This is a genomic window from Eubacteriaceae bacterium Marseille-Q4139 (genome assembly GCA_018223415.1).
Taxonomy (GTDB): domain Bacteria; phylum Bacillota; class Clostridia; order Lachnospirales; family Lachnospiraceae; genus CABSIM01.
Genome location: JAGTTQ010000001.1, coordinates 1286981 through 1344019, shown reverse-complemented (window position 1 = coordinate 1344019; position 57039 = coordinate 1286981). Strand labels below are relative to the sequence as shown.

At 52.9% G+C, this 57039-nt stretch carries 59 protein-coding genes (2 of these 59 only partly in view); 52 read left to right on the top strand and 7 right to left on the bottom strand.

The window, feature by feature from the left end:
* Positions 1–656 carry the 5' portion of a LysR family transcriptional regulator gene (locus KE531_06485; protein ID MBR9953273.1) on the bottom strand. The gene continues 325 nt to the left of window position 1, outside the view, so the window shows 656 of its 981 coding nt (coding positions 1–656); it begins with the start codon at positions 654–656; its stop codon lies off the left edge, out of view.
* 147 nt (positions 657–803) lie between these two features.
* On the opposite strand from KE531_06485, the gene KE531_06480 reads away from it, so the two are divergent.
* From KE531_06480 to KE531_06465, 4 genes are all read left to right on the top strand, one after another.
* Complete coding sequence (locus KE531_06480) at positions 804–1982, top strand: pyridoxal phosphate-dependent aminotransferase (protein MBR9953272.1); 1179 nt, start codon at positions 804–806, stop codon at positions 1980–1982.
* A 30-nt stretch (positions 1983–2012) separates the two neighbouring features.
* Positions 2013–2939, top strand: a complete 927-nt coding sequence (locus tag KE531_06475) for a fumarylacetoacetate hydrolase family protein (protein MBR9953271.1) — start codon at positions 2013–2015, stop codon at positions 2937–2939.
* Positions 2940–2962: 23 nt separating this feature from the next.
* The gene (locus KE531_06470) at positions 2963–3757 is read left to right on the top strand and encodes an SDR family oxidoreductase (GenBank protein MBR9953270.1); all 795 of its coding nucleotides are present in this window, start codon (positions 2963–2965) and stop codon (positions 3755–3757) included.
* Positions 3758–3927: 170 nt separating this feature from the next.
* Positions 3928–5163 carry an MFS transporter gene (locus tag KE531_06465; protein ID MBR9953269.1) on the top strand — a complete coding sequence of 412 codons (1236 nt, stop codon included), beginning with the start codon at positions 3928–3930 and terminating at the stop codon, positions 5161–5163.
* Here KE531_06465 and KE531_06460 read toward each other — a convergent pair.
* Positions 5150–6055: a helix-turn-helix transcriptional regulator gene (locus KE531_06460; GenBank protein ID MBR9953268.1), complete on the bottom strand. Its 906-nt coding sequence runs from the start codon at positions 6053–6055 to the stop codon at positions 5150–5152. The genes KE531_06465 and KE531_06460 overlap by 14 nt on opposite strands.
* A gap of 339 nt (positions 6056–6394) precedes the next feature.
* On the opposite strand from KE531_06460, the gene KE531_06455 reads away from it, so the two are divergent.
* The 11 genes from KE531_06455 (at position 6395) to atpC (ending at position 13882) form a co-directional block, all read left to right on the top strand.
* Positions 6395–6613 carry a hypothetical protein gene (locus KE531_06455; GenBank protein ID MBR9953267.1) on the top strand — a complete coding sequence of 73 codons (219 nt, stop codon included), beginning with the start codon at positions 6395–6397 and terminating at the stop codon, positions 6611–6613.
* A gap of 137 nt (positions 6614–6750) precedes the next feature.
* Positions 6751–7044 (top strand): AtpZ/AtpI family protein, encoded by a 294-nt coding sequence (locus KE531_06450; protein MBR9953266.1) that lies wholly within the window; start codon positions 6751–6753, stop codon positions 7042–7044.
* Positions 7037–7432, top strand: coding sequence for a hypothetical protein (locus tag KE531_06445; protein MBR9953265.1), 396 nt, complete (start codon positions 7037–7039; stop codon positions 7430–7432). The genes KE531_06450 and KE531_06445 overlap by 8 nt, the downstream gene beginning before the upstream one ends.
* Positions 7433–7486: 54 nt before the next feature.
* The gene (atpB, locus tag KE531_06440) at positions 7487–8185 is read left to right on the top strand and encodes a F0F1 ATP synthase subunit A (protein ID MBR9953264.1); all 699 of its coding nucleotides are present in this window, start codon (positions 7487–7489) and stop codon (positions 8183–8185) included.
* Positions 8186–8224: 39 nt separating this feature from the next.
* Positions 8225–8479: an ATP synthase F0 subunit C gene (gene atpE, locus KE531_06435; protein MBR9953263.1), complete on the top strand. Its 255-nt coding sequence runs from the start codon at positions 8225–8227 to the stop codon at positions 8477–8479.
* Positions 8480–8522: 43 nt separating this feature from the next.
* A complete protein-coding gene (atpF, locus tag KE531_06430) occupies positions 8523–9038 on the top strand; it encodes a F0F1 ATP synthase subunit B (GenBank protein MBR9953262.1) in 516 nt (171 codons plus the stop codon).
* Positions 9026–9574, top strand: a complete 549-nt coding sequence (locus tag KE531_06425; protein ID MBR9953261.1) for a F0F1 ATP synthase subunit delta — start codon at positions 9026–9028, stop codon at positions 9572–9574. Before atpF ends, KE531_06425 begins: the two co-directional genes overlap by 13 nt.
* Positions 9575–9640: 66 nt before the next feature.
* Complete coding sequence (gene atpA, locus KE531_06420) at positions 9641–11143, top strand: F0F1 ATP synthase subunit alpha (GenBank protein ID MBR9953260.1); 1503 nt, start codon at positions 9641–9643, stop codon at positions 11141–11143.
* 15 nt (positions 11144–11158) lie between these two features.
* Positions 11159–12031, top strand: a complete 873-nt coding sequence (gene atpG / locus KE531_06415; GenBank protein ID MBR9953259.1) for an ATP synthase F1 subunit gamma — start codon at positions 11159–11161, stop codon at positions 12029–12031.
* Positions 12032–12077: 46 nt separating this feature from the next.
* The gene (gene atpD, locus KE531_06410) at positions 12078–13469 is read left to right on the top strand and encodes a F0F1 ATP synthase subunit beta (GenBank protein ID MBR9953258.1); all 1392 of its coding nucleotides are present in this window, start codon (positions 12078–12080) and stop codon (positions 13467–13469) included.
* An 11-nt stretch (positions 13470–13480) separates the two neighbouring features.
* A complete protein-coding gene (gene atpC / locus KE531_06405; GenBank protein ID MBR9953257.1) occupies positions 13481–13882 on the top strand; it encodes an ATP synthase F1 subunit epsilon in 402 nt (133 codons plus the stop codon).
* A gap of 110 nt (positions 13883–13992) precedes the next feature.
* Here the strand turns inward: atpC and KE531_06400 are convergent, their stop codons facing one another.
* Positions 13993–14502 (bottom strand): helix-turn-helix transcriptional regulator, encoded by a 510-nt coding sequence (locus tag KE531_06400; GenBank protein MBR9953256.1) that lies wholly within the window; start codon positions 14500–14502, stop codon positions 13993–13995.
* Between the two features lie 99 nt (positions 14503–14601).
* Between KE531_06400 and KE531_06395 the strand changes: the two genes are divergently transcribed.
* From KE531_06395 to KE531_06360, 8 genes are all read left to right on the top strand, one after another.
* Positions 14602–15495 carry a hypothetical protein gene (locus KE531_06395; GenBank protein ID MBR9953255.1) on the top strand — a complete coding sequence of 298 codons (894 nt, stop codon included), beginning with the start codon at positions 14602–14604 and terminating at the stop codon, positions 15493–15495.
* A gap of 42 nt (positions 15496–15537) precedes the next feature.
* On the top strand, positions 15538–16377 hold the full coding sequence (locus KE531_06390) for a hypothetical protein (protein ID MBR9953254.1): 840 nt from the start codon (positions 15538–15540) through the stop codon (positions 16375–16377).
* A gap of 193 nt (positions 16378–16570) precedes the next feature.
* On the top strand, positions 16571–16732 hold the full coding sequence (locus tag KE531_06385; GenBank protein MBR9953253.1) for a hypothetical protein: 162 nt from the start codon (positions 16571–16573) through the stop codon (positions 16730–16732).
* 107 nt (positions 16733–16839) lie between these two features.
* Entirely contained in the window at positions 16840–19566 is a 2727-nt protein-coding gene (locus KE531_06380; protein MBR9953252.1) for a hypothetical protein, read from the top strand.
* A gap of 51 nt (positions 19567–19617) precedes the next feature.
* A complete protein-coding gene (locus tag KE531_06375; protein ID MBR9953251.1) occupies positions 19618–21324 on the top strand; it encodes a hypothetical protein in 1707 nt (568 codons plus the stop codon).
* Positions 21290–23215 carry a toll/interleukin-1 receptor domain-containing protein gene (locus tag KE531_06370; GenBank protein MBR9953250.1) on the top strand — a complete coding sequence of 642 codons (1926 nt, stop codon included), beginning with the start codon at positions 21290–21292 and terminating at the stop codon, positions 23213–23215. Before KE531_06375 ends, KE531_06370 begins: the two co-directional genes overlap by 35 nt.
* Before the next feature lie 44 nt (positions 23216–23259).
* Entirely contained in the window at positions 23260–25164 is a 1905-nt protein-coding gene (locus KE531_06365) for a hypothetical protein (protein MBR9953249.1), read from the top strand.
* A 111-nt stretch (positions 25165–25275) separates the two neighbouring features.
* Entirely contained in the window at positions 25276–25794 is a 519-nt protein-coding gene (locus tag KE531_06360; protein MBR9953248.1) for a macro domain-containing protein, read from the top strand.
* Positions 25795–25804: 10 nt separating this feature from the next.
* On the opposite strand, the gene KE531_06355 is transcribed toward KE531_06360, so the two are convergent.
* Both KE531_06355 and KE531_06350 read right to left on the bottom strand, forming a co-directional pair.
* Positions 25805–26743: a DUF1848 domain-containing protein gene (locus KE531_06355; protein ID MBR9953247.1), complete on the bottom strand. Its 939-nt coding sequence runs from the start codon at positions 26741–26743 to the stop codon at positions 25805–25807.
* A gap of 101 nt (positions 26744–26844) precedes the next feature.
* A complete protein-coding gene (locus KE531_06350) occupies positions 26845–27135 on the bottom strand; it encodes a hypothetical protein (GenBank protein MBR9953246.1) in 291 nt (96 codons plus the stop codon).
* A 637-nt stretch (positions 27136–27772) separates the two neighbouring features.
* Here KE531_06350 and KE531_06345 point away from each other — a divergent pair.
* From KE531_06345 to KE531_06230, 24 genes are all read left to right on the top strand, one after another.
* Entirely contained in the window at positions 27773–28402 is a 630-nt protein-coding gene (locus tag KE531_06345; GenBank protein MBR9953245.1) for a GntR family transcriptional regulator, read from the top strand.
* A gap of 4 nt (positions 28403–28406) precedes the next feature.
* Entirely contained in the window at positions 28407–29507 is a 1101-nt protein-coding gene (locus KE531_06340) for an ABC transporter ATP-binding protein (GenBank protein ID MBR9953244.1), read from the top strand.
* A gap of 6 nt (positions 29508–29513) precedes the next feature.
* Positions 29514–30155: an ABC transporter permease gene (locus KE531_06335; protein MBR9953243.1), complete on the top strand. Its 642-nt coding sequence runs from the start codon at positions 29514–29516 to the stop codon at positions 30153–30155.
* Positions 30152–31681: an ABC transporter permease subunit gene (locus KE531_06330; protein ID MBR9953242.1), complete on the top strand. Its 1530-nt coding sequence runs from the start codon at positions 30152–30154 to the stop codon at positions 31679–31681. Before KE531_06335 ends, KE531_06330 begins: the two co-directional genes overlap by 4 nt.
* A gap of 86 nt (positions 31682–31767) precedes the next feature.
* Positions 31768–31923: a hypothetical protein gene (locus KE531_06325; GenBank protein ID MBR9953241.1), complete on the top strand. Its 156-nt coding sequence runs from the start codon at positions 31768–31770 to the stop codon at positions 31921–31923.
* On the top strand, positions 31923–33689 hold the full coding sequence (locus tag KE531_06320; GenBank protein MBR9953240.1) for a sigma 54-interacting transcriptional regulator: 1767 nt from the start codon (positions 31923–31925) through the stop codon (positions 33687–33689). The genes KE531_06325 and KE531_06320 overlap by 1 nt, the downstream gene beginning before the upstream one ends.
* 28 nt (positions 33690–33717) lie before the next feature.
* Positions 33718–34125 carry a DUF3899 domain-containing protein gene (locus tag KE531_06315; protein MBR9953239.1) on the top strand — a complete coding sequence of 136 codons (408 nt, stop codon included), beginning with the start codon at positions 33718–33720 and terminating at the stop codon, positions 34123–34125.
* Between the two features lie 335 nt (positions 34126–34460).
* The gene (locus tag KE531_06310) at positions 34461–36296 is read left to right on the top strand and encodes a peptide ABC transporter substrate-binding protein (GenBank protein ID MBR9953238.1); all 1836 of its coding nucleotides are present in this window, start codon (positions 34461–34463) and stop codon (positions 36294–36296) included.
* 112 nt (positions 36297–36408) lie between these two features.
* Positions 36409–37359, top strand: coding sequence for an ABC transporter permease (locus KE531_06305; GenBank protein ID MBR9953237.1), 951 nt, complete (start codon positions 36409–36411; stop codon positions 37357–37359).
* Positions 37359–38507 (top strand): ABC transporter permease, encoded by a 1149-nt coding sequence (locus KE531_06300; protein MBR9953236.1) that lies wholly within the window; start codon positions 37359–37361, stop codon positions 38505–38507. Before KE531_06305 ends, KE531_06300 begins: the two co-directional genes overlap by 1 nt.
* Before the next feature lie 17 nt (positions 38508–38524).
* Entirely contained in the window at positions 38525–39565 is a 1041-nt protein-coding gene (locus tag KE531_06295; protein MBR9953235.1) for an ABC transporter ATP-binding protein, read from the top strand.
* Positions 39558–40511 carry an ATP-binding cassette domain-containing protein gene (locus KE531_06290; GenBank protein MBR9953234.1) on the top strand — a complete coding sequence of 318 codons (954 nt, stop codon included), beginning with the start codon at positions 39558–39560 and terminating at the stop codon, positions 40509–40511. Before KE531_06295 ends, KE531_06290 begins: the two co-directional genes overlap by 8 nt.
* Positions 40512–40784: 273 nt before the next feature.
* Entirely contained in the window at positions 40785–41021 is a 237-nt protein-coding gene (locus KE531_06285) for a DUF3791 domain-containing protein (GenBank protein ID MBR9953233.1), read from the top strand.
* Position 41022: 1 nt separating this feature from the next.
* Positions 41023–41568, top strand: a complete 546-nt coding sequence (locus tag KE531_06280; protein MBR9953232.1) for a DUF3990 domain-containing protein — start codon at positions 41023–41025, stop codon at positions 41566–41568.
* The gene (locus tag KE531_06275) at positions 41565–41804 is read left to right on the top strand and encodes a hypothetical protein (protein ID MBR9953231.1); all 240 of its coding nucleotides are present in this window, start codon (positions 41565–41567) and stop codon (positions 41802–41804) included. Before KE531_06280 ends, KE531_06275 begins: the two co-directional genes overlap by 4 nt.
* Positions 41805–42155: 351 nt before the next feature.
* The gene (locus KE531_06270; protein MBR9953230.1) at positions 42156–43037 is read left to right on the top strand and encodes a ribokinase; all 882 of its coding nucleotides are present in this window, start codon (positions 42156–42158) and stop codon (positions 43035–43037) included.
* A gap of 143 nt (positions 43038–43180) precedes the next feature.
* Positions 43181–43966, top strand: coding sequence for an SIMPL domain-containing protein (locus KE531_06265; protein ID MBR9953229.1), 786 nt, complete (start codon positions 43181–43183; stop codon positions 43964–43966).
* A gap of 50 nt (positions 43967–44016) precedes the next feature.
* Positions 44017–44976 carry a hypothetical protein gene (locus tag KE531_06260; GenBank protein MBR9953228.1) on the top strand — a complete coding sequence of 320 codons (960 nt, stop codon included), beginning with the start codon at positions 44017–44019 and terminating at the stop codon, positions 44974–44976.
* Between the two features lie 74 nt (positions 44977–45050).
* Positions 45051–45569 (top strand): peptidylprolyl isomerase, encoded by a 519-nt coding sequence (locus KE531_06255; GenBank protein ID MBR9953227.1) that lies wholly within the window; start codon positions 45051–45053, stop codon positions 45567–45569.
* A 12-nt stretch (positions 45570–45581) separates the two neighbouring features.
* Complete coding sequence (locus tag KE531_06250; protein MBR9953226.1) at positions 45582–46280, top strand: GNAT family N-acetyltransferase; 699 nt, start codon at positions 45582–45584, stop codon at positions 46278–46280.
* A gap of 63 nt (positions 46281–46343) precedes the next feature.
* Entirely contained in the window at positions 46344–47258 is a 915-nt protein-coding gene (locus KE531_06245; GenBank protein ID MBR9953225.1) for a 4-(cytidine 5'-diphospho)-2-C-methyl-D-erythritol kinase, read from the top strand.
* Positions 47255–47968: a GntR family transcriptional regulator gene (locus KE531_06240; GenBank protein ID MBR9953224.1), complete on the top strand. Its 714-nt coding sequence runs from the start codon at positions 47255–47257 to the stop codon at positions 47966–47968. Before KE531_06245 ends, KE531_06240 begins: the two co-directional genes overlap by 4 nt.
* A complete protein-coding gene (locus KE531_06235; protein ID MBR9953223.1) occupies positions 47925–48128 on the top strand; it encodes a hypothetical protein in 204 nt (67 codons plus the stop codon). Before KE531_06240 ends, KE531_06235 begins: the two co-directional genes overlap by 44 nt.
* A complete protein-coding gene (locus tag KE531_06230; GenBank protein ID MBR9953222.1) occupies positions 48125–49162 on the top strand; it encodes an aldo/keto reductase in 1038 nt (345 codons plus the stop codon). The genes KE531_06235 and KE531_06230 overlap by 4 nt, the downstream gene beginning before the upstream one ends.
* Before the next feature lie 106 nt (positions 49163–49268).
* On the opposite strand, the gene KE531_06225 is transcribed toward KE531_06230, so the two are convergent.
* Together KE531_06225 and KE531_06220 are read right to left on the bottom strand one after the other, a co-directional pair.
* On the bottom strand, positions 49269–49586 hold the full coding sequence (locus KE531_06225) for a type II toxin-antitoxin system RelE/ParE family toxin (protein MBR9953221.1): 318 nt from the start codon (positions 49584–49586) through the stop codon (positions 49269–49271).
* On the bottom strand, positions 49583–49888 hold the full coding sequence (locus KE531_06220; GenBank protein MBR9953220.1) for a type II toxin-antitoxin system RelB/DinJ family antitoxin: 306 nt from the start codon (positions 49886–49888) through the stop codon (positions 49583–49585). Before KE531_06220 ends, KE531_06225 begins: the two co-directional genes overlap by 4 nt.
* A gap of 328 nt (positions 49889–50216) precedes the next feature.
* On the opposite strand from KE531_06220, the gene KE531_06215 reads away from it, so the two are divergent.
* From KE531_06215 to KE531_06195, 5 genes are all read left to right on the top strand, one after another.
* Positions 50217–50897 carry a TetR family transcriptional regulator gene (locus KE531_06215; protein ID MBR9953219.1) on the top strand — a complete coding sequence of 227 codons (681 nt, stop codon included), beginning with the start codon at positions 50217–50219 and terminating at the stop codon, positions 50895–50897.
* Positions 50881–51987 (top strand): efflux RND transporter periplasmic adaptor subunit, encoded by a 1107-nt coding sequence (locus tag KE531_06210; protein ID MBR9953218.1) that lies wholly within the window; start codon positions 50881–50883, stop codon positions 51985–51987. Before KE531_06215 ends, KE531_06210 begins: the two co-directional genes overlap by 17 nt.
* A gap of 12 nt (positions 51988–51999) precedes the next feature.
* Positions 52000–55035: an efflux RND transporter permease subunit gene (locus KE531_06205; protein MBR9953217.1), complete on the top strand. Its 3036-nt coding sequence runs from the start codon at positions 52000–52002 to the stop codon at positions 55033–55035.
* A 114-nt stretch (positions 55036–55149) separates the two neighbouring features.
* Positions 55150–56367, top strand: a complete 1218-nt coding sequence (locus KE531_06200) for a hypothetical protein (protein ID MBR9953216.1) — start codon at positions 55150–55152, stop codon at positions 56365–56367.
* Positions 56364–57039: the 5' portion of a TolC family protein gene (locus tag KE531_06195; GenBank protein ID MBR9953215.1), read on the top strand. 542 nt of this gene lie beyond the right edge of the window; the window shows 676 of its 1218 coding nt (coding positions 1–676); its start codon is at positions 56364–56366; the stop codon falls past the right edge of the window. The genes KE531_06200 and KE531_06195 overlap by 4 nt, the downstream gene beginning before the upstream one ends.

Sequence of the window (57039 nt, the reverse complement as noted above, 5' to 3'; positions counted from 1 at the left end):
TCATTGCCGGGCATAAGCAGCAAAAACGCTTCATCTTTAAATTCCTGCAAAGGAACGGGCGGTTTTCGGCAGCCCGGCTCATTTCTTTTTATCAGTTCGTCAAACCGATACCGATAGTCTGACAGCTTCTTGTTTATGGCATATTCTGCGGGAACAGCCAGAATGATCTCCTCGGAAGCCCAGGCTTCGACCTGGATCTGAGGATGCTCGAGGCATTCCGCTTCCAGAAGAAAGTCAATTTTCCTGTCCAGAAGCTTTTCCAGAAGCGTTTCATTATTTCCCTCTGTGAACGTGAGTGTTATGTGGGGATAAAATTCTTTAAATTCTTTCATCAGCCTGGGCAGCACATAAGTGCAGAAGAAGGTAGAGCTCCCGATGTGAAGCGAGGTTCCACTCTGAGAATTCATCTGAGCAAAATGCTGCCGCATATCGTTTTCAATTTCCATGACCTTTTCAACCTGTTCAATGTAGTAGCGTCCGGCTTCCGTCAGGGAGATGGGGGAGGTGGTGCGGTCAAAGATGGGGTTTTTTATTTCCTGCTCCACCCGCTTTACAACGGAACTGAGCCACGGCTGGGAAACGAAAAGTTTTTTTGAGGCCTTGGAAAAGCTTTTTTCCTGATAAATGGCATATATGTACTCTTTATAGTTCAGCATGGAAAATCTCCTATATGAATTTCTTTATAAGGTGTTTATGTTTTGCGAATTTTACAGGGAGAACCTCTGCATTTACAATAATTATAGCAGGCGGGAGAGCCCTGTACAATGCTTGAAAAGGAAAATGAAAGGGAAGGAAGAGGAAAGATGAGTGCATGTATTGCAGAGAGAATGGAGCAGTTGATGCCTTCCGGGATACGCAAGGTTAATGAGAAAGCCCTGGCGATGGAACGGGCAGGGGAAAGGGTCTTTCATTTTGAACTGGGGCGTCCTGATTTTGATACGCCGGATTACATAAAGAAAGCGGCGTACCAGGCCCTGAGCGAGGGAAAGGTGCATTATACTTCAAATTTTGGGCACATGGAACTGAGGCAGGCCATCGCAGAGAAGCTGAAAAGGGAAAACCATGTTTCCTACCAGGCGTCAGAGGTGCTGGTGACAGTCGGGCTTTCTGAAGCTGTGTTTGCTGTCTTAGCCACAATATTAAACCGGGGAGATGAGATCCTTGTTCCTGATCCGGTGTGGCTCAACTATATCAATGTTCCGAATCTGCTGGGGGCAAAGCCGGTGACATATGGGCTGAGAGAAGAAAATGGATTCCAGATGGATCTGGACGAGATAAAAAGCAAAATAACACCCAGGACGAAGGCCGTTGTCATTGTCACCCCCAACAATCCGACGGGCGGGGTTCTGACAGAGCCGGTTTTGAAGGAGCTGGCAGAGCTGGCGGCCGCCAATGATCTGATGGTTATTTCCGATGAGGTGTACGAGCGCCTGATTTATGACGGGGAGAGGCATATCAGCATCGCATCTCTGCCGGGCATGAAGGAGCGGACGTTTACCTTGAACGGAATGTCGAAGGCATATGCCATGGATGGCTGGCGCCTGGGGTATGTTGCGGCTCCCGAGGAGTATATCAATGCGATGAATAAATTTCATCAGTACAATACGACGTGTGCGCCAAATTTTGTGCAGCTGGCAGCCGCAGCGGCTTTAAACGAAGAGAATGGAGAAGTGGATGCCATGGTCAGGGAGTACAGGAGACGCCGTGATTATGCGGTGAAAGCGATCAATGAAATACCAGGCATCAGCTGTCTGTGCCCGAAAGGCGCCTTCTATATTTTTATCAATGTGAAACAGTTGGGAAAGACCAGCGAGGAACTGGCTCAGTATCTTTTGGAGAAAGCCAAAATCGCACTGGTTCCAGGCAATGTGTTCGGGCCGGGCGGCGAGGGCTATCTTCGTATGTCCTTTGCGGCCAGTTATGAAGATATCGTTGAGGGATGCCAGAAATTGAAGCAGGCAATAACAGGAAAAGAAATTTAAAATAGGAAAGCATATAAGGAGGAGACAGTTATGAGACTTGCGACAATCCGTTTGGGTGAAAAGGAAAAAGCCGGCATCGTGACCGGCAGGGGAGTGCTCCCCATCAGCGCGGTCAATGCCGCGAAAGGGACTGACTGGAAGGAAGAAATGTATGACTTGCTCTGCGCCGGGGAAATTCCAAAACTGACAGACTGGTACAACAAAGGCGGCAGAGAAGAGCTGGAAGAAATGCCGGGTTTGGTTCCGGCGGAACAGGCGGTATATGCACCGTTATACCGCAATCCGAGGAGGATTTTTGGAATTGGCTTAAACTATGTGGATCACGCCGGAGACATCGGCTCTGCAGCTCCGGTGGGCTTTCCGGGAAGTTTCTTTAAGATGGCGGATACCCTGATCGGGCCGGGGGATGAGATCCGGCTTCCGGCACTCAAGGAAGCCCAGAAGACGACGGCAGAGGCCGAGCTTGGAATCATCATGGGCCGCGACTGCCGTGATGTTCCGGAGGAAGAGTGGGAAAGCGCCATTGTGGGATACACGACGATTCTGGATATGACAGAGGAATCCATTCTCAAGGGAAATGATTATGTGAGCGGGAATCCGAGATATCTGACGATTGTAAAGAATTTCCCGACATTTTTCTCCTTTGGGCCGGAACTGGTGACGCCGGACGAGGTGCCGGATGTGCTGAAGCTGGAGGTTCAGAGCGTGAACAACGGGGAAGTGTATGCAAAAAATACGGTGAGCAATATGACCCACAGGCCGGACAAATTAGTGTCTCTGCACAGCAAAATCCAGGGATGGTATGCCGGAGATGTTTTATCGACCGGAACGCCGCGCGCTTTCCACATTCAGGACGGAGATATGGCTGAGTGCCGTATTTATGGGCCGAATGGTTTTGAAATGGCCCCGCTGGTAAATCCGGTGGTGGATTTAAAGCTGCATCCGGATAAAAAATAAACGATGGTACAGGAGGTTTTGCTATGGAGTTAGGATTGAAAAATAAAGTATTTTTGTGTATGGCATCTGCTGCCGGATTGGGCAAAGGAATTGCGACGGAGGCAGCCAGAGAGGGCGCGAAGGTGATGATCTGTACGTCGGAGGCATTTAAAGACCAGCTTTATGCTGCCCAGGACGAGATCGGGAAGGAGACCGGAAACCGCCCGGAAGCATTTATCTGTGACGTAAATTCGGCAGAAGACATTCAGAAGCTGGTGGATCACACGACAGCCACTCTCGGAGACATCTGGGCACTTGCAAATATGTGTCCAGGCCCCAAACCCGGCCCGTTTGATTCCTTTGGCGACGCAGACTGGGAGAGCGCGTTTCAGATGTGCCTGCTTTCTTATGTCCGCACGATCCGCGCCTGCCTGCCGTCCATGCGCCGGTTAGGGGGCGGAAGAATTATAAATTCCACCAGCTCCTCAGTCAAGGACTGCCTGGATAATCTGATCTTGTCAAATACCATGCGTATGGGAGTCGTTGGAATGACGAAAACCCTTTCCTCGGAACTTGGAAAGGACAACATTCTGATCAATGTCATCGGCCCCGGACGCATCGAAACTGCCCGCATTGCAAGCCTGAATGCCATGCGGGCCGGGAAAGCCGGAATCACTGTTGAAGAATATGAGAAAGAAGATTTGAAGGCATTCCCTCTTGGCCGTTACGGCACAACAGAGGAATATGGCCGCCTTGCTGTTTTCCTCTGCTCGGAAGCAAACAGCTATATTTCCGGCCAGACGATTCTTTTGGACGGGGGAATGACAAGAGCCTATTAAGGAGAAAGGGCGCAGATGGCTTCGGCTGTCTGCGCTTTTCCTGATTATTAGGATATGCCGCAAATCACCTGAGAAATTGACAGTGACTTTCGCAGCTCGGCGGATTATAATAGGGGAAGAGAAAAGGGGTTACGCGGCCTTTTGGGCCGCAGCACAAAGGAGGGGTTATCATGGCAGAGGGAAAGAAACGTACCCGCGGAATGGATACAAGGCTTTTCCTGTTCTACGCCGGCTGTGCCATTTTCAACATCGGTTCCAATACGGCACATCCGGTCACACCAACGATTTTCACGACGCTCGGACTCGGAAGCTATATGTTCGGCCTGGCGCTGGCGGCGCAGCTTACGACGAATTTCCTGTTTTCGCCGTTCTGGGGCTGGCTCAGCACGTACATTTCCAACCGGCGGGCGCTTCTTATTACCTGCGTGGGGTACGGCCTCGGGCAGATTTTATTTGGCCTGTCTAAGACGGAGCTGGCCTTCATCGTTGCCAGGGCCCTGACCGGTATTTTCTGCGGCGGCTGTTTTGTATGCATCATGGCCTACATCGTCAACACGGCGCCGGACGGCGAGACCCGCGGGCGGTGGCTTACCACATCGGCGACGCTCCAGACCGTATGCGGCGCCTTCGGCTATTTCATTGGCGGCATGCTGGGGGAGATTTTCCCGCATCTTGCCATCATTTTCCAGGTGGGCTTCCTGTTTTCAGCCGGCGTAATCTTTTATATGGCATGCAGCGAGGACGCTGTCATGGCTGTGAGCGAGCTAAAAAAGAAGGAAAACAGGAAGGGGTTCAACCCGTTCGTGAGCTTCATCAATGCAAAGAGCTTCCTGACGCCGGTCTTTGCCCTTTTATTTATGGCATGCCTGCTTCAGAACCTTGGATTTACGACCTTCGACCAGACGTTTAATTATTACATCCGGGATCAGTTCAATTTTTCCTCGGGCTACAACGGCATCTTAAAGGGGATCATGGGACTCATCACCCTGGCGGCCAACAGCACGATCTGCATCTGGCTGATCCGGCGCACGGATATCCGGAAATCGTCGATCTCCGTGTTTGTTATATGCTCCCTGTCTATGCTGGGAGTCGTCGTGTTCTCGCAGATTATTCCGTTTGTCATCGTCAATGTGCTATTTTTCGCCTTCCATTCCGTGAGCCTGCCGCTGCTTCAGACGCTGGTGGCGGAAGACGTGAAAAGCAACCAGAGCAGCCTTGTCATGGGCTTTTACAACGCTGTGCGCTCCCTGGGCGGCATCGCGGGGGCCCTGTTTTCAGGACTTTTATACACGGCCGGGCCAAAGTTCCCGTTCATTTTTGGGTTTGGAGCGTTCATACTGGCGGCGGCCCTGCTTCTTCTGTACTGGAGAAAGGCAGAGGCAAAGGCGGCGGCTATGCCCCTTTAGACTGTATGTATTCGCGCGGGGAACAGCGGTAGTATTTCCGGAAGGCCTTGTAGAAATTGCTGCTGTTCCCATAGCCAAGCATGGGGGCGATTTCCTCCACGGACAGGCCGGTCTCCGAAAGCAGGAGGGCGGCCTTTTCCATTCTCTGAGCCAGAAGAAGCTCGGAAAATGACTTTCCCGTCTCACGCCGGAGAAGTGACGATAAGTAGTTTGGATGGTAGGAAAAATGGGAGGCAATGCACTTTAGGGTTGCCACATCGGAATGGCTGCTCATGTACTGGAGAACCTGCTCGGAAATTCCGGAGGGCTCCGGCGCCGGATATTCGGCGGCGTACTGGCGTTCAATCTGGACGAGGAAGGCCAGGGCAAGGGGCTTTAAAATGTCCTGGGTGTCTGCTTTTTTATTGGCATACTCGATCACCATCATCTCCAAAAGTGTCCGGATGGCGCAGGCATTTTCCAGCCGGAAGTGGATGAATTCGTCGGAAAACCGGTTGGAGGAAGGCACCAGGAAAAAGTGGAACAGCCGGAAGTTGGAGGAAAGCAGAGGGAGAAACGAGCGGAAAAAGGTCTGCTTTTGGATCAGGACGCCGATGATAGTCACGTTTTTGTTGTCATGGACGCAGAGCGCGTGGCCGGCGAAGGGCTGTCCGGCGTAAAGCTCCCCCTGGCGGATGGTGATGCAGTTGCCGCACTGGCAGCTGACGGAGCCGTATTCGCCCTCGTAGGTAAAATTAAAATAAAAGAAATCGTGGCGGTGGAACTCCTCATGGTGTCCGCCGCTTTGATGTACGACAATCAAAATCTCTTCGTCTTTTGGCCCCGGCCAGCAGCACAGGTTTTCCCGTCTGCCGTCCAGGATCATATCCTGATAAGACCAGTCTAAAGTCATATATTGGTTCCGCAGGGTCTCGACGGCGGAACAGAACGCTTGATTTTTCAAATGTTTTCTCCTGATTTTGTAAAATTACGTGCAGGCGGATATGCAGATGCAGCCGCCGGCGGGACTTTGCGCCCGGAGTTCTGGGGCGGGCGCAGAAACAGGTATGCGCAGGTATAATGTTCACGCTGTGAACATTATACCATAGGAGCGCCGATTCGGCGATTATTTGGCACATATTTTTATGTGTATTCTTGAGCTATGACTAAAAGTAAGTTAAAATTAGTCATAGAAAGTCATAGATTAGTCATAGAACGAAGTCAGATTGGAATGGATTAGTCCAAAGAAATTGTGGAAGATGCAGCGATAGAAGATTCAAATGTAGAAGCAATTAAAAAGCAAGAGAGCTTTTTTCTAAAAGCCAGAGCGACAGAAAAAGCTCAGGAAGTGCTGAAAAATTTATCAGACATCGAGGTCTTGTATAAGGCAGGCATCACAATCAAGGGGAAAATTACCAGAACAACATTATTGTTTAGCAAAAACCGATATGCAAAGTGGTATTTGAAATAATACTATTTGCGAAAACAGGAAATCTGTTCTAAATGGATTACGAAATTTTCCGCTAATTTTCCGTTTAGAAATGGACACAGAAGGAAAGATTTAGTATAATAACGGTGATATGCGTAAAATGAAAGGGTGGGAAGCCGATGAGTCAGAAAAAGAACGGCCTGAGCAATCTCGTCCTGATTACACAGCTTGGGATCAATGTGCTGACGCCGATTTTCCTCTGCCTGCTTGCCGGCGGGTTCATCGACCGGAAATTCGGTACGAAAACGATTCTCATCTTTTTGATCCTCGGAGTCCTCTCCGGAGCCTTGAGCGCCTACCGCACCGCGAAGAATACCATTGACAGGGAACGGCGGGAAAACGAGCGGGAACAGGCGGAAAGGGAACGGGGCTGGAACGAGCGGTTCGGCGGAAAGGAGGAAGACCATGAGTGATGAAACCAGACGTCAGGTCTTTGAGATGTATATCGGCGTGATCCTGCATAATGCGGTGATCGGCCTTATCTGTCTCATTTGGTTTCGTGAACCCTATGTATTTCTTGGGATTGCAGCCGGCATGGCTGCGGCTCTCGTATTTTTAGTAAGTCTCGCCATGTCTGCGGAGGTCTGCACGGCTTCGGGAAGTGAGGCCTATGCCTCAAAGAAGATGGCGCTCCATGCAGTGCTCAGGAGCCTGGGGATTCTGGCGGCGCTTTTGCTTCTCTGGAAGTTTACCAAGGTCAATATCCTCACGGCAGCCCTCGGCGTTCTCGGAGTAAAAACCGGCGCATACCTCTATCCGGCCGTGCACCGGCTTATGAATCATCGAACCGAAGGGAACTAGTTTCCTTTGGAATACAGGAAGGCATTTTTAATAGGAAAGGAGGCGGAAGACATAATGGGGGAAGCTGCTAACAGCGGTGTGGATTTTATGATTCATGGAGTCGTAAAATACCATCTGTTCGGGCAGGAATTGTGGCTGACGACGACGACCGTCGGCATGACGATCATCACGATCCTTCTGCTGATCCTGGCATTCGCGGCAAACCGGGCCATGAAGCGGGCAACCGAAGTCCCGGGGACGTTCCAGAACATCCTGGAAACCGGCATCGAGCTTCTTGAAGGCATGACGTCGGGAATCCTGGGCGACAGTGCGAGGCGGTTTGCCAATTATATCGGAACCATATTCCTGTTTATCCTGTTCTGCAACCTGAGCGGACTTTTTGGCTTAAGAACCGTGACGGCCGATTTCGGCGTGACGTTTCTTCTCGGCCTTGTGACCTTCGGGATCGTGCAGTACCAGGGAATCAAAAACCATGGAGTCGGTCATTTTACCGGCTTATTTAAGCCGATCCCGGTTTTGTTTCCGATTAACCTGATCGGGGAATTTGCAAACCCGATCTCCATCTCGCTCCGTCTGTTTGCAAACATGCTGTCCGGCGTCATCATCATGGGGCTGTGGTACGGCATGCTGCCGATTTTCGTAAAGATCGGTATTCCGGCGGCGCTTCATGTTTACTGCGACCTGTTTTCAGGCTGCATCCAGACGTATGTATTCTGTATGCTGACAATGGTGTACGTCAACGACAAGCTGTAACAGGCAAGACATTTTATCAATTTTCAGGAGGACAATCATATGAATATTTCAGGTCAGGACTTTATCTATGGCTGCTCCGCCATCGGGGCAGGGCTTGCTTTGATCGCCGGTATCGGGCCCGGCGTTGGACAGGGTATCGCCGCCGGACACGGCGCAGCAGCAGTTGGACGGAACCCGGGTGCCAAATCCGACATTACGTCTACGATGCTTCTTGGACAGGCCGTTGCCGAGACAACAGGTCTTTACGGCCTCGTTGTCGCTATTATCCTTATGTTTGTAAAGCCGTTCGGTTGATTTTTTAAAATAAACCAGAGGCTTAAGGAGGCGAGACGAAAACTTGGAACGGTTAATCAATTTTGACCCTCAATGGATCAGCGACGTTGTCATCACAGGCATCAATATTTTCATCCTGTTTTTCGCCCTCTCCTATCTTCTTTTTAATCCCGCCAGGGACTATCTGGAAAAGAGGAGAAATAAAATCGCCGGCGACCTTCAGAACGCGAAGGAAAACAAAGAAGAGGCGCTGGCGTTAAAGGCCGAGTACGAGAGCCGGCTCCGTGAAATCAATAAGGAAGCCGAGCAGATTTTAGACGAGGCCAGAAAGAAAGCAAAGAAGCAGGAGGCGGAGATCGTGGCGGAGGCCAGGGAGGAAGCCGGACGGATCCTCGCCCGCGCCGACCGTGAGATCGAGCTGGAAAAGAAGAAGGCGCTTGAGGATGTGAAGCAGGAGATGGTCTCCATCGCATCCATGATGGCCGCAAAAGCCATGGCGGCATCCATCGACGTGAAAATTCAGGATGCCTTGATTGAGGAGACATTAAAAGAAATGGGTGAGCGCACATGGCAAAGCTAGTGTCGAAGGTTTACGGAGACGCGCTGTTTGAAGAGGCCATGGAAAAGAACCAGGTTTCGGAGTGGTACGAGGAGGCCGGGGCGCTGCTCTCCATTTTTGCGGAGAATCCGAAGTTCATGGAGCTTCTAAACCATCCGCAGCTTGGAAAAGAAGAAAAAATCCAGGTGGCTGAGTCTGTTTTTTCCGGGAGAATCTCAGAAGGGATGGCGGGCTTTCTTTCCGTCGCCCTGGAAAAGGGAAGGCAGAAGTCCATCCCGGAGATCCTGGAATATTTTGCAGACCGGGTAAAAGAATATAAGAAGATCGGCGTGGTTTACGTGGAAAGCGCCGTGCCGCTCTCAGAGGAACAGAAAGAAAAGATCGAAAAGCGGGTTCTGGAGACTACGGATTATGTGAGCCTGGAACCGCATTATCAGGTGGACGAGACATTGATCGGCGGGCTTGTGATCCGCATCGGCGGGCGCGTGGCTGACAGCAGCATCCGCACACGGCTCGAAAACCTCAGGCGGGAGCTTTCAAAGATCCAGCTTGTATAAGGAAGCCGGGATATCCAAAACCGGCTCCGGCAGATGAATGGAAAAGAAAGAAGGTGCAGACCTTACATGAATTTGAAACCAGAAGAGATCAGTTCCGTCATTAAGGAACAGATTGAGAGATATTCCTCGAAGCTGGAGGTCTCCGACGTGGGAACGGTCATCCAGGTGGCCGACGGCATCGCCAGGATTCATGGCCTGGAAAAGGCCATGCAGGACGAGCTTTTGGAGTTCCCCGGCGAGGTCTACGGCATGGTGTTGAACCTGGAGGAGGACAACGTGGGCGCCGTTCTTTTGGGCGACACCTCGAAAATCAGCGAGGGCGACACCGTAAAGACAACGGGGCGCGTCGTTGAGGTGCCGGTGGGAGACGCCTTAACGGGCCGCGTCGTCAACGCCCTTGGCCAGCCCATCGATGGCAAGGGGCCGATTCACACCGACAAATACAGACGGATCGAGCGCGTGGCCCACGGCGTTATCGAGAGAAAATCCGTGGATACACCGGTTCAGACGGGCATCAAGGCCATCGACGCCATGATCCCCATCGGCCGCGGCCAGCGTGAGCTTATCATCGGCGACAGGCAGACGGGAAAGACGGCCATCGCCATCGACACCATCATCAACCAGAAGGGCCAGGGCATGCACTGCATCTACGTCGCCATCGGACAGAAGGCGTCGACGGTTGCAAATATCGTAAAAACCCTGGAGGAGTTCGGCGCCATGGATTACACGACGCTTGTCGTTTCCACGGCATCGGATCTGGCTCCGTTGCAGTATATTGCGCCCTATGCCGGCTGTGCCATCGGCGAGGAGTGGATGGAAAACGGCGAGGACGTGCTGGTGGTTTACGACGACTTGAGCAAGCATGCGGCGGCATACAGGACGCTGTCCCTGCTTCTTAAGAGGCCGCCGGGACGTGAGGCGTACCCGGGCGACGTGTTCTACCTGCATTCCAGGCTTTTGGAGCGGGCTTCCAGGCTTTCCGACGAGCTTGGCGGCGGTTCCCTGACGGCGCTTCCGATCATCGAGACCCAGGCGGGCGACGTATCGGCCTACATTCCGACCAACGTCATTTCCATCACCGACGGCCAGATTTATCTGGAGACGGAGATGTTCCATTCCGGCTTCCGCCCGGCCATCAACGCCGGACTTTCCGTGTCGCGTGTCGGCGGCGCGGCGCAGATCAAGGCCATCAAAAAGATTGCGGCCCCGATCCGTGTGGAGTTAGCGCAGTACCGGGAGCTGGCGTCCTTTGCCCAGTTCGGCTCGGAGCTTGATGCCAGCACGAAGGAACAGCTTGCCCAGGGCGAGCGGATCCGCGAGGTCTTAAAGCAGCCCCAGTACCAGCCCATGCCGGTGGAATATCAGGTCATGATTATTTATGCCGCGACGAAAAAGTACCTTCTCGACATTCCGGTGAACGAGGTTCTGGATTTTGAGAAGGAGCTGTTCCGGTTCGTGGATTTGAAATATCCGGAGATTCCGGAGAGCATCCGGAAGACGAAGGAGCTTCTCCCCGAAACCGAGGAGCTTTTAAAGAAAGCCATCGAAGAGTGCAAGGCGCAGAGATAAGGCAGGTGATGCAGCATGGCAACCATGAGAGACATTAAACGCAGGAAGGCCAGCATCGAAAGCACCGAGCAGATCACGAAGGCCATGAAGCTGGTGGCTACGGTCAAGCTCCAGAAGGCCAGAGGCAGGGCAGAGGATTCCAGGCTCTACTTCAACATGATGTATGAGACGATCCGGCAGATGTTAAAGAAGTCCGGAAGGCTGGATCACAAGTACCTGCGGGCCGCAAAGTCGGAGAAAAAGGCCATTGTCGTCGTCACCTCCAACAGAGGGCTGGCAGGCGGCTACAACGCCAACATGATCCGGCTCGTGGCGGACAGCGGGATTCCGGTTTCGGACGCGAAGATTTTCGCTGTCGGGAAAAAAGGCCGCGACGGCCTTTCCCGGAAGGGCTATGAGATTGCTGCCGACCATTCGGAAATGATCGAGGAGCCGTCCTATGACGATGCGCTGGCGGTCACGAAGGAGCTTTTAGCGCTGTTTGAGGCAGGGGAAATCGGGGAAATCTGGCTGGCTTACACGTCTTTTAAGAATACGGTGAGCCAGATCCCGAGGCTCATAAAGCTTCTGCCGGTGGACGCCAACGAGGCGGCCGGTTCTGAGAGCGGGGCGGAAAAGGACGATCTGCTTCTCATGAACTATTCCCCGAACCCGGAGGAGGTTCTTGACGCGATCATTCCCAAATATATCAGCAGCCTGATCTACGGCGCGTTCCTCGAGGCAGCGGCCAGCGAAAACGGCGCCAGGATGACGGCCATGGATTCCGCCACCAACAACGCGGAGGAGATGATCGGGAAGCTGTCCTTACAGTACAACCGCGCAAGACAGGGCTCCATCACCCAGGAGCTCACGGAGATCATCGCAGGCGCCAATGCCATCGAAGGCTGACCGGCCGGCGCCTTGGGAAGTTCAGATAATGACAAGGAGATAGGAAATGGCAGAAAAAAACACTGGCAAAATTACCCAGGTCATCAGCGCCGTCCTGGACATCAAGTTCGCGGACGGGAAGCTGCCTGAGATCAATGACGCCATTGAGATCGCCACAAAGGAAGGCGGGACGCTTGTCGTAGAGGTGGCGCAGCATCTTGGCGACGATACCGTCCGCTGCATCGCCCTGGGGCCGACGGCCGGGCTGGTGCGCGGCATGGAGGCCGTGGCCACCGGCGGGCCGATCACGGTTCCCGTCGGCGAGAAGACGCTCGGACGCATCTTCAACGTCCTTGGCGAGCCCATTGACAATAAAGAAAAGCCGGATACCGAAATGCGGCTTCCGATCCACCGGCCGGCTCCGACCTTCGAGGAACAGTCCACGGAGACGGAGATCCTGGAGACGGGAATCAAGGTGGTAGACCTTCTCTGCCCGTACCAGAAGGGCGGAAAGATCGGCCTGTTCGGCGGCGCCGGCGTAGGAAAGACGGTTTTAATCCAGGAGTTAATCCGCAACATTGCCACAGAGCACGGCGGCTATTCCGTGTTCACCGGCGTTGGCGAGCGTACCCGTGAGGGGAACGACTTATATTATGAAATGATGGAATCCGGCGTCATCAACAAGACGACCATGGTGTTCGGCCAGATGAACGAGCCGCCGGGAGCGCGTATGCGCGTGGGCTTAACGGGTCTTACCATGGCAGAGTATTTCCGCGACGAAGGCGGAAAGGACGTGCTGCTTTTCATCGACAACATTTTCCGTTTCAGCCAGGCAGGTTCCGAGGTTTCGGCGCTTCTCGGCCGTATGCCTTCGGCCGTTGGCTACCAGCCGACGCTTCAGACGGAGATGGGCGCTCTTCAGGAGCGGATTACGTCGACGAAAAACGGCTCCATCACGTCGGTACAGGCCGTCTATGTGCCGGCCGATGACTTAACTGACCCGGCTCCGGCCAACACGTTCACCCATCTGGACGCCACGACGGTACTCAGCCGTTCCATCGTGGAGTTAGGTATCTATCCGGCCGTGGATCCGCTTGAGTCCACCTCGAGAATCCTGGATCCGCGTATCGTGGGCGAGGAACATTACAAGGTGGCCCGCGGCGTCCAGGAGGTGCTCCAGAGATATAAGGAGCTTCAGGACATCATCGCCATGCTGGGAATGGACGAGCTTTCCGAGGAAGACAAGCTGATCGTTTCGAGAGCCAGAAAAATTCAGAGATTCCTGTCCCAGCCGTTCTTCGTGGCAGGGCAGTTTACGGGCCTTCCCGGCCGGTATGTGCCGCTTTCCGAGACGATCCAGGGCTTTAAGGAGATCCTGGAAGGAAAGCATGACGACATTCCGGAAAACCTGTTCCTCAACGCAGGAAATATTGACGACGTTCTTGCCCGTGTGAAATAGGGGGTGGGGACATGGCGGAGACGATGGTGCTTCAGATCATAAAGCCGGACGGCGAGTTCTACCGAGGGGACGTTACCATGGTGGAATTAAACACGGCCGTCGGCCAGCTCGGTATCTATCCTCAGCATATTCCCGAGACCGTGGCAGTGGCTCCCGGCATCCTGACGATCCACATGGACGCGGAGATTAGGAAGGCGGCGCTGCTTTCCGGCTTTATGCAGGTCATGCCGGAGCAGGTGACGATCCTGGCGGAGGCCGCGGAGTGGCCGGAGGACATCGACGGGAAGCGGGCCAATGAGGCCAGGCTCCGGGCGGAAAAGAGGCTTTCGGAGCAGGCGCCGGGCCTTGATGTGGCGCGGGCCGAGGCTGCCCTCAAGCGGGCGCTGGTGCGGCTTTCGCTGACGGAAAAATAAGAAAATAAGAAAGAGGATATCCTTACAGCCGTTTGAATGGCTCTGGGGAGATCCTCTTTTTTTATTGCGTAAAATGCGGCGGCTTGGCCGGGGTGTGCCGCCTGTATCTGTTACAGCCCTTTTTCATGCTTGATGTGCTTTTTATAGGACTTTATGACGGAGAGAACAAAAAGCAGCTCCTCTTCCGAAAGCTCCCTGGCATAGCTGTAAAGCTCCGACAAAATTTTTGCGCTGGGGCCGTCGGGCTGTTTCGGTTCCATGGAGCCGGTACCGTCTAAAAGCCACTGCCGGTTGATGTTTAAGACCTGGCAGATGGCGCTTAAGACGAGTGCCTGCGGTTCCTCGACTTTATCATGTTCAATATTGGTAATGACGCCCCGGGATACGCCGAGCTTCTCCGCCAGGGCATCCTGGGAGATTTTGCGGGCCTTCCGGGCTTCTTTCAAACGCTGTCCAATGCTCAAAGTTGTTCTCCTCCTTTGTACTTGAAGTTTAACATGGCCGGAATGTGTTGTCAATATATAGGCGGGGGGGGGTATTGACAAGACGGAGGATTGTAGGAAGAAGTTGAGGAATTTAAGGGAATAGGGGTTGAATCTTCCTGTGTTTTTTTGTATCATATTGTATTGTAAATACAATCGTAAGACGATTTCTGCGGCGGGCGCAGAAATCTGCCTGAGGCTCATGGGAGCAGAAGAAACATGAAAGGACGGTATGGTATGAAAAAGAAAAGAATGGCAATCGCAATCTTAGCGGCCGGTTTATCCGCAGTAGCAGTTATGCCGGCATTTGCCGGACAATGGAAAAGCGATTTCAAAGGCTGGTGGTATCAGAATGATGACGGTTCCTATCCAAACAATGGATGGGAAGAGATTGATGGGAGTTATTATTATTTTCAATCGGATGGCTACGCGCTTATGAGTACGACAACTCCGGACGGTTATTATGTAGGCGCTGACGGCATTTGGGAACCAGGCGGAGAAGAAGGCGAACGGATTAAATTAGAACAGGAAGAGCAGCAAAGACAGCAGCAGAAGCAGCAGGACGCGGCCGAACGGTTTGTTGATGTTTCCAAGTATTTTAATACCGACTTGCAGGATTATGAAAAGGCAAAGGCAATGTTGGGCGCCAGGCCATACTACGATGTGAATGCCGCCAAAGCGGGTATGTGGTATGAAACCAGTCCCATTGATATGGATAATATAAAACAGATTGCTTATCAGCCGCCATATTCTTTTCGTGATGAGAATCAGGAGGAATATGATAAGCAGAAAACATTTCGAATCAACTACGATGTCAACACAAACCAGATCGTCAGCATCAATGGCAGTCCCCGGCTTTTTATCAGTGGAGCGCCGCGCAGCGGTTTCTGGGCCAGTGAGCTCAAGTATATTGCAGAAACAGCCGGTGCGGCCGATATCGTATATGAAAATAATGATACATGGGCAGATACATTCGGGGTAGTTGGAAATACCATTGTTCCAACCGGCGGAAAAGAACTGGTACATAATGACAGCGTTACGTTTACCTGGAATAATTTGAAATACAGTTATAGCGTAAAAGAGCGTTCTATCACGGAAGGGCTTTACGGACTTATTATTTCCAGAAATTAAAAGGTAATGACAATATTTCATAATGAAAGGAAGATATATGGCATGAAAAAGAAGGGAATGGCAGCCGCCGTGTTAGCGGCCGGTTTATCCGCAGCAGCAGTTATGCCGGCATTTGCAGGGCAATGGGAAAAGGACTCGACGGGATACTGGTACCAGAACGATGACGGCTCTTATCCAGCCGCCGTATGGCAGTGGCTGGATGGGAATGGCGACGGCATATCGGAATGTTATTATTTTTATGAAGATGGCTATATGGCATCGAATACGACGGTTGATGGCTACACCGTTGATGAAAATGGATGCTGGACGGTAAATGGGCAGATACAAACGAAAAAGAATGTGGACAGCGTGCAGTTTGTAGATTTCAGCTCTTATTTTAATACGGATCTGCATACGTTTGCAAAGCAACTGGGGTATAGCGAGGAAAGTTTGGCCAACAAGATAGCGATGAGCAGGCATACTTTGGAACTCTATACGTTCCCATATGGCGGCGGCATATCATTTATAGACGATGACCCCAATACCGATTATCATTACATATTCCTGAAAGATGAAAATGGGGATTTTTCAAATCAGATGTCTTTTATCGCCACTGGGAATTTAAAGGAATTGATAACAGGACTTACAAAGGAAGAATATACAGCTTCAGAACTGGAGGAAATTGTAAGGCAGGCCGGAGCGACCAATATTCAAAAGACAGAGAAGGCCGAGAAGGAGATGGTTATGGGTCTTTCCGACGGCGGCTTCGTTCCGACGGACAATTACAGAATGCGCTATTATACAAAACTGGAATTTGACTATAATGGATATCACTATATGCTTGATAGCGTAGGCAGTCATAATCCGCTGATTCGAGAAGGAGAAATTCATCGCATCGACTAATGCATGGGATATGGTATGGACTGACAGAAAACCCCGGAGTTTTGTACACTCTGGGGTTTTCGTCTGCACAGATTTCTGTACAGGAACAGGGATGGAAATTCCCGAAACTAAAATTGACGGATAGGTTGATTTGTGATATATTGTATTTACAATACATAATAAAAGATTTAACAAAACAAAAGAGGGAAAAGAAATGGCGGAAAACCAGAAATTGCTGGAAGAAGTGATGGATGGCGCGAAGGCGGTTCCGCCTGAGTACCAGAGGCACCTTCTGGATGTGGTGAAGGCCATGGCGCTTACCCGCCGGATTGTCACGGTGGAACAGGAGAAGAAGGAACAGGAACCGCCGGTTTGATTTTAAAGCATGCGACGGAGATCGTGTGCCGCCGGAGAGATGGTTTTTCCGGGAAACGGTGTCCGAAACATAGAACAGAAGGCTGAAAAGCAGACAAGGAGAGGGACATGAAAAAGTTAGGAAAACGGATTTTACTGAGCTGTCTGTCCGGAGCGATGGCCCTGGGACAGGTGGGAACCGCCTTCGGCGGCTGGCAGCCGGAAAATGGCGCCTGGTACTGGCTTAAAGAGGATCAGACGAGACTTGCGGGAAGCTGGCTTCAGGATACGGACGGAAGCCGCTATTATTTTGAGGCCGACGGACGGATGGCTTCCGGTTGGAAGCAGCTGGACGGAAACTGGTATTTCTTAAATACCGGAATGACTGTGAATGGTTCCAATGCACGGCCATACGGCGCGGCACTGACCGGCTGGCAGTGGATTGACGGAAAGCGTTACTCTTTCCAGGCGCCGGAAGGGAAGATGCTCGTATCGGCGGCGGCGCCGGACGGCGGAGTTGTCAATACAGACGGGGTGTGGGTCGATCCCAACGGGAACGCTCAGACGGACGGGAGCCAGGGATATGTAACCGGCGGCTGGCAGTCGGGAAACGGAGCCTGGAATTGGATTAAGGGCGACGGGAGCCGTCTGGCCGGAAGCTGGCTTCAGGACGCGTCCGGGTACTGGTATTATCTGGACGGAAACGGAAATATGGCTCTCGGGTGGCTTCCGATGGGAGAAACCTGGTATTACATGAACAATGTGCCTTCGGTCAACGGCGTCAACCCGCTCGGAAGGCCATACGGAGCGGCGCTGACCGGCTGGCAGTGGATTGACGGAAAGTGCTATTATTTCCAGCCTTCGGGCGGCCAGATGTTGGCAGGCACAACGGCGCCAGACGGCTCGGCTGTCAATGCAAGCGGCCAGTGGGTCGATGGAAGCGGAAATGTGCAGATCAATGAAAGCAAGGGAATTACGTCCGGCGGTACCTGGCTGGAAGGGACGACGAAGCGGACGAGCGGCAGTTCCGGCTCGCGCAGTTCCGGTGGTGGCGGAGGAAGCAGTTCTGGTGGCGGCGGTTCCAGTTCCGGCGGCGGGAGCAGTTCTAGTGGTGGAAGCAGCTCTGGTGGAGGGAGCAGTTCCGGTGGCGGAAGCAGCTCCAGTGGCGGTAGTAGTTCTAGCGGCGGTAGCAGCACCGAGACGAAAAAGGTTTATGAGGATGGAACACCGGAACAGAGAAAAGCTGTGAAAGACGTGGTTGCTGCATTTAAAGAAGAGTACATAAAGGAAGGCATGTCTGACTTTGAAAAGGAGATGGAGATCATCCGCTATTTGGTAGAGAATGTGGATTATGATCTGTCTTTGGAAGCGGAGATGTCTCATGATTCTTACGGCGCGCTGGTTAACGGAGAAGCTGTCTGCGCAGGATATACATTTGCCTTTTGGCAATTGGCGGATGCGTGCGGATTGGAAGTCGTTTATGAGAGCGGAGATGCCTGGGGAGGTGCTCACGCATGGAACAAGATCAAATTGGATGGAAAGTGGTACAACGTAGATGTAACGGGAGAAGATCCGCTTGTAAATGAGAGTACGGAAAATGGATACGGATTTGACCGGTTGCGGAATTATTATATCAATGTGACAGACGAAGTCATTGAAAGGGATCATAAGCCCGAAATGGTTCGTGACATGGCCTGGACAGGCTATAAGCCGGGGACAGAAAAATACAAGGAATACGCTGCAACAGCGGAAAAGTATGGGCCTACTGTTGTGGAGTACTATCTGCTTACCGGAAAGGTAGATACCAGTATGTCCGGCGATAAATGGCGTAAGTATCTGATGTCACATCCCGATCAAATAAGGGACGGCGTTTTAGATGGCAGTAATGCCTCTCTGTCTATTTATGGACAACGGATGGATGATGGCAGTAACTATTTTGAAGCATTGGAAGAGACGGCTGTTACTGCTTATCTGCGAAAGGCATTTGAAGAGGGAATTCAGAGATTTTATTTAACGACCCAGACAAAGGAAAAGCCCGAGTGGTTGACAGCGGAGTGGCTAGTGAAGCAGATGGGCGGAACCTTGGAAAATTGGGTAACGAATCGAGCTGAAAGCTACGACGGTGATTACTGGGCATATGAAATCACTTATGACGGAGAGATCAGTGATCTGAAAACTACCGAGGAAATGCGAAAGCTGTTTGAGGAAGCACGTACAGACGACGGGAAAAATGTGGTAAAGGCGAAAGCTGAAGCCAAGGAGTACGTGACGGAGGCATTGGAAGCTAAGCGTCTGATGAAAGACAAACCCAAGACTGTCACAGTGATCTATGAGGGAATGGAAACGGAACGGTTAAATGATGAAGATTCAAGAGACTGGATTGATTATATCAAAAAAGTCGAAGAAACCAGCATGGACACCGTGATTGTGGATGGAACGGTCTATGTGATTTGCCGCTATACGCTGACTTATAAGACACTGGAAGAGTATCTGGATCTGGAGAAGGGCGCTTCCAACCTGTTTGAAACGTCCGGTACAGAGGATCTGGAGTATCTGAAGAAAAAGATTGACGCGGTAATCGAAAGCGAAGAGAGCGATGTTGTCTATGTGTATTATAAGAAAGGTGTCGGCGAAGCTCTTACGAGCGAGTTGAAAGATTATGTGGAATCGAAGGGAATGGATATCGGCATCTCATTGGTACGCCAGGATGAAAGAGAGCTTTCTTATGAGGGAGTCGAATATGAGTCCATTTTCTATCTGGTAGAATATTATGGACCAGCAGAGACCAAGAGCCTGAAAAAAAGTATAAACCGGGACGTTCTCGCAACGCCTTCCAACGCGCAGTACAGCCAGTAATGGCAAACACGCCCCTTAGCCGGGATGCCTTGGCTGAGGGGCGTTTGCGTAATGGGAAAACCCCGGACATTCCGGGAGACAGGGGTACAGGACGATATGGCAGGAAACAGGAACGCGGAGTGGAAAAGAAAGCGGAGAGCCAGAGCGGCAGCGTGGCGGCGCCTGCTTCATTTGATATGGTACACGGCGCCGTTTTGCTTCGGTGTTTATGGGTATTTGAAGCTGTGGCCGGGACGCTATCTGGACAGCCTGTATGCCGCGGTGAGCCTTTATGGGGGCTCCTGTGAGGCGGAAGACTTAAATTTATGGCTGGAGGCAGCCAGATGGTGGGGACTTGCGGCCACTGGCTCGGGTCTTATCTGGCTGGTGCGCCCGCTGAGGGACAAAGCCCTGCGGCTCTGGATTTCCGCCTGCAAAGGGACGATCATCTACGGCTCCGGCTTCTACGCGGAAAAACTGGCCGAAGACATTTCCATGGAAGAAGGCAGTTTTCCAAAGCGTATCCTCTTAATTCAGGGGGATCAGGCCAGCCCGGCAGGAAGGCAGATTTTGATGCGTGGGCCGGGGACAGAAAACCTTCTGTTTTATGAAAAGAACCGGGACATTTTTAAGGGGAGCCAGGTGTATCTGAACCTGGAAACCATTCTTCCATCCGGGGCGATGCCGGACGAGGTAAACGTGTTCAGCATCTCGGAAAACATCGCCAGGCTTTACTGGAAGCAGTATCCTGTTTTTTTATGCCATGGAGAAGACAAGACAACGAAACGGGAGATTGGCCTGATCGGGTTTGACAATCTGGGGCAGAATCTTTTGGCATACGGCCTGCTGAGAAATATTTACAGCGAAGATCAGGAGCTTGTTTATCATGTCTGGGGAGCGGAAAATCAGTCCTTTTCGCGTCTGCACAGGATTTTTGAGGAAAGAAACGGGGATGCATTGTTCCCGGACGGCACGAAGGATCAGGTGATCTTCCATGAGGAAGACTGGGACTCATCGCAGGGGCTTGCTGTTATCCGCAGCCTGCATCGCCTGATTTTCTGTCAGGATCATGAGAACAGCAAGAACCTGACACGGCTTTTGTTCCTTCTTTCCGATGCGGAGATCTGGGAAATCGGAGAGGAGAAGCCGGGAATCCATGTAAAGCTTGGCGGCGGGGAGGCCTGCGGTCTGGCCGGGGAGATAAAAGGTGCAGTCCGGTTTTTTGGCCGTTATGAAGAGGCGGTCACAAAGGAGTACATCATCCGGGAAGCGCTTTTAAAGGAAGCGAAGGAGCTTCACTGGCAGTACGCGAACAGAGCAGGTCAGGAGAAAACAGAATTTCGTTCGGAAAAGGAATATCGAAAGGCCGTGGAGGCGGCATGGAAACGCCTTCCGAGCTTTTTTGACCGGTACAGCAATATTGCGGCGGCTGATTACGGGGAGGTGCTGCAATGCCTTTTACGTGAATGTGAAAGAGAAGATGGCACGGTCGCGGATACCGACATGGAGCGTCTGGCCGCTCTGGAGCATATCCGGTGGTGCCGGTTCCACTGGTGGAACAACTGGACGCTGGATGAGAGACTGGAAAAGCGAAGTGAGAGAGAAAGGAAGCATCCGTGGCTTGGGCCTTACAGGGAGCTGCCGAAAAAGGAACAGCAGTATGACCTGGAGCAGGTGAAGGAATGTCTGAGAAACCTTGGTGAGAGACAGGAGACGAAACAAAAGGAGAAAGGATTTGGGGAATATGGGAATGCAGGAGAAGAAGCTGACGAGGGATGAACTGAGGGCGATGCCGCTTTCGGAATTAAAACAGCGGGTGAAACACTGGCACAGAAAGAATTGGGATAAATATCCGGAGGAAGATTATGCATTCATTAGTTATAGCCATGCAGACGATGACGCCAAAAAGGTTTATGAACTGGTGGCATGGCTGTTGCAGGAAGGGGTAAGGATTTCGATTGATACAGAGTATGCCGGAGATTCTAAAAGTTGGGTTGAGCTTATGGAAAGACGGCTTGAAAACCCCAGATGCAAAGTTATGATGGCGTTTTTCAGTAAAAATTATATACAGAGCTATCCGGCACTTATGGAATTTCTTTATCGCTATTCAACTGCCGTGAGAATAAGACGATATAAGAAAAGGGAGCTTCCTTTAATACCAGTGAATCTGAACAGCGATAGGAGCGTCTACATTAAGACGGCAGTATATGAGCTGGCACAATCATCGAGAGAAGAGGCGTTGAAAGAGGAGCCGAGCAATGAAGAGATTGAGTGTGTAAAGAGCGGCCTTAAAGGCCTGATGAATTTGGACGGCACAAATGGAGACTGGTACAGCACTCTTGAAAAGATGGTGGCAGGAAGCAGTGTGAAAACCAAACAGGGAGTTGCACTCTGTATGTCAGAAGTAATAGAAAATCAGGAGCCTCAGTTTGATAACTCTAAATGGATTGATGACTGGGAAGACATTTTGAATAGTTTGAAAACACATCAGATTTTGGTTCATGACCATGAGGAAACTATCCCATCAGAAGTTATGACTATGGATTCCCAGGAGGTCTCCACCCCACAGCCAGCCCCCAATCCGCCCCAGGATGGCATCCGTTTAAGCTGCCAGGACTTCATGAAGTACATGGACGAGAACAAATCCGTGTCGTTCCCCTCCGGAATCAAACTGGAGGCGCCGGGAACGGTTTTGGGCGGGCTTGCGGTTCAGGAAAATACCATCCGTGCCTTCTATAAGAGCATGGTACAGGCCATGGCCGGACAGTTGGGAGAAGAATATTTAAGAAAGGCCTATGAGGGAATGAAGTCCAACAAAGAGCCCCATCTTGTGCCGGAAGAACGGCTTGCCGCTATGGACTGGAGCAACCAAAAGCATTACACAAGGATGGAAAATCAGCCGGGCTGGTATCTATATACCCACCTTTCCAATAAAGGTTTTGTGGAAAAACTTCGGACAAGGCTTCGGGAAACCGGGCTGGATGTCACAGGTGTCTTTCTGAAAGACGGCGGAAAGCAGGCGGTGATTCTGGCGGCCTCCAGGACAGAGAATGGAGGCACGGGAGGCCTTGCAGAGAATACCGCAGCAGCAGAAACCGCCGCGACGGCGCAGGAACTTTCCATGCCGCAGGAAACCGCGTTCCGCCAGCCGATCCGGGATTTTAAAAAGACGTTCGAGGTGGCCCTCTCGGACAATAAAAAAGAATTTATGCGGCTTACCGGCGGCGGAAAAACTCCGCCGGTGGGCTTTAAGCGGATCAGCCTGGAGCTTCCGGGGCCGGATGGAGCCGTCCAGGTGACGGGGAACAAATGGAAGCCCCTGTTCGGACAGATGCTGGAGGCCTTTTATAGGAGAAGCGGAAAAGGCTTTTTTGAGGCCTGCGCCGCGGAGGCAGACCGGGGCGGAAATGCCGAGCCATATGTGGTTTCAGGCGAAATGTTCGAGGCCAGAATCAGCGAGGCGAACAAGAAGCATTACCAGCCGCTTAAAGCAGGGGATTTCTGGTTTAGAAACTGGTACGGCGCCGATCTTCTTGTGAATGAAGTGATGAAATGGATGGAGCGGTACAACGGCTATCTGTCCCGGAACGGCGGGCCGTCCTATGATCTCGATCAGTATTTTGTGGAGTATGAGCCGGAAGCAGAATTTATCCGGTATTTTAAGCTGTGATGGCGCTTGCCGTAAATATGGAAATTCAGAATGGAGAAAAGAAAATGAAAACAGGCTATCCGATGTTTGAACAGTATGCCGACGGAAAAGAACCGGCCATGGATCAGGCGGAGACGAATCTGGAGCGCCTTTGCCTGGAATTTATCCGGCAGGACTGCCAGGGGTTAAATTATTCCGAAGAGGAAAAGGAGGGAAGATCGGGAATTCCCTATAATTATGAGCAGGACGTCAACCGCCTCTGCTTCGAACGCGCCGTCCACCGGTTCATGCAGACGGGAACGAAAGAGGATGCGTTTGATATCTATTACTGCTATGCCGATTTGTTTTCGCCCTTCGGCAAGGGCTATAAGGCCACCAGAGTCCTGTTGGAAACGCTGTCGGAACATGAGGGAAACAGCGGCTCTCTTTTAATGTCCCACCGGGATCACTATTCCCACTCGGTCTATGTATTCCTTTTGGGAATCGCCGTTTACAAGGAAAATGAGGCAGTTCGGAATGCCTACAACCGCCGCGTTGGCTTCCCGGAGGCCGGCCCCGAAGCGTGCTGCCATTTTTTAAAGCAGTGGGGGCTTACGGCGCTGTTTCATGATGTGGGGTATCCCTTTGAGATTGCCCACCAGCAGATAAAAACCGTCGCCTACCAGCTTGCGGCGAAGAAAATCGGGAAAAAAGACAGGCCGGGAGAATGCCCGCCGCCGTTTGTGTCCTATGGAAACATGAACCTGCTTACAAAGCTCATCGAGGGCGAGCGGTATCTGGATTTAAACGATATTTTCGCGTCCGAGCTGGAAAAACGGTTCGGGAAGAAGCTGGGCATGGGATGGCAGCAGTTTTATGATATTCTGGAACGCCGTGCCGTGAACTCGGTTCTTTATATGGATCATGCATTTTTCAGCGGGATTTTGATGTTAAAGCGGATGCTTTCGCTCCGGGATGAAGACGGGCATGTGGTATATGACATTTCTTCGAAGGAACCGATGGAGGAAATGGACGCCCTCATCGCAATCCTTTTGCATAACAGCCTGTACCGCTTCGAGTTCGGCGTGATCGGAAGCTATAAGAGTGGGGATATGAGCAGGCGGCTCTCGCTGGACGACGGCCAGCCGCTGGCGTATCTTCTGATGCTCTGCGATGAGCTTCAGTGCTGGGATCGGACGGCCTACGGGCAGAATACGAGGCGGCAGGTCAGCCCCTTCGGAGCCGATCTTTTCTTTGAGGACGGAGGCATCCGGGCGGAATACTGGTATGACGGCAGCATGAAGGAAAAGGCCTGCAATTCTGCGGCATACAGGAACATGATGCCAAAAGCCGGCGGAGCCTTGAAATTCCGGGATGATATCGGTGAATTCCTGGCGCTGGAAAGTGTGGGCGGGCTTTCGGTCTCCACGGCCTGGCAGGAGAAGAAACGCGCCAGGAACCGCTATGCGTCGGAGAGCGATTATCTGAATCTATATGATTTTGCGCTGGCCTTAAACGGAAGGTACAACCAGAAGCTGACGCCGGAGAGCGTAGAAAAGCTGGAGGAAAAGGAACAGGAGGCCTTCCAGGAAGAGCTGGAGCGGGATTTTGACCGGCTTTCTCTGGAGTTTCGCCTCTCGAATCTGGCCCAGGCCAGGAATTACCAGGTGCATCTGGAAAAAATCGGCTGTTTCTACAACAGCAGGGCGATGGATTATGAGCTTGTAACGGATTTTACGAAAGAAGAGCTGGAAACATTGTCTGTTTTGGAGCATGAGCGTTGGGCCGAGGAGAAGCGGTCGATGGGCTGGGTGTTTGCAGACGATTATCAGAATAAGCAGGAGCGGGATTTGAGACGCGTCCACTGCGACTTAATCCCATATGAAGAGCTGACCGAAGAGGAAAAGGCAAAAGATGCGGAGCCGATGCGGCTTTTAATCCGGCTGTTAGATTTATATGACGGCCTGCGCATGTACCGCTTTGCCAGATAAACGGCGTCGGCCCCTTGCCTGTCCCTGTCCGGCGGTATATAATGAAGACAGTGATTTTTGTCCCTTTCGCGGCCATGCACCGCGCCTGGGACGCGCCGGGAGGGAGTATCTATGAGCAGAATCAGAATCGAGAAAATCGACATCACCCAGTTAGCGGCTGACGCCATCGTAAACGCGGCCAACGAGAGGCTGGCGGCAGGAGGCGGCGTCTGCGGCGCCATTTTCCGGAGAGCCGGCCATGAAAAGCTGGAGGCAGCCTGCCGGGCCATCGGTTTCTGCCCCACAGGGAGCGCAGCCATAACGCCGGGCTTTGGCTTAAAAGCCGGGTATGTCATTCATGCCGTGGGCCCTGTCTGGCAGGGCGGGAGCTTTGGCGAGGCAGAAAAGCTTTACGGCTGCTATGAAAAAGCTCTGGAGCTTGCCATGGAACACGGCCTCCATTCCATCGGTTTCCCGCTTATTTCTTCCGGGATTTTCGGGTACCCGAAACGGGAGGCATGGCAGCAGGCGCTGCGGGCATGCGGAGAGTTTCTGGCGCGCCATGAAGCGTATGAACTGGAAATTATTTTCGCCGTCCTGGACGACGCGGCGCTTATGATGGGACGGGAGGAGCTTGAAAAGATCCTCTGAAACTGCCCGCCTAAAATGGAAGTTTCAACTGCGTCTCCTTGAGGGAGCGCATGTTTCGCTCCGTGACCCTGTCCTCTGCTTCGAGATGCCCGGTAAGAAGCGGGGAACAGGGATCATGGCGGCCAAGGTTTCCGGCAGCGGAGGTTTCGCTTAAGACGGCGTAGCAGTAGCGGCAGCCGTTTTTGCATGTGTTGTAGGCTCCGATGTCGATGCTTTCCATGCAGCCGCAGGCAGGCCGCTGGTTCTTATCTTTTCCGGCATTTAGCGGACAGTCAAGAAGGCGTTCCAAAAGAGCCTGGTCGATGCAGGCTCCATGTTCAATTCCGTATTTCTGAAGGTCTATTTCTTCCGCGCAGGTCTTAAGCGCAATCCCATAATTTCCTGCAATTTCCGCAAATCCCCGCGTCAGAGTCTCCGGAAGCTCTCCGGAAAACGGCAAAAGCCTGGAACCGGACAGGTTCTTTTTTGTGTTCCGGTAAAAGTCGAGGAAGCTGATGACGCATGTTTTCGTGTGAGAGGACAGACGGCAGGCAAGAGCCTCGAAGGCGCGCAGGTGAAAGTCCGGGGTGTAGGTCTGCGTCAGGAGAATCGGGTCATACCGCCAGATCACCCGCTCTGGGCCGATGCTCTCCGAGAGGCGAAAGAAGGCCGGGAGTATGCAGTCCTTTTTGGAGGGGAGCCCCGGCTCCAGATCATGCCCGTAAGGCGTTATGGTGAACTGGAAATAGTACATATAGTCATGGAGTTCCCCCAGCTTTGGAAGCATCGGCGCCGGGTTCTTTGTCCAGAATACGATGGCGTCGACTACGTCCGGCGTCAGGCGGATGCGGCTCACCTGGCGATGGTTCATGGGGTTCCTCACGAGGACAAAACCCTCGCGCAGGCGGCGGAAAAACCACTCGGAATAGTAGGTGGGAATGTCGGTGCGGCGGCTGGCGCTGATAATCATGGGGACGGCCTCCTTGGGGGTGTTGGATAGGGGTATTATAGTATGTTGGGGGCGGGAGCGATGGAAAAGAGAAAATATGCTGGTACAGTTTCGAGTCAAAATTATTGCCGGAACGGAACAATCTCCCCGACAGCCCGGCCGACAAAATATACAAATCCAATGTGAAGCAGGAAGCAGGCGATCAGGAGAAGTGCGGAGCCAACTTTGCTTTTCGTTATTTCATAAACCTTCCGCCAGTAATTTCCCATAACCCATATTTCGGACGCAAAAAACAAAACGAACAGGACGCTGTGCTGAAACAGCATTGCCATATTGGAGAGGGCGTAGGTGATAAGGATATAGTTGATTGATTCAACAAACAGATCCATCCAGTTTGTCATTTTTTCTTTCATATATTGACTCCTTCCGCTGTGTTTATATCTGTTATTCTGCTGTTTCTACCCGGACATGCGGCTTGGGCGGTCGCGGTGCCTTTGGCGGAACTTAGTGCCCGGATTTTCGCGCCCTTGCATTTTTGCCTCATCTGTGATATAGTTAAAACATAAAAGGAACAGCCGCCCACAAAGGGGGTTGGCCAAAGATTAGAGATAGAAATTCCACCCTTTTACTGGCCAAAGTGTACAAGGGTGGTTTTTCTATACCCATTTCTGGGATTTAGAAACGATTACTTACGATTATTAAAAATAAAGGTAAGTAATGCAAGGATAAACATTCCGAAAGACATCATATCTTTGAAATCAAAGTTCATCCGCACCACCTCCCCTCTTATGTAGGATGGGGAGGCCAACGCCCTTGCAGTGACACGGCTGTTCCTGTCCATATATTACCACATCTCCTCTCGCCCTGACAATCCCATATTCCACCCCTTTTCCCTCAGCATCAGCCCAACCTTTATCTTCCCGCGCATTCTCCTCCTTCCCCTCTTTATAATTCCTTAATAAAAATTTAACTGCCACATCTATTTACAATAAAAAGTTGTCAGTGTATAATAGGTGCATGTCGTTTCTGGAATCGAGGTGCAAAAAGAGTATGAAAAAAGCTGTGGTACCCGCCCAGTATCTTCAGATTGCGTTAGACCTGGCAACCAGGATTGCTAAGGGAGAGCTGGCAGAGGGACAGCGGATTTACGGCCGCTCCGTGATGGCATCGGAGTACAACGTATCCCCGGAGACAATCCGGCGTTCGCTCTGGCTGCTTTCGGACATGAAGGTGGTGGAGGTAAAGCCCCAGAGCGGTGCTGTTGTGTTATCCTCAGACAACGCGAAGCGGTATATTGAAACCTTTCAGGAAAGTGCGAAAGCCGACTCTCTGCGGCGCCAGGTAAATGCCCTGATGGAGGAGGCGGAGGAAGTCCATAAGCGCCTTTCGGACGCGATGGCGGCGTTTATGAAAGCCCAGGAAACTTTTGAGGCGGCGAACCAGCCGCTTCCCAATTACGAAGTGACAGTCCCGAAGGATTCCCCGTTAATCGGGAAAAATATCGGGGAGCTGAAATTCTGGCAGTCCACCGGCAGCACGATTGTAGCCATAAGGAGGGGGCAGACCGTGATCCTTTCCCCCGGCCCCTATGCGGAGCTGTACGGCGGCGACGTGATCGTCCTGGTGGGGACGCCGGAGGCCGTCCAGGCGGCTCACAGCCTGGTGACATCAAAGGAGTGATTGAATGATTCAGTTTGAACATGTCTCAAAAAGCTATGGAAACAGCCCGATTTTAAAAGATCTGACCTTCACGATCCCCGACGGGAAATTCGTGATTTTAATCGGCCCGTCGGGCTGCGGAAAGACGACGACGCTAAAGACGATCAACCGTCTGATCGAGCCGGATTCCGGCAAAATCTCCATCGACGGAAAGGACATCCGCCAGACGGATAAGGTGGATCTGCGCCGCCACATCGGCTACGTGATCCAGCAGATCGGCCTGTTCCCCAACATGACCGTGGCCCAGAATATCTGCATCGTGCCGAAGCTTTTAAAATACAGTAAAGAGAAATGCGATGAAATCGTACAGGATTTACTGAAAATGGTGGGCATGGAGGAGCATGCCGGCAAATACCCGTCGGAGCTTTCCGGCGGCCAGCAGCAGAGGATCGGCGTCCTGCGCGCCCTGGCGGCTTCCCCGCCCATCGTCCTGATGGATGAGCCGTTCAGCGCCCTGGATCCGATGACCCGTGAAACACTCCAGGATGAAGTCAAAAAAATCCAGCAGAAGCTAAAAAAGACGGTGGTCTTCGTAAGTCATGACATGGCAGAGGCCTTAAAACTGGCGGATATCATCATCTTCATGGATAAAGGCGAGATTGTCCAGATGGCATCTCCGGAGGAGATGCTTGCAAACCCGGCAAACGAGCTGGTGGGGAGCTTCCTCGGAAAGCATGCCGGAAGCGCAGCCCCGTCCAAGGTGGAAAATTACATGCGTACCAATGTTTACAGCGTCCGGAACGACCGCGGCATCTTAGAGTGCGCCGAGCTGATGGCAAGGGGGAGCGTAGATACGCTTCTCGTGACGGACGAGGACGGGCGGTACCAGGGAACCGTCTCCATCGGCGACATCCGCCACTGGGGGCGGGAGTTAAAATCCGTCGAGCCGTTAATCCGTCAGGCCACGCGCACGGCCCGGGTCGGCGACGAGGCAAAGGAGAGCGTGGACTATCTTCTGGATACCGGCGCAAACTATGTGGTGGTGTTAAACGAAGACGATACCATCGCGGGAATCGTGACGAAGACAAGTGTGGCCCGATCCGTGGCCGACAACCTCTGGGGGTGATGAAAAATGGGCGGATTGATTGAGACTTACGGGGCCATGCTTTTGCGGGCAATCGGGATCCATACGGTTTACGTCCTGGTTTCGGTCACAATCGGCTTTGTCCTCGGCCTGCTTCTGGGAATCCTGCTTTCCAGAGTTCCTAAATGGTCGGGGATGATCATGCCGGTTCTTTCCATTTTCCAGACGATCCCGGGCCTTGTTTTTATCGGCGTTTTATTTATCTGGTGGGGCATGATTTACCCGACAGTGATTGTCGCCCTGACGGTTTACGCCATGTTCCCGGTGCTGAAAAACACCTACACAGGCATTGTGAGCGTGGACGGAAAATACCTGGAGGCGGCCCGCGGCTGCGGCATGTCGCCGTTCCAGATCCTTTATAAAGTGGAGCTGCCCCTTGCCATGCCGACGATCATCGCCGGTCTCCGGATGGCGGCAGTCTACACGGTCTCCTGGGCCGTGCTGGCATCCATGATCGGACTCGGCGGACTCGGGGACTTTGTCTACCAGGGGACGTCCTCCAACAACAATACCCTGATTTTAATCGGCGCCATCCCGGCGGCCGTCCTGGCGATTCTAATCGGCTCGCTCATCGACTGGCTCCAGAAAAAGGTGACGCCAAGGGGGCTTAGAAAGGAGGTGCGCCGATGACATGGTCTCTTATTTGGGAGCACTTATTCCTCGTGCTGGCCTCCGGCATTCTGTCGATTGTGATCGGCCTGCCTCTTGGAATCTGCGCCTATGTGTACCCAAAGGCGCGGGGCATTATTTTGCGCGTCGTTGACCTGCTCCAGACGGTGCCGTCCCTGGCGCTCCTCGGCATCATCATGGTGTTTTTGGGCGCAGGGAAGGTGACGGTTGTCGTGGGCATTACGCTGTACTCGCTGCTTCCCATTGTGCGGAACACCTGCCTGGGGCTTCAGGAGGTGGATCCCGGCGTCAAGGAGGCGGCCCGCGGCATGGGCATGAGCAAGGCCTACCGCGTCCTTATGGTGGAGTTCCCGCTGGCATTCCCGACGGTGTTCACCGGAATCCGGATTGCCATCGTAAATGCCATCGGCTCTGCTGTTTTCGCTGCCTTTGTGGGCGGCGGCGGTCTGGGTACCGTCATCAACCGCGGCATCCGCATTCAGGACATGGGGCTGATTCTCGGCGCGACGGCGGTTCTCATGGTGATTGCCGTCCTTTTGGATACGCTCATGGGCTGGTTTGAAAAGAAGATGAAGGAAGGGCACGGCGGCTCGAGGGCCATGTGGATTCCCGTGGCCGTGGTGCTCGGCGCGTTCCTTCTTGTTCTGCCATACGGAACCGGTTCGGCTTCCGGCAGCAAATCAGACACCATTTATGTGTACGACCTCAACTACACGGAGCCGCAGATTGTCGTGCGGATGGCGAAGCTTCTCGTGGAAGACAGGACGGATTTAAGCGTCGTCGTCATGGACGAGATGAGCAGCGTCAATGCCTTCAACGAATTGACGGCCGCAGAACCCCAGGGAGATTTCATCATGGGCTACGACGGCACGCTTTTAACGACTTATTTGGGACTTGACACGGCGGATATTCCCGAGGGGCAGAGCCTTTATGACTTTGCCAACGAAAAGGGCATGGAACGGTACGGCGTCCGGCTTTTAGGAAAGCTGGGGCTTGACAATACCTATGCCATCGCCGTTCCTGAGAAGCTGGCCGAAGAGTACGGCCTGGAATGCATCAGCGACCTGGTGCCCATTGCGAACCAGCTTGTCTTCGGCGCCGAGCATGAGTTCTTTACCGAAGAGGGCAGCATGAAATACGGCCCGTTTGCGGCCCACTACGGCCTGAATTTCAAAAAGACGGCGCCGGTGGATCTGGGGCTTAAGTACAACGCCGTGGAAAACGGGAGCTTTGACGTGACGGTGGTGTACGCGACGGATGGTTTGAACCGGAAGGCCGGCCTTAAAATCCTGGAAGACGATTTGAACTTCTTCCCGGAGTACAACGGGGCGCTTCTGTTCCGGGACGACGTGTTTGAGCGGGTTTCTGACATTGCGCCGGATCTGGAAGAGGTGTTGAATCTCCTGGAAGGCCAGGTGACGACCGAAGACATGGTGAACCTGACGTATGAAGTGGACGTCGAGGGACGCGATCTTGATACGGCAGCCCGGGAGTTCCTGGTGGAAAAGGGGCTTTTGGCGGAATAGATTTTCCTGTACTTCCTGCCGTCCGGGTGCTATACTTTGGAGAGAATTGGTTTCAGATCTGCACCTGAAGACCAGGAGGGATAAAATTGAAGCATAAGGTACTGCTGTTATCAAAGAGCCCGTCGACGAGCATCGGGCTCCGGTCTTATCTGACGAATATTTTTGGCCCGTACATCGACCTGGAGGCGTGCCTGACGGACATTGTGACGCGGGAATTTTTTGCGGGGGGGGGGCAGAATTAGTGCTCTTTGCCTCCGACGCGGCCTTCCAGGCTGCGGAGCCGTTCATGCCGGAGCCGACCCCATATATCCGGTGCGTGCGGACGTTTAACTACACGTATCTCCACAGGATCCTGACAATCCCGTCAGGCGAGAAGGTTTACGTGGTAAACGACACGCTTGCCAACGCCCGGCTGGCGATTGAGATGCTCGGGCAGGTGGGGTTAAGCCAGTATCACTTCCTGCCGTTCGGCCCCGGCGCCGGCGAGACGGATCCGGAGGTGCGCTACGCCGTGACCGTCGGGGAATCCAGGCTTGTTCCCAAGTACATCCCCAACGTGGTGGATGTGGGAATCCGCGTGCCGGATATCTCCACGATTGCCGGGATTGCGGCATTTTTTGGACTGCCCATGGGGTTGGTGGATGAGGTGACGAAGAATTTCATCAGCCAGTATGTCCAGCTTTTAAAGGTGGCAAATCACAGGCTGGAACAGGCCAACAATACGAAATTTCTGACCCAGAGCATCATTACCAACATCGGCACCGGCGTCTGCGTCGTCAACGGCCGCGGGGCCATCACCCTTGTGAACCGCCCGTTTGCAGAGGCACTTTCTATCGAGAAGCCGCGTCTCGTGGGCATGCTTCTTAAGGAGGCGGCGCCGGAATTTTACCGGCAGCTTTTAGAGGCGCGAAGGCGCGGCGGGAACCATGTTATGCTGGGGGAGGAAGGAACAGGCATTGTGGTGCTGTTCCAGGAAATTGAGGATTTTGCCCATGAAAAGCTGCTGTTTCTCCACTGCCAGCCGGGGGCAGCGGCACGGGCTCCCCGGGATGTGCGGAAACCGGAAGAGGCAGCCTGCCGCTTTGAGGATTATCTGACCGGGGACAAAAAGACGAAGGCCATGCTGGAGACGGCGAAGCGGATGTCCCTGACGGATTTCCGAATCCTGATTGAAGGGGAGAACGGGACGGGAAAACACCTGCTTGCCCAGGCCATCCACAGCAATTCCGGCGCCAGCACACACCCGTTTTACAGGCTCCATCTGACGGCGCTCTCCGAAGAGGAGACCATCCGAAAGCTTGCGGAAATCTATGAGGGGAACATCTTTGCAGACGGGAAAGGGACGCTTTATCTCGACGGCGTCCAATGCCTGACGGAGAAGCTCCAGCGGGAGGTGCTCAGGCTTCTTGATGCCAGGAAAGGGCTGCGGATTATCTCTTCCTCGCCAAGGAGCCTCTATGAGATGTGTCAGGAGGGGGACTTCCTTCCGGAGCTGTTCTTCCGCCTCGGCGAGGTTTCGGCGGAGACAGTCCCGGTCAGGGAACGGCCGGAGGACATCCGCCTTCTCTGTGAATACTTCCTCAGAAACCTCTGCGGAAATCCTGCCCTTACGTGGGAAGAGCTGTTCGGCGACGGCCTGCGCCGCGTCTTAAACCAATATCCCTGGCCGGGAAATGTGAAGGAAATCGCCAACATGTGCAAGTACCTCTCCTGTATCCAAAGCGGCGGCCGTTTCCATGAAAAAGATCTTCCGCCGTACATGCTGGCATGGGTGAGGGCACGTCAGGAGCGTGTTGGGCCGTTGGAACGGGAGCTGTTATCCTTTATCGGGAGCCATCCGGGAATCGGGCGCGCCAGGCTCTGCGCGGAGCTGGAAACCCGAGGGATGGAAGTCTCGGAGGGGAAAATCCGCAGCCTCTTAAGGAACCTGGCCGACCGCGGCCTCATAAAGGCCAACAGGACGCGGGGCGGCTGCGAGCTGACGGAAGAGGGGGAGATTCTTCTCTAGGACATGAACATGCAGGAGGAAGAAAGACATGAATCATTTTTCCATCAGGAGCTTCCGAAACTTTCTGGCCGCAGGCGCTGCGGCCGGCATCCTTTATTTCCTGTTCAGTCATGAGGCCGAAGCGTCGTACCGGATAATCAACTGCCTGTTCCTTGGCGGCATGCTGCCGTTTATCTGGGGCGCGGCCAGGTTCATCCGCGGCTCCGGTACCTTCGACCTCTTTGTGTACAGCCACAGGAAGGTGTGGAAATACGGAAAACGCCACGAAAAAGAAGAAGAAGAGAACGAGGCCATTGCCCCCGGGACGACGGAAACCCTTGGGAGCTATTACGACTACCTTTCGGAAAAGAAAAAAGGGCCGTCCTGCCTGGAACCGCTGGCAGCCGGAGCCGTCTTTTTGATCCTTTCCTTTCTCGGCACATGGATCGTTTTTTAAGCCGCATATATGGAAGCTTTCAGCAGAAAGCCGTACTTTTGAGAGTTTTTGCTCCTAAAGTACGGCTTTTTTCATATATATAGCAGGAGAGCCCAAGACGGTCTGATTAGGCAGATAAAGATGAAAAATACCTGTTTAAACTGCCCAAACAGAAAAAAGACGGCCGGTCGGGGCTTAAGAGGAGGGAATGGATTTGACGATGTATTTTGTCGAAATGTATAATCAGAACATGTAAAAAAGAGAAATTTAACAAAAACAGACAGGACTTATCGGGAAAAGTATGGTTTTTGAGGGCGTCACGCCCTGAAAAATAGAAGAAGAAAGGGGAGTTTTCTATGAAAAAACGAGCAGTATCAATCCTTCTGGCATGTGCCGTGACAGCAGGCCTCCTTTCCGGATGCAGCAGCGAGCCGAAGAATCCGGGAGATTCCGGAAACGAGACAACGGCGGCAGCGGCATCCACCGAGGCGGCAGGCGAGACGTCAGGCGGGGAAACCGAAGCGGCGGAGAGCGCAGAAGCCACAGGCGGCGTGTTCCGCAACTACCTGACGACGGATATTGATACGATCAATCCGCACATCTACACGGCCAGCGCCAGCGCCGATGTTTTCGGCATGACCTCGCTCCTTCTCTACCGCGATTACCCGACGGCTGACGCCACGGCTTTCGAGTACGTGCCGGAGCTTGCCGAGTCTGAGCCGGAGCAGGTGGACGAGGAAGGAAAGGTATGGCACATCAAGCTGCGTGAAAATGCGAAGTGGGAGACTGGTGAGGCCATCACCGTTGACGACGTGATTTATTCGTTCCAGATGTGTCTGGATCCGCTTCTCGTCAACAACCGCGCATCCCAGCTTGCCAGCGACTATATCACCATCACGAAAGCGACCGATTACTACCTTCAGGGAACGGAAGGCACGGTTTCCTGGGATGAAGTGGGAATCAAAAAGGCCGACGACTACACGCTGGAGCTTCTCCTTGACGCCCCGGTAACGGCTGACGATATCAAAGCCCATTTTAACTACGCATGGACCTGCGTCATCCACAAGCCGACTTATGAGGCCTGCATGAACGACGACAGGACAAATACCACCTACGGCTCCAATCTGGACTCCTATAAGAGCTGCGGAGCTTTCATCTTAAAAGAATGGATCCCCGGCTCCCTGTTCCGCTATGAGGCGAACCCGGACTACGTCCTGGCCGACAAAATCAAGTTAGACGGCTACGAATACCGTGTGGTCGGCGACAGGAATACGGCGTTGGAGCTTTACTTAAACAACGAGCTGGAAGTGGTTTCCCTAAGCCCTGAAGCCATCGAGCAGTACATCGACGACCCGAGCATCAAGACGGCCCCCGCAACATCGATCCAGACAATCTGCATCAACCATCAGAACACCGAGAACAACGGCATCCTCGGGAACTTAAACTTCCGGAAAGCCCTGTTCTATGCCATCGACCGCGAAAGCATTGCAAAGATGACAAACGGCATCCCATCCAATTATCTGGTGGCCTCCAAGTGCCTTGGACTTGACGGCCAGACCTTCCGAAACATGCCGGAGTCTTCCGAGTACCTGACCGAAAACCTGGGCTACGATCCGGAGCTTGCAAAGGAATACTACGACAAGGCCATGGAGGAAAGCGGCCTCACAAGCCTGACCTTAACGCTCCAGTACAACGAAACCAGCGCCAACAACAAGGCGGCCTCCGAGTTCTTACATAAGACCCTGCCGGATATCTTCGGTGACACCTTTACCTTAGAGCTGATGGCAGCGCCGAGCTCGGTTCTCACCACCTATATCCAGGGCTGGAAGAATGGGGATCCCAACAGCTTTGAGCTCCAGTGGAGAGGCTGGAACACCAGTACGCCGGCCCCGTGGAACGGCCTTAAGGTTTACACCAGCATGTACTCCAACAAGAACGAGCCGTATTACAACGAAGAATACGACGCCCTCTGGGAGACGGCAAACTACGACATCGAGGCGAAGCTCGATCCGGAATACCGCATGGAGCTGACGAGAGAGATGGAGAAAATCGCGCTGGACGACGTGGTATGCGTCCCGGCCTACGAAGCGCCGAGCTACTACCTCATCAGCCCGCGGGTTCATCTGGTAACGCAGAACTATATTCCGGGCTATGGCTTTGGATATATCCTGAGCTCCGTAGATGCCCAGTAGCGTTATGACATAACCGGAATGCCTGCCGTCAGAATCAGCGTGGCGGCAGGCATTTCCCGATTTACGCGGCGCTGGCTGCACTGCCAAAAGCCGTTTGGAAAGGAACTTGGGTATGGCAAAATATTTTATACAGCGAATTGTGGCAATGCTCTTAACCTTATTTATCATCATCACCATCGGCTTCATGGTAATCCGCCTGATGCCGGGCGGGATCTTTGATGATGCCGTGGACATGACGTTTGAGCAGCGGGCGGCCCTGGAGGCAAAGTACAATCTGGATAAACCGATCCCGGTGCAGTATGCGCTGTTTTTAAAGGGGCTTGTTCTGGAAGGCGATTGGGGGACTTCCTTAAAGCTCTACATCAACGTCCCGGTCTGGGACATCATAAAGACAAAAATCCCCGTGACCCTCTATATCAATTTTTTTTCCCTGTTAATTTCGCTGCCCCTCGGCATTATTTTCGGCGTCGTGGCAGCCATACGGAAGAATACGGTCACGGACTATCTGATTTCGTTCATGGTTGTCATTTTCATCTCGGTGCCGTCGTTCATTTTCGCCACGCTGCTCCAGTATTTCGTGGCCTTTAAGGGCGGCCTGTTCCCGATCATCTACGACGCCACATCCACAGGCATGGACCGGCTCTACGGTCTGGCGCTCCCGATCATCGCCCTGTCTTTAAGCCCCATTGCCAGGGTTACAAGATACTTAAGGGCAGAGCTTGCGGAGACCATCAACGCCGACTTCATGCTGCTTGCAAAGACAAAGGGCCTCACGGAGCGGCAGGCCACCATCAACCACGGGATCCGCAATTCCCTGCTCCCGCTCATGAACATCATCGTCCCGATGTTTACGGGCATCATGGGCGGCAGCCTCGTCATTGAGACGATTTTCTCGATTCCCGGCATGGGCGGCATCATGGTAAATTCCATCAATGCCCCGGACTACACCGTGACGCTTGCGACCCTGATTTTCTATACGCTGGTGTCCTTAATCACCGTGCTTGTGGTTGACCTTTCCTACGGGATCATTGACCCGCGCGTCAGGATGGGAGGGAAGAAATAATGGCGAAATTCTATTCTCCTGATAATGAGGAATACAAAATTGAAAAAGAAAAGCTGGAATTTGTCCAGATGGGAGACGCCATCGCCGATGAAAAATTCCAGGATAAGCCCATCGGCTTCTTTAAGGACGCCATGCTGCGGTTCTGCAAGAGCCGGGTTTCCATCGCGGCCTTTATCGGGATTTTAGTGATCCTGGTGTTTGCCATTTTCGCGCCGATTATGAGCCGCTGGGACTACAACGACCAGGATTTAAACAGGATCAACCTGCCGCCGAAGATGCCTGTACTGGAAAACTTCGGGCTTTTAGACGGCACCAGGTGGCTGACGAACCGCCGCGTGGATGCCCTGGACGATACGAACCGCTATCCCGAGGGCAGTATCTTAAAGGTCATCAACCACCGGACGGTGCAGGGCGTCGAGATGTGCGATGTGAAGGTGGACTACTATAAATACTCCGGCCTCGAGGACGGGACGTATTTCTGGATGGGCACCGATTATCTGGGCCGCGACCTCTGGGTACGCATGTGGCGGGGCGCCAGGGTGTCCTTAGTCATCGCCTTTGTTTCCGTGTTCTGCAACGTGTTCATCGGCATCGTCTACGGCTCCATTGCCGGCTATTACGGCGGCAAAACCGACATGATTATGATGCGTATCACAGAGATCATCGGCGCATTCCCGGAGATCGTCGTGGTGACGCTATTCATCCTGTTTTTCGGCACCGGCATGATGTCCATCATCCTCTGTCTCATCGTCCAGAACTGGATCGGCACGGCCAGGATGATCCGTTCCCAGTTCTACCGGTATAAAGGAAGCGAGTACGTGCTGGCGGCCAGGACGCTCGGCGTCAAGGACATGGCGCTGATTTTCCGCCACATCCTGCCGAACTCCATCGGCCCCATCATTACAAGGGCCATGGTTGCGATTCCAGGCGCTATTTTTACGGAGTCTTTCCTGGCGTACATCGGCCTCGGAATCCGTGCGCCGGAGGCGTCCATCGGCGTCCTTTTGTCCCAGGGGCAGAAGGTCATGCAGCAGTACCCGAACCAGGTATTCTTCCCGGCCGTTGTGATTTCCCTTCTGATGATCGCGTTCAACATGCTTTCAAACGGCTTAAGAGATGCCTTTGACCCGACCCAGAGAGGCGCATAGAGGAAGGAGGAGACAGTATGGAACCTATTTTAAGCGTAAAAGATCTTTCCGTGTCCTTTAAGGCATTCTCCGGGACCGTGCGGGCCGTCCGCGACGTGAATTTCGACCTTTATAAGGGCGAGACGCTGGCGATTGTGGGCGAGTCCGGCTCGGGGAAATCCGTGACGACAAAGGCCATTTTGGGGATTCTGCCGAAAAACGGGCACATTGATAACGGCGAGGTTTTGTACCGCGGCGAGGACATGACGAAATACAAGGAAAAGGATTTCTATAAAATCAGGGGAAAGCGGATTTCCCTGGTGTTCCAGGATCCCCTTTCCGCCTTGAATCCCATCATGAAAATCGGAAAGCAGATCACGGAGGCATTGATTTTAAGCAAATCCATCGAACGCTCCAAAGCCAAGGAGCGGGCCATCGAGCTTATGGAGGCCGTGGGAATCCCAAACGCGGCGGAGCGGTACGACGCATACCCGTTCCAGTTTTCCGGCGGCATGCGCCAGAGGATCGTCATCGCCATCGCCCTTGCCAGCAACCCGGAAATCTTAATCTGCGACGAGCCGACGACGGCCCTCGATGTGACGATTCAGGCGAGGATTCTGGAGCTTATCAATGAGATGAAAAAGGAGCGGAACCTCTCCATCATTTTCATCACCCATGACCTCGGCGTTGTCGCCAACATGGCCGACAGGGTCTGCGTCATGTACGCCGGGCGCATCGTCGAGGTGGGTACCTGCGAGGACATCTTCTACCGGCCGGCCCATCCCTATACCTGGGCGCTTTTATCGGCCATGCCCGACCTGCACACGAAAGAGACGTTATTTTCCATCCCCGGCGCGCCGCCCAACATGCTGCACCCGCCGGCAGGCGACGCGTTTGCGGCCAGGAATAAGTATGCGTTAAAGATTGATTTTGAAAAGGAGCCGCCGTATTTCAAGCTCTCCGATACCCACTATGCGGCCACCTGGCTTCTCCATCCCGACGCGCCGAAGGTGGAGCTGCCGGAGATTTTAAGGCACAGGATTGCCAGGATGAGGGAGGAGGCAGCACAGAATGGATGACAGGAACCGAATTTTAGAGGTAGAGCATCTGAGCATGCATTTTGAGTCGAAAAAACGCGGGAAAACGTCGCTCGTAAAGGCCGTAGACGACGTGAGCTTTTATGTGAAGCGCGGCGAGACCTTTGGCCTCGTGGGCGAGTCCGGCTGCGGGAAGACGACGACGGGGCGCACGATTATCCGGCTTTACGACCCCACAGACGGCACCATCCGCTTTGACGGCACGGATATTTCGGGAAAGATCGATAAGAAGCTAAGGAAATATATTACCGACAACATCGCCATGATTTTCCAGGATCCCATCGCGTCGTTAAATCCCAGGATGACCGTGCAGGAGATCATTGCCGAGGGCTTAAAAATCCGCGGCGTAAAGGATCAGGCGGAGCTGCACCGCCGCGTGGTGGAGATGTTGGAGCATGTGGGGCTTCAGGCCGAGCATGCCTCCCGCTATCCTCATGAGTTTTCCGGCGGCCAAAGGCAGCGAATCGGCATTGCCAGGGCGCTGATCGTAAAGCCGCAGATGGTGATTGCCGACGAGCCGGTGTCGGCGCTGGACGTTTCCGTTCAGGCCCAGGTTATCAACCTGTTAAACCAGCTCAAAAGTGAGATGGGGCTTACGATTCTCTTCATCGCCCACAATTTGTCGGTCGTCAAGTATTTTTCCGACCGGATCGGCGTCATGTATTATGGGAAGCTGGTGGAAATGGCGGACTCCGACGAGCTTTTCGCCCATCCGATGCATCCCTACACGCGGGCGCTGTTATCGGCCATTCCGGAGCCGGATCCGGTGGCGGAGAAAAAGAGAAAGAAAATCCACTATGACCCGTCCATCCATCAGTACGGCGAGGGCGAACAGCCGTCCTACCATGAGGCGTCGCCGGGACATACGGTGTACTGTTCCGACAGGGAATTTGAGGAATATAAGAACGCGGTGAGCCCGGTGATCTGAGGATGGAAATTGTGGGGGCACGCACTCCGCGCAAAGGAATATGGCTGCTGGCGCAGCCGCGTTCCGGCGCGAGTGTGTGCCCCCCTGCCATGATAACAGGCAGATAGTACAAGAAAGAGCAATGCGTAAAAATACAGTGGCCTTCTCATATGCAGTTTGCTATAATAGGAGTGTAGGACATATAATGCAGTCCCCATCTTAAAATGGGAGTTTTTATGTCGGATGGAAAAATTTGTGTATGGCAACAGTAAATTATAGGAAGAAGGAATCAGCATGAGCGAGAAAACGCAGATCATATTTATGCAGGCGAGGATCATTCGCCTGGCTGCGAAAAAATGGAATACAGATATCCAAAAAGCCAATGAGCTCCTAAACAAATACGGCCTTCTGGAACTGATTGAAGCATGTTTTGAAACATTCCATACGGAGAGTGACCAGGCAGTATTTTGCGATTTGGAAGAAATACTGAAAAGCAAGGGGGTAGATATTGTTGCTGCGCTTGGGGAATGAAATGTTTCTTTATCACGGCAGTTATTGTGAAGTGGCAGTCCCTGATATTTCAAAATGCGCCGCTCACAAAGATTTTGGAAAAGGATTTTATCTGACGACATCAAAAGAACAGGCAGAAAAATTCATTGGAACAGCCCTCAAGAAAGCAAAAAGTCAGGGAATTATTTCTGAGGAACAGGAGTACGGCGTTGTGTCAACTTACTGTTTTACTCCAACAAAAAAGCTAAATTTGCACATCTTCACAGAAGCAGATACAGAATGGCTGCACTGTGTAGTGGCTCACAGAAAAGAAGGAACGTTCCCAGAAGTAAGACAACAGATAAATCAGTATGATATTGTTGCGGGGAAAATAGCGGATGATGCAACGAATTTTACGATTGTCGCCTATCTGTCAGGAGTATATGGAAGTATTGGTAGTGAAGAAGCAGACAGGTTTTGTATCAGCAGACTTTTGCCAGAACGGTTGAAAGATCAATTTTGTTTCCGGACAGAACGCGCAATTAGTTGTCTGAACTATGTGGGGAGCGAAAGAATATGGAGAAAATGATTGACGTATCGCAGGAACAAAAAGAATATGCAATTGATCTTTTGGTAACGCTTGTAGTAGAAGAACTGGAGAAAAATCCCGGCGGAAATTCCACAAGCCTGCTGAATGCATTCGTAGCATCGAAAACAGGCGCGCTGTTATATGATGAGTCTTCAAAATTGTGGTGGAATGGCCCGTCATATATCGCGGATATTTACCGGGAAGAATTGCAGAGGGAATTACAGAAAATATCCTGATTTTGCTTATACAGGGCTGCATGAATGAGGACAGGCCCGCCTGGCGGTATGGACGCCAGCGGGCCTTTTCGTATGGATAGAAAGAAGAAAGATTACAACTTGCAGTTAGCAAAAACTAACTATGCGGAAGTATAGCATATCTGCGGGAGAAATGCAAGAGGTTTCTTTTGGAAAAACAGTGAAAGATAGGCGGTTCTGCGGTATAATGACCGCATAGCGGTCATTATACCTGTGCATGCCGGTTTCCGCGCCCGCCGCGGAAATCCGGGCGCTAGATTCCGCCGGAGGCCCATGGCCGCATAGCGGACATGGTATAATGGAAATACGATTGAAAAAGATAGGAGGCCTCAGATGAAGGTACTTTGTTTTGGTTCCCTGAACATTGATTTTACATACCGTGTCCGCCATTTCGTGAAGAAAGGCGAGACGCTTGCGGCCGATTCCCTGCGAATTTACAGCGGCGGAAAAGGCATGAACCAGTCCATTGCGCTGGCGCGGGCCGGGGCGTCTGTCTGGCACGCCGGAGCTGTCGGGGAGGACGGGCTGTTCCTCATAAAAGAACTGAAGGCAGCCGGTGTCCGGACGGAGCTTATTGAAATCCGAGAGGAGGAGCGGACGGGAAACGCGATTATCCAGAATGATGCGGCCGGCGACAACTGTATCCTGCTTTACGGCGGCGCCAACCGGACGATTACGAGGGAACAGGCAGACCGGGCCCTTTCCGGTTTTGGCCCCGGCGATTTCCTCGTCCTTCAGAATGAGGTGAACGGGCTTCCCTATATTATGGAGCGGGCGAAAGAAAAGGGGATGCAGATTGCCTTCAACCCGTCGCCCATGGACGAGGCTGTTTTTGCCTGTCCTCTTGAGGCTGTGGGGACGTTCCTTTTAAATGAGGTGGAGGCGGCACAGCTTACGGGAAGTACGGGCGGCATGGAGCCGGAAGCCATGCTTGCGGCGCTTTTTGAAAAATTTCCCGATGCCGCCGTGGTGTTGACTTTGGGTGAAAAGGGCGCTTATTATCAAAAGGGCGGAACATGCATGTTCCAGCCGGCCTTTCCGGTGAAAGCCGTGGACACGACGGCGGCCGGAGACACGTTCACGGGCTACCTGATTGCAGGGCTTTCCAAAGGTATGCCGGTAAAAGAGGCCATGTCCCTGGCGGCAAAGGCAGCATCCATCGCCGTGACCCGTCCCGGCGCCGGGCCGTCAATCCCGAAACTGGAAGAAATTTAAGGAAAGGATAGCAGATTTTAACAATTCGGACATGAAAACGTAAGAGAAAAGACTGCGGAACGCAAGGATTTCCTGCTAAAATGAATATAACAGAAAAAGGAAACATGGCTGCTTATGCAGCGCGTCTTTTAGGAGGAGATATTATGAAAAGAAGCCATTTGATTATCATTCTTGGAACCATTGCGGCCGGCGCAGTCTTTCTGTCGGCCTGTGCGAGCCAGGCTTCCGCGAGCCTTCCGGAGGTCATTAAGGTTCAGAACGTAGGAGAAAACGGAGAAGGCACGTTAAACGTCGTAAGCCGCGAAACCGTAAAAGTGGTGCCGGACATGGCAAAAATCGTCTACGGGATCACGACGGAAAATGAAGATGCGGCCGTATGCCAGCAGGAGAACACGGAAAAATTAAATGCAGTTATCGAGTATTTAAAGGGACTTGGGTACGACGAAGGTTCGATCCAGACGTCTGATTTTTCCCTGAACCCGCGCTATGACTGGAGCGGGAATACCCAGAAGCTTGTGGGATATGAGATGACGACCAGGCTGACGCTCACGAATGTGCCGGTGGATGATCTGGGCAGTCTGATTTCCGATACGGTGGGGACGGGCGCCAACGAGATCTATTACGTTTCCTATTTTTCCAGCAAGTACGATGAGTGCTATCAGGAGGCGTTAAAAATGGCAGTGGAGAGCGCCCGCGCAAAGGCGGAGACATTGGCCGCGGCCGGTGGGCAGAAGCTCGGCGCCATCGTGAGCATGCAGGAGTACAGCGACAGCCAGTCGGGAAGATACATCGCTTCCGGCATAAACTTAGAATCCGGCGCAGGCGCCGTGGCGGAAACTGCGGCAGCGACCATGGACATGGCCGTGATGCCCGGGGAGATGGAAGTGAGCGCGCAGGTGAGCGTGGATTTTGCGCTGGCGGGGGAGTAACCGTTTAAGTGTGTCTGGCCGCTGTGAACCTGGCAGAACAGGAGGAAGTTATGAAAAAGAAGGAAAGTAAGGTATTTCTTTTGCTGGCATCGCTTTGTTTGCTTTTGGGAGGCTGCGGGAATGCCTCGTCCGGACAGGACGGGAAAGCGCCTTCTGTGACAGCGGGTGAAACAGAAAAGACTGCGGAGGCAGAAACGGTGACGGCAGGGGAAATTTCCGGCGAAACAGAAAAAGAGCCGGAAAAAGAAACTGCCGGTGAGACGGAAGAAACGAAAAAATCGGTGCCGGAGACGCCAAAGGTTCCGCCTGCTGCCCCGGTCGGGAACCTGAGTGAGCTTTTGTTTGAGAGGGATGATGTCGATGAGGTTCTGGTCGTAATCGGCCGAAATGGCCTTGACGATATCACGATTAAGACGAGCGAGGAAGAAAAGAATGCCATTCTGGATCTTTTGTATGCAGCAGATCTCAGTGAATGGGAGGACTGCGAAAGAGAGGGAGGAGCGAATGCTGACTTCAAGATCCGGAGCGGTGAGACAGAGGTGAAGCTTTCGGTCTATGATGGCATCGAGGGCATCACTGACGGGGAAAAGCAGTATATTGCGGTCAGCGATGCGAACCGGCTCCCGCTTGCGAAAATCGAAGGGCCAAAGGGTACCATTGATTTCCAGAGCCTTTCCGGACTGGCTGAGAGTGTGCGGCTTAATACCGATGACCCGGGCTATTCCGGCACGGCTTACGTTCCGGCAACGGGAGAAGAAACCAAGCTCAATAAAAGCACCTGCGGCTATGCACTATATTTCTTTGAAACTGCGCTTAAGGAAGAAACACTTGATTCTCCGGAGGATCCGGCCGCCTATGACGTCCGGATCGAAATCGGCGATACGGTTTATGAGCTTCAGAGTGATTCCGGGTTCTTTGCCAGGACAGATGCGGATGGAACGGCTTACGGAACGGTAAGCGAATACGGGCTTTCCTTAATTCTTGTGGGAAATATCTACTTAGGGCCTTAACCGTCTGGACAACCGCCGTTTCCTCTGCTAAAATAAACAGAAGATAAGAAATTCTTTAAAAGGAGACAGATAGCATGCAGAATCCAGTTATCACCATCGAGATGGAAAACGGCGATGTGATGAAGGCGGAGCTTTACCCGGAGGTGGCTCCCAATACGGTAAATAACTTTTTAAGCCTGGTAAACAAGGGCTTTTACGACGGACTGATTTTCCACCGCGTCATCCGCGGTTTCATGATCCAGGGTGGCTGCCCGCAGGGAACCGGCATGGGCGGCCCGGGTTACAGTATCAAGGGCGAGTTCTCCCACAACGGTTTCCAGAATGATCTGGCCCACACGGAGGGCGTGCTTTCCATGGCCCGTGCCATGAACCCCAACTCCGCAGGCTCCCAGTTCTTCATCATGCACAAGACTTCCCCGCACCTTGACGGCGAGTACGCCGCCTTCGGGCAGGTGATTGAGGGAATGGACGTGGTGAACCGCATCGCCGAAGTGCGGACGGATTACAGCGACCGTCCCATGAAGGAGCAGAAGATTAAGAAGATCACCGCAGAGACCTTCGGCGTTTCCTATCCGGAACCGGAGAAGTGCTAAAAAGGAGACTTCATGCAGGAGATCAGAACCGCAAAAGTAAATAACAGGGACGTTCCCATTTTGATTTCCGATGAAAAAGAGGCTCTTCTGGCTGCGAAAGCGGCCGGGAGAGCCATTGTTGGCTTGTGGGACTCCGGTCATCCGGAAAAAGACCTCTCGCCGGCCGTCTATCTGGTAGAGAAGCCGGAGGACGCCGACGAAGAATTTTTAGAGCGTGTGGCGAGGCGCCATCTGGGGCTCCCATGGAAAATCTGCGAGACCAAACGGACGATTGTCAGAGAGCTTCGCGGCGAGGATTTTATGGAGCTTTGGGACAATCAGGTGGGGCTCTCGTTTTCTTCGCCGGAGGAACTGGAAGTTTACACAAAGAATCAGTATGCTTTTTACGGCTTTGGATTCTGGGGGATCGTGGAAAAGAAAAGCGGCGAGCTCATCGGCGTCGCGGGGCTTCGGGTTCCGGAGGAAGCAGACGGGAAGATGGTTTATGGGATTTCCTGGGAAGATGCGCCGCCTGATTCGGCCGAGCTGGAGCTTGGCTATCATATTTTTGTGCCGTTTCGCCGGAAAGGCTTTGCAAAAGAGGTGTGCAATGCCATTCTTTCCTATGCAAAAGAAGATCTTTTCGCAGACCATGTCACGGCGAGGATCGCAAAAGACAATCTTGCGTCGGAATCTGTCGCCGCGTCCCTGGGAATGAAACGAGAAAACTGAGGAAAAGACTTGTCAAATGCCTGGCATATCCGATATACTAACATTTAGTAAGGAGTGTGGAATATGGCGGAACGTCTGGAACTGAAAGCATATGGAAAAATCAATCTTGGACTGGATGTGGTGAGGAAACGCGAGGATGGGTACCATGAGGTACGCATGATTATGCAGACCGTCGGAGTCCATGATACCATACGGATGGAAACCGGCGGGCAGGGGCTCTCGGTGGAGACAAACCTCCCCTATGTGCCGAACGGCGAGGGGAACCTGGCGTTCCGGGCGGCGAAGCTTTTGATGGATGAATTCGGGATCCGTGACGGGCTGAAAATCCAGATCCGAAAAGTGATCCCGGTGGCAGCCGGGATGGCCGGCGGAAGCACGGATGCGGCGGCTGTCTTAATCGGCGTGAACCGCCTGTTCGGGCTAGGGCTCACAAAGCGGGAGCTTATGGAGCGCGGAGTAAAGCTTGGGGCGGACGTGCCCTACTGTATTATGCGCGGAACGGCCCTTTCGGAGGGCATCGGAGAGATATTGACGCCGCTTCCGCCCATGCCCCAGTGCAGCGTCGTGCTGGCAAAGCCGCAGATCGGCGTGTCGACGAAGGCCGTCTACGGGAAGCTAAGGGCCAATGAGCTGCGTCCCGAAGAGCATCCGGACATCGACGGCATGGTAAGTGCCATTAAAAAAGGCGATCTGGACGGCGTAATCGCAAGGCTGGGAAATGTCCTGGAGAGCGTGACGGCGCCGGAACACCCGGAAATCGGACGGATTGAGGACATCATGCGAAGAAACGGCGCCGACGGCGTGCTGATGAGCGGCAGCGGCCCTACTGTGTTCGGGCTTTTTAAGGACAGGACGGCGGCGGAACAGGCTGCCGGAGCATTAAAGCAGGCGGAGGGCGGCAAGCTTTCCAAGCAGGTGTATGTGACGGGATTTTTTAACAGAAGGAACGGAAAACAAAAGGGGAGTGACAAAGGATGAATCAGTTTGAGATCAACATGGATGAATATCTGCCGCTCCGCGATGTGGTTTTTAAGACACTGAGGCAGGCAATTTTAAAGGGGGAGCTGGCTCCGGGGGAGCGTTTGATGGAGATCCAGCTTGCGGAACGTCTCGGCGTGAGCCGGACGCCGATCCGCGAGGCCATAAGAAAGCTGGAGTTAGAGGGGCTTGTTCTGATGATCCCGCGAAAAGGGGCCGAGGTGGCGAAGATTTCCGAACAGAACCTTCGGGATGTACTGGAGGTTCGCCGTTCCTTAGAGGAGCTTGCCATCGACCTGGCGTGCCAGCGGATGGAGCCGGAGGAGCTTTCGGAGTTAAAAAAGACCCAGGAGGAGTTTGCCGCGGCCATTTCAGAGGGCGATGCCATGCGGATTGCCCAGACAGACGAGCGGTACCATGACATCATCTACAACAGCACGAAAAACCAGAAGCTCGTGCAGATTTTGAATAACCTGCGGGAACAGATGTACCGCTACCGCCTGGAATATATCAAGGATGAGGACAAGCGGCAGATTCTGCTGGTGGAACATGACCACCTTATCCGGGCGCTGGAGAAGCGCCATGTGGATGAGGCCAGGAGAGCCGCACGGGAACACATCGACAATCAGGAAATCACGATTCTCAAGAATCTGAAGGAGCAGGAACATGACGTTCAGGGAAAAGTATCTGGCAGGAAGCATAAAGTTTGAGGAAATCGACGATTACATAGAGGAATGGAATAACAGCGGCGATGAGAGGACTCTGGCGCAGTTTTTAGGGCTTAATGCGGACGAGGAAGACGTCTGGATTGAGGAGAGCGACGAGGCCCTTCAGGCGATGCTCGATAAGGAAAGGAGAATGGGAGTATGACAACAGTAACATTGGGGAAGACCGGGATTACGGTAAACAAAAACGGGTTTGGCGCCCTTCCGATCCAGCGAATTACAAAGGATGAGGCGGCAAAGCTTTTAAGAAAGGCGTACGACGGCGGCATCACGCTGTTTGACACGGCGCGGGCGTATTCCGACAGCGAGGAAAAGATCGGATATGCCATGAGCGATATCCGCAACCACATCTATATCACCACGAAGACGGCGGCAAAGGATGCCGACGGCTTCTGGAAAGACCTGGAGACGAGCCTTGGGCTTTTAAAGACGGATCATGTGGATGTGTACCAGTTCCACAACCCGTCTGTCTGTCCGAAGCCAGGCGACGGCACCGGCCTTTACGAGGCGGCCGTGGAGGCGAAGGAGCAGGGGAAGATCCGCTTCATCGGTATCACCAACCACAAGCTTTCCGTGGCTCACGAGGCCATCGAATCAGGGCTTTACGATACGCTCCAGTTCCCGTTCTGCTATCTTTGCAGCGATGAGGACATCAAGCTGGTGGAGGAATGCAAGGCTCACGACATGGGATTTATCGCCATGAAGGCGCTGTCCGGCGGCCTGATTACCAATTCGGCCGCGGCTTATGCGTTCGAGGCCCAGTATGACAACGTGCTCCCGATCTGGGGCGTCCAGAGAGAGGCGGAGTTGGACGAATTCTTAAGCTACATAGAAAATCCGCCGGTCATGGACGACGAGATCCGTGCACTCATTGAAAACGACAGAAAGCAGCTTTACGGCAGCTTCTGCCGCGGCTGCGGCTACTGCATGCCGTGCCCGGTGGGAATCGAGATCAACAACTGTGCGAGAATGTCCCTGCTTTTAAGGCGTTCCCCGTCGGCTTCCCACTTATCGCCGGAGGGCCAGGAAAAGATGATGAAGATCAAGGACTGCCTCCACTGCAACCAGTGCATGAGCAAATGTCCTTACGGCTTAAACACGCCGGAGCTCCTCCAGAGGAACTTGAAGGACTACGAAGAGGTTCTGGCCGGGAAAGTGATGACGCCTACGAATTTTTAGTTTTTCGTGGGATTTCGGGCTGCCGCGATGCGGCAGCCTGTTGTGTTTGAAGAGAACTTGAGTAAAAAAAGAGCTGGTTCTACGGTTTTTACAACAAGTATTTTAATCATTCATTTAGCCGCCTGTCAGCATCCCGTCCGCCGTACATTACACGGATAACTGTGACAATCCCTGTGGTTTGATCCGGTATGTAAAATACCAGGTAATTGTCCACGGGCATCACACGGAGATTCCGGCTGTGCCAGGGCTCTTTCTCATATTTCCGGAAACGCTCCGGCATCTGATCCAATTCTGAAATGCCTTTTTCCAACCGGTCAATCTGGCCTGCTGCATTCTGAACCGACTGAAGATCAAACGCAATATATTCAAAAATACCGCGCAGGTCATTTTTTGCCTCCGGTGTCATCCGTACTTCATAAATCATATGCCGTATTCCTTGCGGATATCGGCAAAAGCCTTCGATGCAGGTATTGTGCGGCCCGCCTGCATATCCGCATATCCTTTCTCCAGTTCTGCGTGAAGCTGTGTCTCCGTCATGCGGCTTGCATCAAGCGGATGTTCCGGCAGCTTTACCTCAAATGGAAGGCCTTTATGGAGGATAATCTGTTTATAGAACATCGTGATTGCATTGGAAGCGGGGATACCAAGCTCATTCAGGATGGATTCTGCCTGTTCTTTTACTTCCGGCTCAATTCGTGCGTAGAGATTTGCTGTCTTTGCCATAATAAAAGCTCCTTTCTGGATTCTGCCCCTATTATAAACGATTGTACGCACAAAAGCAATACATGTCAGAAGGGCAGGCCCAGGAGCTTTCATGCGCCTTCCCCCACAGAAAAAATCCCCAAGCAGGCTGAAGCAAATCTTCAGCCTGTTTCGTTTATAAAGGTATAATCTGAACACCTGCCTGCATACAGGAAAAAGTAAAAAATGTATAAATTCCGTTAAAATTTCCGGCGGCGCTTGACATGGTGACAAGGTGTCACTATAATGGTGACGTATTGTCACAGGAACAAAACAGAGGGAGAATAATACAATACGGAAAGGAAGGATCAGAGTGCCGACGGAACGATTTTACCGGCTGCCCAGGGCAAAAGCCGATGCCATACGGATGGCGGCCCTTCGGGAATTCAAACGGGTTCCTTTAGAGGAGGCGTCTATCAACCGCATCATCCGGGACGCGGATATTTCCAGAGGAAGCTTCTATACATATTTTGAGGATAAAAAAGACCTGCTCCGGTGGCTGATTGACGACCGGGTAAAGGAATCCAGACGGATCATGGTCCAGGCCATGACGGAGAGCGGCGGCGATATCTGGTATGTATTCGAGCGCACCATGGAAGAGCAGTTGGAAATTGGAAGCAGGGAAGGCATTGCCGAAGTCTTTGCAAACATGATAAAGGGAAACGGCATGTCGGAGATGTTCCAGCTTGGAGAGGAATGCGGGGATGCCCCCCCGGATAGAATAAACAGCAGCATGCTCCAGTGGCTGTTTAAGCATCTCGACAGGACGAAATGCCCTCTGGATGTAAAACAGTTCGGCATTCTCATGGATATGCATACGCTTGCGATGATGTTAGCCATGAAGCAGTTCTTCCGCGACAAGCTTCCCAAGGAACAGGTAAAAGAAACCTATATGCAGTGTCTGAATATGCTGCGCTGCGGCGCATGTCCGAATGGAAAAAATCAGGATTTTAAGGAAAGGCAGGAAAAGGACATATATGAAGAAGGCAGGTAAGATTATAATCGGAGCAGTTGTAGCCGCGGCGGTCGTCGGGCTTGTGGCGTTCAGGATGATGAAAACAGAGCCGCCCATCGAGGCTGTGCCGGATCCGACCGTGGAGGTAGCTGCCCCGCAGAAAGGAACCATAGAACTGAACACAGGGCTTACGGGAACCGTGGAGCCGTCGGATGTGGTTTATGTGATCCCCAAAGGAGCCGGCGAGGTTTTGGAGGTCTATGTGAGTGTCGGTCAGACTGTGGAAAAGGATCAGCCGCTTTTTAAAATTGACAACAAGCAGCTCGACGCGGCAAAAATCACCCTGGACAGCGCCCGTGTCTCCATGAACGACGCCCAGACAAATTTAAGCCGCATGCAGGTGCTCTATGAGAGCGGCGACATTTCCGCCCAGAGCTATGAGCAGGTGGCAAGTTCGGCGCAGCTCGCAAAGCTTCAGTACGAGTCTGCAAAGTTAAATTATGACACGCAGCTGGAAAACAGCACGGTGGCAGCGCCGATTTCCGGACTTCTGGAGAGCTTCGACGTGGAGGCTCACGACATGGTGTCCAGCGGCGGCTATGTGGCTGTCATTTCCGGCGAAGGCAACAAGACCGTTTCCTTTTCCGTGACGGAGCGGGTCATGAACGGCCTGGCCGTGGGGAATCCGCTGACCGTGGAAAAGAACGGCATGGAGTACGACGGCATGATTACGGAGATCAGCACCATGGTGGATCCGGCTACGGGACTTTTTAAAGTGAAAGCTGCCATGAACGATGCCGCCGGGCTGGCGACAGGAAGCGCCGTGAAGCTCTACGTGACGGCACAGCGGGCAGAAAACGTGATGACGGTTCCTGCCGACTGTGTAAGTTACAGCGGCGGCGAGGCTTATGTCTATACCTTCGACGAGGCGGCCGGCATTGCCCATAAGGTGCAGATCGAGCAGGGGCTCATCGACTCGGAAAAAGTAGAGGTACGGTCGGGACTGAGCTATGATGATCAGGTCATTGTTACCTGGACAAAGGAATTATATGAAGGTGCGCCTGTCCAGAAGGCAGGAAGCGAAACGGCACAGGAAGAGACGGCAGAAACAGATGCCGGACAGCAGTAAGGAGGGGCGCACATGGGACTTACAAAACAGGTCTTAAAAAGGCCGGTCACCACAGTGCTCGTGGTGCTCTGCCTGATTGTTTTTGGTCTGAACTCCGTCTTCTCCTCCAAGCTGGAGCTGATCCCGGAGATGGAAATGCCGATGCTCATCATCAACGCCATTTACCCCGGCGCGAGCCCGGACGACGTGGAAGAACTGGTGACGAAGGTCATCGAGGATGAGGTCGGAACCTTAAGCGGTGTGGATACGATTACTAGCATGTCCAGTGAAAATATGGCGCTTGTCCTTCTTCAGTATGAATACGGCATGGACATGGATCAGGCCTATACGGATTTGAAAAAGAAGCTGGACGGCCTGGTGAACGACTTCCCGGACGATGTCCAGACACCAACCATCATCGAGATGGACATTAACGATACGGCTTCCCTGATGCTGGCCGTCAACAACGATGCCGAGGAGAATCTCTACAACTATGTGGACTCCACCATCGTTCCTGAAATTGAGAAGCTGGCTTCCGTAGCCAGTGTCGGTGTCAGCGGCGGACAGCAGTCGTACATAAAAGTCGAGCTGATCCCGGAAAAGCTGGCTCAGTACCACTTGAACATGAGCGCCGTGTCCTCTGCCATTGCGGCTGCGGACTTTACGATGCCCCTTGGAAGTACGGAAGTGGGCGGCAAAGAGCTGTCTGTTACCTCCGGCGTGGATTTTGATACGACGGAACTGTTAAAGAAAATCCCGATTACCATGGGAAACGGCAATATCATTTACATGGAGGATATCGCCAATATTTACGACAGGCTGGAGGATCAGGACAGTATCGGCCGCTACAACGGAAAAGATACGGTCTCCATTTCTGTTAAAAAGAATCAGGACAGCAGCGACATGGAGGTCTCCGAGGACGTTCTCCGGATTTTGAACGGCCTGAAAGAGGACGATCCGAATCTGGAAGTAGTTGTTGTTAATGATTACAGCGATACGATTATGAGCTCCCTGGAGAGCGTGTTTGAGACTATGATTATGGCGGTCATCGCCGCCATGGTAATTATCTGGCTGTTCTTTGGAGACGTTAAGGCATCGTTAATTGTCGGTACCTCGATTCCGGTATCCATTCTGGCCGCCCTTGTTTTGATGGGTGCCATGGGCTTTTCCCTGAATGTCATCACTCTGGGAAGCCTTGTGCTTGGCGTCGGCATGATGGTGGATAACTCCATCGTCGTTTTGGAGAGCTGTTTCAGGAATACCAAAGGCGGCGGCTTCGTGGAGGCCAGGAGCGCGGCTCTCGAGGGAACGCGGGTTGTCATCCAGTCCATCATTGGTTCCACGGCGACTACCTGTGTCGTATTCCTGCCTCTTGCACTGATTCAGGGCATGAGCGGCCAGTTATTTAAGCCCCTTGGCTTTACCATCGTATTCTGTATGCTGGCCTCCCTTGTTTCGGCCATGACGCTTGTGCCGCTCTGCTATACGTTTTACCGTCCGAAGGAGAAGACGGAAAACCCGGCATCCAGATTCATGAGGGCTCTTCAGGATGGCTACCGCGGCCTGATGAAGAAGCTTTTGAACCACAAGGCACTTGTTATGCTTACATCGGTTGCGCTGCTGATCGTATCGTTTATTCTGGCAGGCCAGATCGGCATGGAGTTAATGCCGGCGGATGACCAGGGAACAATCAGCCTGACGATTGAGACGCAGCCGGGCCTTACCATTGACCGGGTGGATGAAATCCTCAGAAGAGTAGAGGATTATGTTGTACAGGATGAGAATTTGGATTCCTACATGCTGTCCTACGGAGGAAGCGGCCTTTCCATGGGCGGCTCCGGTGCGACGCTGACGGCATATCTGAAGGATGACAGGACAAAGGAGACTGACGAAATCCTGAGAGAGTGGAAGAAAGACCTGATCGGGTGGGCGGACTGCTCCATTACACTGGAATCCCAGAGCTCTATGGGAACCATGGCGGCGGCAGCCGATGACGAGGTGGAATACATCCTTGTCAGTACCCAGTATGACGAGTTAAAACAGGTGGCCGATGAGATTGTTGCTGAGATGCAGAGCCGTCCCGACGTGACCCATGTCCACTCGTCGCTGGAAAATGACGCGCCCCTCGTAGAGGTGGCTGTGGATCCGGTGAAGGCGGCGGCCGAGGGACTTTCCCCGGTGCAGGTGGCCGGAACAGTCAACATGATGTTAAGCGGTACGGAGGCGACGACTCTCGAGGTGGACGGCGAGGAGATCAGCGTCATGGTGGAATACCCGGATGACGAGTACGAGACCATCGACCAGCTCCAGGGTATTGTGCTTCCGACGGCCACAGGCGGTTCTGTCGCCCTCATGGATATCGCGGAAGTAGGGTTTAAGGACAGCCCGCAGAGCATTTTAAAAACCGATAAACAGTACCAGGTTACGATCACCGGCCAGCTTACGGATGCCGCCACGGTGGAATCCAAGAACATCATCCAGAAGGAAGTTGTGGATCCGCGCCTGAGCAATACCATCGGAATGCAGGAGAATGCCATCACCGAGATGCAGAACGAGGAGTTCGGTTCCCTTGGAAATGCTATCGGAATCGCCGTATTCCTGATCTTCGTTGTCATGGCAGCCCAGTTCGAGTCGCCGAAGTTCTCCATCATGGTTATGACGACGATCCCGTTCGCCCTGATCGGTTCCTTTGGCCTCTTATGGCTGGCGGACTGCGCCATCAGTATGCCGACGCTTCTTGGCTTCCTGATGTTAGTCGGTACGGTTGTAAACAATGGTATTCTCTATGTGGATACGGTGAACCAGTACCGGCAGGAGATGGATATGGACACGGCTCTGATCGAAGCCGGCGCAACGCGTCTGCGCCCGATCATGATGACGACGATAACGACCATTGTCGGCATGATCCCCATGGCCATGGCTTACGGAGATGCTGGCGCCATGATGCAGGGCCTGGCCCTTGTAAACGTGGGCGGCCTTACGGCCTCTACGATCCTGTCACTTTTGATGCTTCCTATTTATTATAAGCTGATGAATCGGAAGCCGAAAACCCTGCCGGATTTTGACTGATCGCAGCGGCAGGAAACGAAAGAATTTGTAAGAGAAATGTAATTGAGTTTGTATCCGGAACAGAGTATGCTCAGAAAAGAAGATGGCTGAGCTTCAAATGACGGAGGAAAATAGATGAAAATGCAGAAAAACATGCGGAGAGCCGGTGCGGCTGTGTGCATTGCAGCGGCGGTGTCGGTCTCTCCCCTATGGCCGGCGGCGGGACAGATTTCGGCCCTTGCGGCCTCACAGATTTCTCCTGTGACCGAATACAGCGAAGAGGAACTTGCGCGCCTGCGGGACAACGTCCTGGAGTATGATGAGATCCCGGGGCTGGTGGAGCTGTACAACAGCGAATTTTTGAGCCAGCTCGACAGCTTTTACGGGAACCCCGGAAGTTCCACCGGCCTTTCCAGCAGTGAGCTTCTGCGCCTTGCAGGCGAGATGCGGGATGAGGCGGAAGAGCTCTCCAGGGAAGCCGAAAACCTGAAGGATGATATTTCCAAAAAGGAATATGAGGAGTATCAGGCCAGTGTCCGCGCTTTAAAAGCCTATGCGGCGAGCCTGGAAAAGGACGCCGAGGGGAAGCCGGCGGCGGTCAGGAGCCTAAAGCAGTTAAAAAACAACCAGGTGAAGGCGGCCAGAGCCCTGATGCGGGAATACCAGACTTTGGACTCGAAGGAGCAGATTGAAAAGAAAAAGCTGGAGATCGCAGAAGCGGAGTATGAGACGGCCCTTCGGAAGAAGGAGCTTAATATGTATTCTGCCGAAGAGGTTCTGGCGGCCGAGGATGCGAGAAATTCCGCAAGGTCCGCGGCTAAGAGCGCGGAAAACACAGCTTTAAATAAGAAGCAGGAGCTTCTTTCCATGCTTGGCTGGCGGTATGATGCCAATCCGGAAATCAGGAAGGTGCCGGAGGCGGATCAGGGAAAAATCGCCGGTTTCCAGCCGGAGACGGACAGCGAGACGGCGATTTTAAATAACTATACGCTGATGGCGACGCGCCGGGCGGGCGCTGCCGGGCTTGGCGGGCAGAACGCAAAGAACCGGCAGATTAAGAGCCAGGAAGATCAGGTTCGCATGGAGATGGAGGCGCTCTATAAGAGCGTGATCCAGAAGCAGACCGAGTTCTCGGCGGCTTCTCTGGAATACGAGGCGGCAGCGGCAGATAAGGCAGCGGCCGATCAGAAATACCAGATGGGAATGTTAAGCCGTCAGGAATACCTTCAGGCGGAGGTCTCCTGGATGACGGCGCAGGAGTCGAAGGAATCGGCGGATCTGGCGCTCCAGGCGGCCATCGAAGATTATGAATGGGCAGTGCAGGGCCTTTTGGAGATTGGAGGACAGTCATGAGAAGAAATTTAAAAATCATCATCTCTGCGGCGGCGGCTCTTTCCATGGCAGCCGCGCCGGTCACGGCCATGGCGGAAGAATTTGTTCCGGAGCCGGGCCAGGTCTACGACGAGGCCACATGGAACAGGATCCATGACAATGTGCTGGAATATGATGAGATTGAGCTGTTGATTGATGAGTATAATACGACGCTGAAGAACGTGAAGGAAACGTATGCGGACAATAAGGAATCCTACCGCTCTGTTGAAAAAGTGAAGGAATCGACGATGGACAGCGTCGGCGGGATCCTGGATCAGGCTCAGAACATGCAGAGCTACGCAGAAATGTTAAAGGATAATCCCAACACGATAACGGCGTATGCCAATGCGGTCTATGCGTCGGAATCCATGAGTGCCCAGGCGGAACAGCTTCTTCTCTCGGTGGATGCCATCACAGAGATGACGCCGGACATGATGAAGTTAAAGACTGTGGATTCTACGCGGGCACTTCTTGTTTCAGGCGCCCAGACAGCCATGATCAGCTACGAGCAGCTTTTGATCCAGCAGGCGAGTCTGGAGGATTCCGTTGCTCTCTTAAAAGAAGTCCTGGCGTCCACGGAGACGCAGGCAAACATCGGTATGGCGACAGCAAACGACGTCCTGTCTGCAAAACAGAACCTGGAGTCGGCTCAGG

What these genes read in the sequence shown, in the direction of transcription:
- KE531_06480 (MBR9953272.1), top strand. Translation starts at nt 804, where the DNA reads ATGAGTGCATGTATTGCAGAGAGAATGGAGCAGTTGATGCCTTCCGGG.
- KE531_06475 (MBR9953271.1), top strand. Translation starts at nt 2,013, where the DNA reads ATGAGACTTGCGACAATCCGTTTGGGTGAAAAGGAAAAAGCCGGCATC.
- KE531_06470 (MBR9953270.1), top strand. Translation starts at nt 2,963, where the DNA reads ATGGAGTTAGGATTGAAAAATAAAGTATTTTTGTGTATGGCATCTGCT.
- KE531_06465 (MBR9953269.1), top strand. Translation starts at nt 3,928, where the DNA reads ATGGCAGAGGGAAAGAAACGTACCCGCGGAATGGATACAAGGCTTTTC.
- KE531_06460 (MBR9953268.1), bottom strand. Translation starts at nt 6,055, where the DNA reads ATGACTTTAGACTGGTCTTATCAGGATATGATCCTGGACGGCAGACGG.
- KE531_06450 (MBR9953266.1), top strand. Translation starts at nt 6,751, where the DNA reads ATGAGTCAGAAAAAGAACGGCCTGAGCAATCTCGTCCTGATTACACAG.
- KE531_06445 (MBR9953265.1), top strand. Translation starts at nt 7,037, where the DNA reads ATGAGTGATGAAACCAGACGTCAGGTCTTTGAGATGTATATCGGCGTG.
- atpB (MBR9953264.1), top strand. Translation starts at nt 7,487, where the DNA reads ATGGGGGAAGCTGCTAACAGCGGTGTGGATTTTATGATTCATGGAGTC.
- atpE (MBR9953263.1), top strand. Translation starts at nt 8,225, where the DNA reads ATGAATATTTCAGGTCAGGACTTTATCTATGGCTGCTCCGCCATCGGG.
- KE531_06425 (MBR9953261.1), top strand. Translation starts at nt 9,026, where the DNA reads ATGGCAAAGCTAGTGTCGAAGGTTTACGGAGACGCGCTGTTTGAAGAG.
- atpA (MBR9953260.1), top strand. Translation starts at nt 9,641, where the DNA reads ATGAATTTGAAACCAGAAGAGATCAGTTCCGTCATTAAGGAACAGATT.
- atpG (MBR9953259.1), top strand. Translation starts at nt 11,159, where the DNA reads ATGGCAACCATGAGAGACATTAAACGCAGGAAGGCCAGCATCGAAAGC.
- atpD (MBR9953258.1), top strand. Translation starts at nt 12,078, where the DNA reads ATGGCAGAAAAAAACACTGGCAAAATTACCCAGGTCATCAGCGCCGTC.
- atpC (MBR9953257.1), top strand. Translation starts at nt 13,481, where the DNA reads ATGGCGGAGACGATGGTGCTTCAGATCATAAAGCCGGACGGCGAGTTC.
- KE531_06400 (MBR9953256.1), bottom strand. Translation starts at nt 14,502, where the DNA reads ATGATACAAAAAAACACAGGAAGATTCAACCCCTATTCCCTTAAATTC.
- KE531_06395 (MBR9953255.1), top strand. Translation starts at nt 14,602, where the DNA reads ATGAAAAAGAAAAGAATGGCAATCGCAATCTTAGCGGCCGGTTTATCC.
- KE531_06390 (MBR9953254.1), top strand. Translation starts at nt 15,538, where the DNA reads ATGAAAAAGAAGGGAATGGCAGCCGCCGTGTTAGCGGCCGGTTTATCC.
- KE531_06385 (MBR9953253.1), top strand. Translation starts at nt 16,571, where the DNA reads ATGGCGGAAAACCAGAAATTGCTGGAAGAAGTGATGGATGGCGCGAAG.
- KE531_06380 (MBR9953252.1), top strand. Translation starts at nt 16,840, where the DNA reads ATGAAAAAGTTAGGAAAACGGATTTTACTGAGCTGTCTGTCCGGAGCG.
- KE531_06375 (MBR9953251.1), top strand. Translation starts at nt 19,618, where the DNA reads ATGGGAAAACCCCGGACATTCCGGGAGACAGGGGTACAGGACGATATG.
- KE531_06370 (MBR9953250.1), top strand. Translation starts at nt 21,290, where the DNA reads ATGGGAATGCAGGAGAAGAAGCTGACGAGGGATGAACTGAGGGCGATG.
- KE531_06365 (MBR9953249.1), top strand. Translation starts at nt 23,260, where the DNA reads ATGAAAACAGGCTATCCGATGTTTGAACAGTATGCCGACGGAAAAGAA.
- KE531_06360 (MBR9953248.1), top strand. Translation starts at nt 25,276, where the DNA reads ATGAGCAGAATCAGAATCGAGAAAATCGACATCACCCAGTTAGCGGCT.
- KE531_06355 (MBR9953247.1), bottom strand. Translation starts at nt 26,743, where the DNA reads ATGATTATCAGCGCCAGCCGCCGCACCGACATTCCCACCTACTATTCC.
- KE531_06350 (MBR9953246.1), bottom strand. Translation starts at nt 27,135, where the DNA reads ATGAAAGAAAAAATGACAAACTGGATGGATCTGTTTGTTGAATCAATC.
- KE531_06345 (MBR9953245.1), top strand. Translation starts at nt 27,773, where the DNA reads ATGAAAAAAGCTGTGGTACCCGCCCAGTATCTTCAGATTGCGTTAGAC.
- KE531_06340 (MBR9953244.1), top strand. Translation starts at nt 28,407, where the DNA reads ATGATTCAGTTTGAACATGTCTCAAAAAGCTATGGAAACAGCCCGATT.
- KE531_06335 (MBR9953243.1), top strand. Translation starts at nt 29,514, where the DNA reads ATGGGCGGATTGATTGAGACTTACGGGGCCATGCTTTTGCGGGCAATC.
- KE531_06330 (MBR9953242.1), top strand. Translation starts at nt 30,152, where the DNA reads ATGACATGGTCTCTTATTTGGGAGCACTTATTCCTCGTGCTGGCCTCC.
- KE531_06315 (MBR9953239.1), top strand. Translation starts at nt 33,718, where the DNA reads ATGAATCATTTTTCCATCAGGAGCTTCCGAAACTTTCTGGCCGCAGGC.
- KE531_06310 (MBR9953238.1), top strand. Translation starts at nt 34,461, where the DNA reads ATGAAAAAACGAGCAGTATCAATCCTTCTGGCATGTGCCGTGACAGCA.
- KE531_06305 (MBR9953237.1), top strand. Translation starts at nt 36,409, where the DNA reads ATGGCAAAATATTTTATACAGCGAATTGTGGCAATGCTCTTAACCTTA.
- KE531_06300 (MBR9953236.1), top strand. Translation starts at nt 37,359, where the DNA reads ATGGCGAAATTCTATTCTCCTGATAATGAGGAATACAAAATTGAAAAA.
- KE531_06295 (MBR9953235.1), top strand. Translation starts at nt 38,525, where the DNA reads ATGGAACCTATTTTAAGCGTAAAAGATCTTTCCGTGTCCTTTAAGGCA.
- KE531_06290 (MBR9953234.1), top strand. Translation starts at nt 39,558, where the DNA reads ATGGATGACAGGAACCGAATTTTAGAGGTAGAGCATCTGAGCATGCAT.
- KE531_06285 (MBR9953233.1), top strand. Translation starts at nt 40,785, where the DNA reads ATGAGCGAGAAAACGCAGATCATATTTATGCAGGCGAGGATCATTCGC.
- KE531_06280 (MBR9953232.1), top strand. Translation starts at nt 41,023, where the DNA reads ATGTTTCTTTATCACGGCAGTTATTGTGAAGTGGCAGTCCCTGATATT.
- KE531_06275 (MBR9953231.1), top strand. Translation starts at nt 41,565, where the DNA reads ATGATTGACGTATCGCAGGAACAAAAAGAATATGCAATTGATCTTTTG.
- KE531_06270 (MBR9953230.1), top strand. Translation starts at nt 42,156, where the DNA reads ATGAAGGTACTTTGTTTTGGTTCCCTGAACATTGATTTTACATACCGT.
- KE531_06265 (MBR9953229.1), top strand. Translation starts at nt 43,181, where the DNA reads ATGAAAAGAAGCCATTTGATTATCATTCTTGGAACCATTGCGGCCGGC.
- KE531_06260 (MBR9953228.1), top strand. Translation starts at nt 44,017, where the DNA reads ATGAAAAAGAAGGAAAGTAAGGTATTTCTTTTGCTGGCATCGCTTTGT.
- KE531_06255 (MBR9953227.1), top strand. Translation starts at nt 45,051, where the DNA reads ATGCAGAATCCAGTTATCACCATCGAGATGGAAAACGGCGATGTGATG.
- KE531_06250 (MBR9953226.1), top strand. Translation starts at nt 45,582, where the DNA reads ATGCAGGAGATCAGAACCGCAAAAGTAAATAACAGGGACGTTCCCATT.
- KE531_06245 (MBR9953225.1), top strand. Translation starts at nt 46,344, where the DNA reads ATGGCGGAACGTCTGGAACTGAAAGCATATGGAAAAATCAATCTTGGA.
- KE531_06240 (MBR9953224.1), top strand. Translation starts at nt 47,255, where the DNA reads ATGAATCAGTTTGAGATCAACATGGATGAATATCTGCCGCTCCGCGAT.
- KE531_06235 (MBR9953223.1), top strand. Translation starts at nt 47,925, where the DNA reads ATGACGTTCAGGGAAAAGTATCTGGCAGGAAGCATAAAGTTTGAGGAA.
- KE531_06230 (MBR9953222.1), top strand. Translation starts at nt 48,125, where the DNA reads ATGACAACAGTAACATTGGGGAAGACCGGGATTACGGTAAACAAAAAC.
- KE531_06225 (MBR9953221.1), bottom strand. Translation starts at nt 49,586, where the DNA reads ATGATTTATGAAGTACGGATGACACCGGAGGCAAAAAATGACCTGCGC.
- KE531_06210 (MBR9953218.1), top strand. Translation starts at nt 50,881, where the DNA reads ATGAAGAAGGCAGGTAAGATTATAATCGGAGCAGTTGTAGCCGCGGCG.
- KE531_06205 (MBR9953217.1), top strand. Translation starts at nt 52,000, where the DNA reads ATGGGACTTACAAAACAGGTCTTAAAAAGGCCGGTCACCACAGTGCTC.
- KE531_06200 (MBR9953216.1), top strand. Translation starts at nt 55,150, where the DNA reads ATGAAAATGCAGAAAAACATGCGGAGAGCCGGTGCGGCTGTGTGCATT.